Below are 55,318 nucleotides of genomic sequence, written 5' to 3' on the forward strand. Positions count from 1 at the left end.
GATAGATATGCGATCGCACAATCCAATATCTCGTAGGGGCAGGTTCACCAACAATAATCGCCTAAAACAGACAATCTCAAAAACCTGCCCTCCCCAGCCGAGATTTATATTCACATTTATCTCGTAGGGGCAGGTTCACCAACAATAATTGGCTAAAACAGACAATCTCATAAACCTGCCCTCCCCAGCCAAGATTCACATTTTACCAATAAATTCGCGGTACATTTATTTGGTTGGTGGGGTGGGGGCGGGTTTAGGAAATTGTTGATTTTTGTCATGAATGGTTGGCGAACCCGCCCCTACAAGAATCGTGGTTGATTTACTGGATACGATACTTAATCACCCATATTTAAATTCATTCATCCCACCTATTTATGAATCAAAACCATCCCCCCATTCCTCGCTTAGATTTAGCACCCAAACTGAAACGTCCTCTTTCTTTGTGGAATCCTTTAGACTACCTGCGATTATTATATTGGGTGTTTTTCTTTCCTCAAGCTGTGAGGCGTTATGAGTATACTTTTGGAAGTGAATCTCGTTTAGAAGATACCAAAACCTGGCGAGAAAAGTGGGAGTGGTTGCGTCAAAATTCCGTCCAACGTCAGTTGATTCTACAAGCCTTGGTGTTAATGTTTGCTATCCCCGTAGGCTTGAGTAGACTTTCCGAGGAAATAGGCATTTCTATTGATTGGCGCGGCGTGGCGTTGGGCGTGGCGTTGGGCGTGGCGTTCGGCATGGGATCTGGCGTGGAGTTTGGTGTGGAGTCTGGCGTGGTATTAGGCGTGGAGTCTGGCGTGGTATTGGGCGTGGCGTTTGGCATGGCATCTGGCGTGGTATTGGGCGTGGCGTTGGGCATCGTGTTGGGCATGGCGTCCGGCATACCGTCCAGCGTAGTGTCCGGTGTGGCGTTCGGCGTGCCGTCTCGCGTGGTGTCCGGCGCGGCGTCAGACGTGGTATTGGGCGTGATGTTAAGCGCGGCTTCAAACGTGGAGTCCGTCGTGGCGTTAGGCGTGGAGTCCGTCGTGGCGTTGGGCGTAGCGTCCGGCGTAGCGTCCGGCGTGGCGAGGATACGTCCTGAAAATTGGCTTTTCGCTGTACCGTTTACCTTACTCCAACGTCAACACCAAAATAGACAATTTCCTCACATTACCCCACTTCCCATTCCCTACCTGTCTTCTCAAATAGCTCATTGGCTGAGGCGGGATTGGGAAACAGGATTGCACAACATTAACCAACTATTACTATTTACTCTTCAGTTTATCCCTGTTGTTCAAGCTGTAAATCGCGTGCTAGCAGAGACACCAAAAGACCAACTTATCTATCGCGTCGCTCAATTATCAGAAGATCTTTATGATTGGAACTTGGTGCGTTTTGCCTCAGTTTCTCTCGGTGAAGCAATGAAGTCAAGAGCAGTACAAAGTTTTTCATTCATACCTTGGAAACAACAAATACAAGATCGTTTTCAAATAGAAATTAGTTTAAATACTCCTGCCCGTGCCTCTGCCGCTGGTTTCTGGTATCTCCATGAACAAGAACCAGACAAAGCCACAGAGGCTTTTGCCATAGTCCGAGATTTGCTTTATGGAGAGGAGATGTTCGCCTTAGCGAAAATTCTCACAGGCTTTCACCAAACAGCAGAACTAGCCGAAATTGCTTCCCTGAAACTCCCACCTTCCCCAACTTCACCTCGGCTACGCGAGAATACTTGGCAAGCAATTGCCTCTCTACGGCGGGTAATTGCCGATGTGCAAGTCGTGCAGAATAGCGTATCTCGTTCTGCCCGTTCCCTTGCCCTCAACCGATCGTTAGGTGAACTTGAAACTATCCTCGATACTCCAGATATTCTACCAGAAGCCGAACGAAATTTAATTATTCAAACCGCTAAAAAATGGCAAGAATCTTTACTGCAAGTTACAGGAAAAATCGGAGATATTTCAATTACTAAAGCTGTCACTAATCCCTATGTAATTGGCGATCCAGTCCAAGGCAATCTGTTTGTCGGCCGCGAAGATATCATCAGACAGCTAAAGGATGTACAGGGAAATAACCTGCAATCTGTGGCTCTCTACGGTCATCGGCGGATGGGGAAAACTTCGATTTTGTTAAATGCTACCAACTGCTTAGGAGCAAAGGTACAGGTGGCTTATGTCAATTTGCTGCGGGTGGGAGATTGCTCTGAGGGAGTCGGCGAACTACTAATATTCATCACCGATGCGATCGCCAAAACGGTCAAGATTGCACCTCCAGCCGATCGCGATTTACTCAATCTACCCTATCTCACCTTTGGACGCTACATCGAACAAGTAGTAGCAAATATAGAAAGTGGATTGATCGTTGCTTTAGACGAGTTTGAAAAAATTGAAGAATTGATTAAGGCTGGGAAAATCAATCCAGATTTTATCGGCTTTTTGCGAGGAATACTGCAAATGAGTTCTAAAGTTGCCTTAGCTTTTGCTGGATTGCACACCTTGGATGAAATGACCGGAGATTATTTCAATCCTCTTTTTGCTAGCATTATCCCCATCCGAGTTGGTTTCCTGAGTCTAGGTGCAACTCGCCAAGTTTTAGCCAATCCCGATGATGACTTTATCCTAGACTATAAACCCGAAGCACTCGATCGCATTTATGAACTAACTCACGGCCAACCCTACCTCACGCAACTGGTAGGATTCCTGTTAGTACGCCACTACAACGATCGAGTATTTGAAATGGGACGCCCCCGCGATCCAATGTTTACCGTAGAAGATGTAGAAACAGTCATCAATGACCCGGAATTTTTCACCAGAGGTCGCTACTATTTTACAGGAGTTTGGGGTCAAGCAGCGGAAGGCGCACCGGGACAACAAGAGATTTTAACAGCATTAGCACCTCACTTACAAGGCATGAATTTCGACAGGCTGAGTACAGAAATAGGGATGGATGAAACAAGTTTACAGGAAGCATTAAAAACTCTGGAACGCCACGATGTTGTTAAAGAAATTAATGGTTGCTACTGTATTGCTGTGGAACTATTTCGCCGCTGGGTTCAGATGTCATTGGGAGGAAGCCACTAAAATCGGGAATGGCGATTCCCTACAGGATAGCTACGCACGCGCGTATCTTGCTGTTTTTCACACAAGGGCGATCGGACTTTGTGAAAACCCAAGCCTCAACGAATTCAAGGAATTGGCAAGTGAATAATTTGGTCTTGATATTCCCCATCAAAAGAACCTCCCGCAATCACAATCAACTCGTCCAGTGTCTCCCCAATACCCATATCGGGGTTGAAGATAAAAATACCGGGTATGTGGCGATTTTGGGCAATGTGATCCGCTAAGTGTACCGGCATTGACTTGCGGTTATTAGTCAGCAGCACAAAGTTATGTACTTCACACCAAATTAGGATTTCTGGATCTAACGTACCTTTGGGAGGAGTATCCGGTTCTCCCACAGCCCGAATTATCAAATCTGATTCCCGCCGGCGCAGTTGGTTAATATAAACTGGATTAACATTTTCATCCATGAGATATTTGAGCATTTTTCGCCTTTTTGCCTTCTCTTTCTGCCTTTAACTGCATCAGTTTCCGCACCGCAGGCGACGGGTTTCGCTGCTGTTCCTCTCGCATTCTGCGTCCCCATTCCAACCAGTCAGCGATGTAATTGCTCACAGATTCTTTGTTGTGAAGATAATACAGAATGGTCGCATAAACTTGTTCTAGACTCAGCGAAGTGTAAATATTGGCAATTTCCTCTGGGGTGCGAGCACGATAAATGTACTCGTACAGGATAGTTTCAATTCCAATCCGCGAATCTTTCAGGCGAATGTCATCAGGTGCTAGAAAGTTGAAGTATTCTTCTAGTTGCACAGTTTAATCCTTCCTTTTTAGCCGATCGTACTGCTAACTATAATTTTACTATAATTCCACTTTTAATTCTAGCGAGGTATGGCTGCGATCGCCCTTTCTGTCTTAGCCTAAACCAAATCAGATATGCGATCGCACGCACTTTTTGCACAATACTGACCCAACTGGTACAGGTGGCAAAAACTCAGCAACTCTATTTCTAGCATTTCCTAGGGGCAATCCCTCGCGATCGCCCCCGATGTTTCATCTCCAGCCCATGACTATAGTCGGAAAACCCTTTATTCTTGTCGGTGGCTGAATTTATTCCCCGCAAGCGCCCTGGCAATATTCTCAAGGCATTTGCCCAACTAGCTCGACCTCAAGTACACTTAGCTTTGGTCGGAGATGGCATAATTTTGGAGGAAATGCGAGAACTAGCATCAGAATTAGGAATTCAAAAGCAAGTACATTTTTTGGGCTTGCGACGAGATATCCCCATTTTGATTCGTGCCTCAGTAGCTACTCTGATTGCTTCCTCTCAAGAAGGGCTTCCTAATTGCGTCATGGAATCTTTCTGCATCGAAGTCCCCGTCATCGGTATAGAAATTCGAGGCACTCGTGATTTATTAGAAAATGGCAATGGTTTGCTGGTAAAGTTGGGAGATATCAACGGAATAGCACAGCAATGGCATAGATTTTAGACCATCCAGAGGAAGCTCAACATATGAGCAAGCGCGGACGAGAAAATATGGTTAATTATGACCTGCCACATATCCTCAAAGCAATACGAGGCTTTATATGCTGAAGTCAACAATCAACAATCAACAATCAACCCATGAGTAATATTGTTACAGGCGCGGCAGGTTTTATCGGCTCTAACTTAGTCGAAACTCTTTTAAACCAAGGTGAACAAGTAATCGGAGTTGATGAAGTCAACGATTACTACAATCCCGAATTAAAGAGAAAAAATCTCGCTCATTTTGAAAAACATCCAAATTTTAAACTAATTGAGGGTAATATCCTATCTTTGGATTGGAAACCGCTATTAGCAAATGCAGAAGTCATTTACCACCAAGCAGCCCAAGCAGGAGTCCGTGCTAGTTGGGGATACGGTTTCCGCAGCTATACGGAACGCAATATCAATGCAACTCAGGTACTCCTAGAAGCCGCCAAAGATGCACCGCAACTGAAAAAGTTTGTATTGGCTTCGTCTTCGTCGGTGTACGGCAATGCTGAAACTTTTCCTACTTCCGAAACTGCCTGCCCTCAACCAGTTTCTCCCTACGGGATTACCAAATTAGCTGCTGAACGTTTGGCTTCGCTTTATCATCACAATTTTGGCGTTCCCGCAACCATCCTACGCTATTTCACCGTTTACGGGCCTCGCCAGCGTCCCGATATGGCATTTCACATATTTTTTAAGTCAATTTTGCGCGGCGAAGCGATTTCAATTTACGGAGACGGACAGCAAACCCGAGATTTTACTTTTATCAGCGATTGCGTTGCCGCTAATTTAGCTGCCGCTAAAGTGCCGGAATCTGTCGGGGAAATATTTAATATTGGAGGGGGAAGTCGAGTTGCTTTGGCGGAAGTTATTCAGACGATGGAAAGCATTGTCGATCGCCCGATTCGCATCAATTACCTAGAATCGAGCAAAGGAGATGCACGAGATACTAGCGCTGACGCATCGAAAGCTCAGAAAATCTTGGGATATCAGCCACAGGTGTCTTTGAGAGAAGGATTGAGGCAAGAATGGGAATGGGTACAGTCTTTGTACGGTTAGAGTGTGCTTAACTTACTCATATAGAAATCCTAAATAATTAAGATAAATTTGTAGGGTAGTACCTTTCTTTGCCTACCCTATCTATCGGGCAACCGAACGTGGTTCGAGCCCTACAACAATTGTGCAAATGATTTAGGATTGCTATATCAAATCCAATGAGGGATGAAGCTACTGGATATGATCGCACCGAGAAACCCGGTTTCTCGGTGTGATGTTTTTTTCGTGGAGTTATACCAACTTTCATAATTGTTGCAAAATTATTAGGTTTGTAGTCAGGACTTTAGTCATTATTAAGTTTATAGTAAGGACTTTATCTTTCGTTTGCTAACTAATGTTTGTTAACTAAAAATGGCACCAAAAATTAAGATTTATAATTATATAGTCACTGTGGAGATAATGTCAACAGTATTTTTTCGGAATTATAGAAGTGTAAGTAAAATTAACTAGGTTAGCTCCAGTCTAGCTCGCAATCTGTTGCATATATTCTGACAATGCTAAGTTAATTAAAGATTTGATCCAGGTTGCGGATAAGTCTTTACATTGTTGATCGATATTTTGTTATTGTATTAACAAGTTTGATTCGATCGACTGAATTGTTGTACCACAGTCTTACCCTCTAAACAGAACGGCAGTTTCCCCCATGAGAATTTTAGTCACAGGCGGTGCGGGTTTTATCGGTTCCCATCTGATCGATCGCTTAATGGCCCAAGGACACGAGGTAGTCTGCCTGGATAACTTTTACACCGGGACTAAGCGCAATATCCTCAAATGGATGGACAACCCCTATTTTGAGCTGATCCGCCACGACATCACGGAACCGATTCGGTTAGAGGTAGATCAGATTTACCATCTGGCCTGTCCAGCTTCCCCAATACACTATCAGTACAATCCTGTCAAGACAATTAAAACAAACGTCATCGGCACGATGAATATGTTGGGATTGGCGAAACGGGTGAAGGCCAGATTTTTTCTGGCTTCCACATCAGAAGTTTACGGCGATCCAGATGTCCATCCCCAAACAGAAGACTATCGCGGTAACGTTAATTGTATAGGTATTCGCAGTTGTTACGACGAGAATACTGAAATTTTGACAGAAAACGGTTGGGTTCCTTTTCCTAACTTACAGCCGGGAGTTCGCGTAGCAACTCTCAATCCAGACAATCAGATTGAATATCACGTTCCTGACGAGCATATCGTGCAGCCTTATGTGGGTAACTTGCTCCGATTTGCCAATTCTAAATTTGATTTTTGTGTGACTCCCAATCACTGGATGTATGTCAAAAACCGCACTGGTAAATTGAACTTTCTCCAAGCCGATACAGATGTATATTGGCACCATCAAAGAGCCATCACGGGAGCAGAATTTTTAGCGGCAGAACAAGAATGGTTTGAATTAGGAGAACCGCCGCGCAATGCTAAAGTAAATGTCGAACGGGTGCGGATGGATGATTGGCTGGAATTTCTGGGTTATTACATTTCCGAAGGTTGCGTTCACGTCCGCAGGCGAGCGCGAGTCGTTAACGGTTGCGATTATGATATTGCTGATTACAACATATTAATCGCTCAAGTAAATCCAGAAGGACGGACAGCAATAGCAGAGTGTCTCCAGCGGACTCCTTTCAAGTTTTTTGACTCCGACGACCATCAATTTCGGATTTGCAGCAAACAATTAGCAGAAATTTTGCTGCCTCTGGGCAAGTCTGGTGACAAATACATACCGCGAGAATACCTAAATCTGTCTCAGCGACAGTCATTAATTTTGTTCAAAGCTTTGATATTGGGAGATGGCTCTCAAAAAGGAAATGCCTACGCTTATTACACTAAATCAAAGCAATTGGCTGATGACGTACAAGAGTTAGCAATGCGCTGCGGCTATGCAGCAACGGTAGTCAATCATGCAATCGGTCGCGATCTTTATCGCGTTAATATTCGCCCTCCAAAAGATGCAAATCTCGTAACTCCCGAACCAGTTCGTTATGCGGGAAATGTTTATTGTGTCAATGTTAAAAATCACGTAATCTGCGTCCGCCGCAACGGCAAGGCAGCGTTTTGTGGCAACTGTTACGACGAGGGGAAGCGAGTAGCTGAAACCCTATCTTTTGACTACCACCGCCAAAATGGGGTAGACATTCGAGTTGTCCGAATTTTCAATACCTACGGCCCCCGGATGTTGGAAAATGACGGCAGAGTAGTCAGCAATTTTATTGTGCAAGCTTTGCGGAATGAGCCGCTGACTGTTTACGGTGACGGTTCCCAAACCCGGAGTTTTTGCTACGTTTCCGATTTGGTGGAAGGATTTATTCGGTTGATGAATAGCGACAAAATCGGGCCGATGAATTTGGGGAATCCCGGCGAATACACTATCTTGGAGTTAGCACAGAAAATTCAAAATATGATTAATCCAGGGGCGGAAATCATCTTCAAACCGCTGCCACAAGACGATCCAAAACAGCGACAACCGGATATTACTCTTGCTAAAAATTGGTTGGGGTGGGAACCAACTGTGCCGCTGGATAAAGGTTTAGAGTTAACTGTGAAAGATTTTCGCGATCGCATCGAGGGAAACCAAAAGTAGAGAGAGGGAGAGATAGAGGGGGAGAGGAGGAGAGGGGGAGTATTTTTACTTCTTAATTCTTCATTCTTCCCTATTCCCTATTCCCTATTCCCTTTTGCTTCCTCAATCTGCCTGCCATCTGACTAATAAGAACTGTCAACTGTCAACTGTCAACTGTCAACTGTCAACTGTCAACTGTTTACTAACTTTGAGGACATTTCTATGCGTGTTTGCGTCATCGGTACAGGATACGTTGGCTTAGTCACCGGCACTTGCTTGGCCCACATCGGACATCATGTCATTTGTGTAGACAACAACGAAGAAAAAGTTAAATTAATGAAATCGGGACAGTCACCTATTTTTGAACCCGGACTGTCTGAATTAATGTCCTCTGCTTCTCAATCGGGAAATTTAGAATTTACTTCAGATTTAGCAGCAGGAGTGGCTCATGGGGAGATTTTATTCATTGCGGTGGGGACGCCTCCTTTGCCCACTGGGGAAAGCGATACTCGCTACGTGGAAGCGGTGGCGCGCGGCATTGGCGCTCACCTCGACGGCGATTACAAAGTGATCGTAAACAAATCAACTGTACCCATCGGTTCGGGAGATTGGGTGCGGAGGATTGTATTAGATGGTTTGGCTGAACGTCAAAAAGCTCAAAGCGGTGAGGGCGCTACGGGTGAGGAAGTAGCAGCAAAAATTGGTGCTGATTTTGATGTGGTTAGCAATCCAGAGTTTTTGCGCGAGGGTTGTGCTGTTTTCGATACGTTTAATCCCGATCGCATTGTTCTGGGCAGCAACTCTCAGCGGGCGATGGATCTGATGCTACAATTATACACACCAATTGTCGATCGCAAGTTTGCAGAAAATCCGTCTTTGCCTGTGGTACCTGTGGTGATGACTGACATCAGTTCCGCAGAAATGATTAAGTACGCAGCTAATGCTTTTTTGGCTACCAAGATTAGCTTTATTAATGAAGTTGCTAATATTTGCGATCGAGTCGGTGCAGATGTTACCCAAGTAGCGAAAGGTATCGGTTTAGATTCGCGAATTGGTAGTAAGTTTTTGCAGGCTGGCATTGGTTGGGGCGGTTCTTGTTTCCCCAAAGATGTCTCGGCTTTAGTTCACACTGCTGACGATTACGGATATGAAGCGCATTTGCTGAAAGCGGCGGTGGAAGTGAACGAACGCCAGCGCTCGATTGCGATTGAAAAGTTGCAGCAAGTTTTGAAGATTCTTAAAGGCAAAACAATCGGACTTTTGGGTTTGACTTTCAAGCCGGATACTGATGATTTGCGGGATGCTCCTTCCCTGAATTTAATCGAGAATTTAAACAGATTGGGAGCGAAAGTTAAAGCTTACGATCCGATTGTTTCTCAAACTGGGATGCGTCACGGTTTGTCGGGAGTTTTGGTGGAAACCGATGCGGAAAGATTGGCTGACGGTTGCGATGCTTTGGTGTTGGTGACTGACTGGGAACAGTTTCGTAATTTAGATTACGATAAAATGGGCAAATTGATGGCTCATGCGGTGATGATTGACGGCCGCAATTTCTTAGATAAGAAGGTTTTAGAAGCGGCTGGTTTCCAATATGTCGGGATTGGAAGATAAGAAAGAGTTTGGAGGATAACCTCTATCCTGTAAGGTGCGCAATGCGCACCTAGAGCGTCCGTACAGTAGAATATTTTGACAAAAAGAACAAAATATGTATTATGTAGGGGCTCTCGCATGAGGGCGACAGTAGATCGCGATCGCCAACCATTTTTTTGTCCTCATGCGAGAGCCCTGCCAAGGTCTACATCAACATACATACGTATCGGCTCAATAAGTAGGGGTAGCAGTTAATCTAGTTGCCAAGACAAGCCCAAGGGATAAAGAGAAGATTTTTCGCGAATAATAGTGGACAGAGAGGGAATAATTCCAAGTTGAGAAATTCGGTCACGCACATAACCCTTAAAAACTGATTCCCAACTGACTCCTTAGTAGCAACAAGAGACATAAAAGTATCCCATGCCCTCGTACCCTCAATCGTCTGAGTTGCATAGCTAATATTACGTCGCTGCACAGCAAGTTCGGGCAGCTAACTCAGCGGGATTATTGTGTAAAGGTAATTCAGGGTGCTCTAAAACCCTCAGCAACTCCGATACTTTTGTCGCAGTTAATTGTTTGCGTTCATCCAACAATTCATAGCCGCTTGGAGTTTCAAAAAGCCGCCGAAATTTCGACCTTAAAAGCAGTGCAGCTTCAGGACTGGGAACATCTTTATAAGCTAATAATTCCCGATAATAATCCCAAAAATTTTCGATAAATTTCCCTAAAATTACTTGATGGCAATGGAATACCGGGCTTAACTTTTTGTAATGCCTTCCCTCATGCACCCAACATAATGCTCTATCAGCAGTGATTAACTTGAATTGGGGAGCATCATCACAACACAGAGTTTGTACGACTGGACAATCAGTTTGCTGATGATAGAAAACAATAGCTGCTGCTTCCTTAATCCTGGTAACTTGTTGAGCACCCAGTTTGGGTACATACTTATTAAGTAGGTGATTAAACTCTGACTCACCCAACACCGTTTCTTGGGGTAATAGCTTGAGAGCATTCTGCCATTTAGCCGGGATTTTGAAGTCCTCAATTAGTGAGAATGTCAGTGGATTGAGCATGAATTTTAGTTCTCGTCCTGGCTGTAATCCTCTCAGGACAGTCAGTCTGTCTTTATTCGCTGTTGTGAAGTATACTGTATATAAAGGGTTGCAGATGATATTGGTGGTATGGTTTACTCCAGCTACACGCGCGCCTGTTTGGTCGAAGTGTTGCCAGGGGCTACTCGCTAGTCCTGAATCATAAACTTCTTTTTTCTCGGTTTCAAAACCGGAGTGGTTTTTGATTAGCAGGTTGGATAAATAACCTGCTGAGATGGAAATACCTAGATCGGCTAAAAACTCCAGTAGTTTACCGCATCCTCATATTACCCCCTAGCGTACAAACTGATGATTAAGGCTTTGATTCCTGGTCCAAATTCTCCTTCGTAGCCCATTGGTAATTCTGCTACATAAGTTTTTCGGAGTGAGGGTGAGTAATATTTCTGTTTACGGAACAATATGTTGTCGGTTGCCAAGCTGATATCTTGGATGATTACTTGTTCGTATCCTTTAAATTCTGCGTCTGCTGGCAGTTGGTCTGTGGGGTATTCTAGTATTTCTTCTCGATCTATTTTAATTGTGGCGTTCTTACTGCCTTTTTTGTGCTTTTTTGGTTGGCGTTTTTCGTTCTTTTTCGCTATGAGTGCTGACTTTTGAATCCTTTGGAGTTGGCTTTGATGTCTGGTTTTCCTTGTTCTCCCTTCAATCGGTTGTTTTCATCTTTCAACCGTTGATTCTCTGACTCCAAGTCTTTGACTTTTAATTGTAATTGCTCTATTAGGTTCAGTAAGAACTCTACTGTCTGACGCATTGATTGGTCTGCAATACCTGAGGGGTCGATGGTTTGCAGTATATTGGAGGATGACTTGTCTTGTGAAATAGTCTTTGGCGTCATGTGTCCTATTTTATAACACTTTTTTTACTCTGCTTACTTTTTTTCTCTGCTACCCCGAATTATTGAGCGGATACTTTTTGTGGTTGTAATTTATTCATCTTTTTGTGACAATCAAGTATTGCATATAATTATATCATAACCTTGATAATGATTTAGGATTGCTATATCTCTTTGCCAGATGAGTTAGTGCGTTACATTGACCAGCGTGTAGAAATCGCAGTCGGCTAGTTGAGGTTTTATTGCAAGCATGGCGCAAACAACAAGAACAACAGGCAATGGTAGAAGCCTGTTTATTGCTGGATGAACTGAGCGATGAATTAACCGATGAGGATGAAGCATGGCAGCAAGCAGCGATTACCGACTGGGAAGCATCTGCTGGCTGGTGACTTTACTTTATACCCAGATCCCCGAATTCTTAAAGAAGTCGAGGATCTATCCCGTAGGAATTTTCTTATAGGTTGTTTTTGTTTTTATAGCGTTGACTGAATCTTGTTTCATTTCTATAAATCTCTTTTCGGCGAGTTCTTCGACCTGGGGAGTGTAGTCTTTTCTAGAAAATACAGGACTGATGAGTGTAGGATAGGCTTTGATCCCCACAGATTGTATTTGAGGATTTTCGATCATTTCTGAAGCTTGTTGTATCAGAAGATCGAAAGCCAGCTTATAACTATAAGCTTTTACCTCCGACAAAGATTGAAATTCAAAGGGATTTTGTATTCTGACAGCCCGAATAATAGGGCCAGTATCTACGCCTTCATCTACATAATGAACAGACGCTCCAGCAACTCGTTTAAATTCTTCAATATCACCACGAGATGCCATATTTTCGACAGCAAACATACCCCTTGCATAAGGAAGAACAGCAGAATGAGCATTAATAATGTTACCTTCTGTCAATTCAATCCACCAAGGACTAAGAATCTTATCCAAAAACACAAACATACAAATCTTACCTTCATTTTTACATTCTATTTGTAGCCACTCCTTCACTTTTTCACTATTTATAGTTTTACCTAAAAAGATACTTTTTTGAAATGAGTTTTGTGCCAATGCAGGTATTCCAAATAATCTTATCATAGCTTCTTCCGTCTTACTAAGTCCACCATATAATGTTTGGATTTCCTGTAGAGAATCACTTGTTAAAAGTTTTTCCTTCTGATGTAATTGATGAAATCGCTCTTTACTCTGGTGTGAAGCATCATTTTTATCATCTCGTATGAGAATACCTCTAAAAAATGGGTTTCCTTGGAATTTGGTGTACCATTGTGACACTAAATAAGTTGGATGAAAGCTATTTTCAGTCATTAAGAAAAAATTACAAGGCTGATTGTTTGTTTTCACGGTTAGTATGAACCTCTATTGATTTAAATTACAGTTTAGTTAACGGCTGCAAGCTGATAATTTTTCTTGATATATAGACATATCAAAAAACTGATTGTTTCTCCCTCCGATCGACGATATTTCTAGTTGATTTTTATAATGTTTTGCTGGGATTTTTGGGACGTAGCGACAACATCAACACTGTACTAACAATACATAGTCCACCGATACCTTCAAAAAGACTCAGTGGTAAGCGAAGCCAAATAACTGATGCAGCTACAGCCGACAAAGGCTCTGCACTGGCTAATAAACTGGCTTCTGTAGGTGTAATGTATCGAAGACTGTCTATATAGAGATAAAAAGCGATTGCTGTGCCAAATACAATCACAAAACTTACTAACAAACCAGTAATTACAGACCAATGTTGACCTTGAATTTGCCAAGGAGAAGCGATCGGGCATAATGCAATACCTCCTATAATCATGCCCCACCCAATGATTACTTCAGAACCCCAACGTTGTAGCAAACCTGATGGATATAATGTGTAAAATGCAAGTGCAATTGCAGAACTTAATCCCCATGCTATTGATGTGCTGGAGACAGACAACTGGTGAACAGATCCATTTGTTACGAGAAGAAATGTACCTAACAGGGCAAATCCTAGGGCTATAAACTCTTGATAATTCGGAATTCGATTGTACTTTATTGCTAAGTAAACCATAATAAATAATGGAGCCTGATATTGCAATAAGGTTGCTGTAGCAGCATTACCGGTTTGAATTGCCACGAAATAGGTATACTGTACTCCCAACATACCAATAATTCCAAAAATCACTAATCGAATCCGATCTTTGGGATCGTGCCACACAGCAAAAACTTGATGGAAATTCTTTCGGAAACATCCAGTTATTAATAACAATATTCCTGAGATTAGCAGGCGCATTGTTACCAGCCAACCAGGAGTAAATCCCTCATCTTGAAAAAGCCTTTGTGCCACCGTACCAGAAAGTCCCCACAAGGTGGCCCCCACCAGCACCATAATAAGTCCCTTATAACGTAATAACTGAATCTTTTTCGAGTCAGATGTGAGCATAGTTGTTAATCATTCCTTAAGGCAATACAAATCTGTAGTTTTTTTTGTTCAGATACTTAACATTCTTATCTTCCATAATACTTGTGGAATGTCATTTTGAGATGAGGGGTACCCCCCCCATCCCAGAAGCAATAACATCATGATATTATTGATAGAGAAAGCTCGAAAGTATGCAAAACATAAACATCACATAAACTGTTTATTCTCCATCCAAGACTTTTAAGAAATTTATGAATTTTTACGATGCACCAGATACGGAAACACCCTTAATTTTGTCTGAGAATTTCAAATCATCTTGCTCAGGTTTGATGATATCTCCATTGATTGCTGAAAACTGTTTGGAACTGGTTCTCGACAAAGTTTTTTGTAAATTAAACAATTTTTTGTCTTTGAAAGCAGATATATTTTTGAAGGTTGAAGGATTTAATCCAGCAGGGTCTATCAAAATAAAACCTGCTATACGTATGATAGAGGCTCTCGAAGAAAAAGGAGAGATATCACCGGATCGTACCCATATTATCGAATCTTCGTCTGGTAACTTAGGAGTGGCGGCTAGCCTAGCTTGTTCGACTAAAGGATATCGCTTTACCTGTATCAGCGATCCAAACATTTCGTCTAGGAATGAGAAATATATAAAATTGTTCGGAGCCGAGCTTGTAATTGTTAAAGATAGAGATAAAAATGGAGGATTTTTAAATAGCAGAATTGATTTAATTAAGCGATTGCTTAAAGAAAATAAAAATTTATTTTGGCTGAATCAATATGCGAACTGCGAGAACAAAAATGCACATTATCTGAGTACAGCACATTCAATTTTTGAAAGCTTTTCAGAGGTTGATTACTTATTTATTGGTGCAGGTACTACAGGTACATTAATGGGATGTGCTGAATACATTAGAGATCGCAAGCTAAAAACAAAAGTTATTGCAGTTGATACCTTTGGCTCGGTTACTTTCGATTTACCTTCTAGTAAAAGATATATTCCAGGACTAGGTACAAGTCGAAAACCAGAATTGGTAGATAAAAGTCTAATTGATGATATTGTAGTAGTTAAAGAAGAGGACACGATAAAAATGTGTCGATATTTACTACGCGAAAAAACATTTTTAGTCGGAGGTTCGACTGGAACAGTTTTGGCAGGCATCAAAGCTTATGCACATAAACTGGATGCAGCGAAAAGTATAGTAGCAATAAGTCCTGATTTAGGAGAGAGCTACCTAGATACAATTTATGACGATCGGTGGGTTTCGGAACGCTTTCCTCATTGCCTTAACGCAATATAAAGACCAATAAAAATTAATTCCATGAAAACAAACACCATAGAGCAAAATTTTACAGTTATTTCTGGTTCAGTAGTTAATGAAATACTCCAAACTAACTATGCGAATGTAATTGATTTAGTTCAAAAAGCATATCTTACTCATGGAGACAAAAACACCATAAACCCAGATAGTTATTTTTTGAAATATCCAGAAAAGCCAGAAGCGAGAATCATTGCTTTACCTGCACATTTGGGAGGAGAATTCAATATTTCAGGGATAAAATGGATTGCCAGTTTTCCCAAAAATATCGCCCATGGAATCCCTCGTGCATCTGCGGTGATTATTCTCAATGATTATGAAACTGGATATCCAATAGCCTGTCTTGAAGGCTCGATTATAAGTGCTTCTAGAACCGCCGCTTCAGCAGTTTTAGCAGCCCAAAATCTTATCAAACCAAAAACAGTCAAAAGATTGGGGATTGTTGGATGCGGACTAATTGCTCGTTATGTCTTGAAATTTTTGCTAAATACTGGTTGGACAATATCTGCACTAGATTTGTTTGACTTAGCTGATGAGTACAGTATGGCGATGAAAGAGTATGCTCAAGAGAGAGGAATCAAGGAAGTTCAAATCTCATCGACCAAAGAAAACCTGATTTCATCTTGTGATTTGATTAGTTTTACTACAACGGCTGATGCACCATATATTGACGATATTAGTGTCTTTTCCCACAATCCAATTATTTTGCATTTATCTTTGCGAGATTTATCATCAAAAATTATTCTTGAGTCAAACAACATTGTCGATGATGTAGATCACTGTTTAAAATCTGCAACATCTTTGCATCTTACCGAGCAAGAAGTTGGAAACCGAGATTTTGTTACAGGAACTATCGATCAACTTATTCAAGGAAAACTCACTTTAGACATACACAAGCCAACCGTATATTCGCCATTTGGTATGGGAATCCTTGATCTTGCTGTTGCTTATTATGTATATCAAAGGGCAGTCTTGGAAAAAATAACTGTTTCCATTCCAGATTTTTTTTACGAACCCACACGAATATAGATAACATATCGATTGCTATGATCGATCGACTGCTGAGAGTTGATTGACTGTTGTGGGTCGATCGCACAGGAGCGATCGGAACCTCCATAACCCATTAAATTAGAGCTGTGTGACTTTTTTGAGTTCAATATTTTCCACTCCGTTTAAGTCATTTATTAGCTAGAACTATCAAGATAGGACTAAAGTCCTCACTACAAACTTTTTGGGGGGAGTTTTTAACAATCTCCCCCCTTCTCCTTCAGCTCTAAAAATCTCTCAATTGAGCAGTTGTCACAGCAACTTCCTTAACCTGGGAACCCCGGCGCACCTTCAGTTTCAAAATTTGACCAATTTGGCTATTTTCCACCAAATTTTGCAACTGTTCGGGTTGAGTCACTTTCTGGCCCTCAATTTGAACGATCGCATCTCCTTTCCGAATCCCGGCTTTCTCAGCAGGCGTATTGGGTACAACTCGCATCACCAATACCCCTGTAACTTCGGGCACAATCAAAGGAGCATTGGGGTCAGAATTATTCTCTCTGGCCATTTCCGGAGTCAAAGCAATCATCTGAATCCCCAAAAACGGATGGCTGACTTGTTCTCCCTTGGCTAACTGGGCGTAGATGGCTTTCGCTTTGTCGATCGGAATCGCAAACCCAATACCCATTGCATCCGCCCGAATCGCCGTGTTGATGCCAATCACTTCTCCTCTGCTGTTCAACAGCGGCCCGCCGGAATTGCCGGGATTGATGGCGGCGTCGGTTTGAATGAAATCGAGGCGCTTGTCGGGAATGCCGACGGCTGCGCTCGATCGCTTCAAAGTGCTAATAATGCCTAAAGTGACGGTATTGTCAAATCCGAGGGGGTTGCCCACGGCGATCGCCCAATCACCGACTTTCACCGCATCGGAATCTCCCAGTGCTGCCACGGGCAAGTTAACACCTTTGGTATTAATTTTGACAACAGCCAAATCTGTTACTTCGTCAGTACCTTGGACTTCTCCTGGAAATGTCCGGCCGTCATTTAAGGTGACAGTTACTCGATCGGCTTTGTCAACCACGTGAGCATTGGTTAACACAATCCCGTTTTTGTCAATGATGAAGCCAGAACCTTGACCCCGCAAGTGTTCTTGTCTGGGCGTCATGCTCCGCAAATCTTCTCCCAAAAATCTGCGGAAGAAGGGGTCTTCCATTAAGGGGTCGAGGTTGCGGCTGACAGTGCGCTCGGTATCAATCCGGACAACAGCAGGCCCGACTCGATCGACTGCCGCCGTCACAAAACTGCTGGTATCTGCCGCCACAGCCACCGGGAGTTCCGGGCTCCGCAGCGCTAGCATTTGCGGATTTGGGAGAGTTGCTGGGGAACTCCAATGTACTTGCTGCACGGCTTTTTTGGGCTGTTCCTGCCAGTTGGGCGGATTTTTGCCGTCTGCGGCAGAAGCGGGTGCAGCATTGATGAAGAGAGCGCTCAGGGCGATCGTCATTGCTAAAATGAGTCCGAACCAGCGATCGGTGCGGGGTGCGGAGCCAAAAAACTTAAATAGTCGCATAGCGTCAATCTTTGTTAGTCTGGGTTATTCTGGTAAAGGCGTGCGATCGAGCGGAGTCAATAATCGCCCGCTATGAAGATCCTAAATATATTTAGCTGAAACAGCATTCATCCCCGCGCTCTACCTGTACAATCCGTGAGCGACGGGATGAATGCGCGATCGTCCGCCGATTGCACCCGCGCACAAGGCGCTCTCGTCACAGCCAGCGGGAGATGCGCGGGTGTATGAGCAGGCGAACAAAATCCCTTGATTGGTCTGTATCTGTGTTATCATATGTAAGCATTTTGTGATAAAAGCATCGTGTTAAAAGCAGTCAAAGTCAGAATCTATCCTACCCAAGAACAGCAGAGTCATTTGGCAGGGGCTTTTGGCTGTGTTCGATGGGTGTGGAATCAATCTCTGGCTACCATGTCCCAAACCTATAAGGAGACTGGGAAAGGTATATCGGCTTTGATGATGAAGAAACAGATTCCAGTATGGAAGACTGAGCATGAATGGCTCAAAGAGTGTTATTCGCAATGCCTCCAGTCCTCTGTACTTAATCTGTCCCAAGCTTTTATCAATTTCTTTGATGGCCGAACAGGATATCCGACCTTCAAGAAACGTCAAGGTAGACAATCAATGCAGTACCCTCAGAACGTTAAAATTCTGAGCGATACTGAGATTAAATTCCCTGGTAATCTTGGAGTGGTTGAGGCTAAAATTCATCGCGCTCTTGTTGGTAAATTAAGGACTGTGACGGTATCTAGAATGCCTGATGGTCGTTATTACGCCTCCCTACTGATGGATGATGGTATAGAAAACCCAGTCGCTAATGAAGATGGTAGAGCCATTGGTATTGACCTCGGTTTACTAGACTTTGTAGTTACATCTAATGGCTCGAAATACCAGAACCCTCGACATTTGAAGAAGCACGAACGTAACCTCAAACGCAAACAGCGTAAGTTATCCAGAAAAAAGGATCGAACTACCAACAGACGACGAAAGGCTTCAGGTGCTGTAGCCAAAGTCCACGGAAAAATAGCTAGAGTGCGTGAAGATTTCCGACACAAACTATCCCGTAAGATAGTTAACGAAAACCAAGTGATTGTGGTCGAGAATCTGGCAGTAAAGAACATGGTCAAAAATCACAATCTTGCCTTATCTATCAGTGATGCTGGCTGGGGAATATTCTGCACCATGCTTAAATATAAGGCAGAAGCAGAAGGCAAAGTCTATCTAGAAGTAGGTCGATTTTTTCCATCATCTCATCTGTGTTCTAATACTTTACTGTCGCTGCCAAAAATGGATCTATCTGTGCGTGAATTTGACTGTGCCCACTGTGGCAATCGACACGACAGAGACATTAACGCGGCAATCAATATTAAAAATGAAGGCTTACGGTTATTGACGTTGGGAACCAGCGTTACTGCCAAGGGAGGCAATGTAAGACCAAAACGATATGGGCAAAAATCCACTGTCGCCGAGGCTGTTGCCCTTGAACTTGGAAGCCCACACTCTACCCGCTTCGGGTAGAGTGTTGGGTCGTTCACACAGCTACAATACACGAGTCTGGAGCCAGCACAAACTCAACATATTCTCAATTCTAACGTGAAAAATTTCCCTAGTAATACCAGTTTCAAAAAAAGAATTAAACTGTAGTCCAGCGTTCTAAACCACTACGGAACAACTTATTCCCAAATCCCCAATCTCAAATCTCAAATCTCAAATCTCAAATGGCACAACCCTGATGATTATATCTGACACTTCTACTGACAAATCCGTACCCTCAAATTCCCACCACCACCATCACGACAATCAATCAGTCCACCCTCACCATCACGATGAAGAATCGATGCGACGGCTGGTTAATCGCTTATCTCGGATTGAGGGACACGTCCGGGGCATCAAAACCATGGTACAAGAAAACCGTCCCTGTCCCGAAGTTCTCGTGCAAGTTGCAGCAGTTCGAGGCGCGCTCGATCGCGTAGCAAGAATCATTCTTGACGAACATTTAACTCAGTGCATTGCCAGAGCCGCGAAAGAAGGCAATATCGATACCGAAATAGAAGAGTTGAAAGCTGCTTTGGATCGGTTTTTGCCTTAGTCGCTGCCATTTTTTTACATATACCAGCCCCGCCAGATGGTTAGGAAGTTCTGGCGTGCGCTTTCTTCATCCGATTAATTGCAAATAAAAGTCTCTCGCGACGATCGCTAAAGGCTGCCTTCTTCCTTCTTTTTCTCCTGAGGTAAGCCGTTATTGATGACTGATGACTGATGGTTGGGAAGTTCTGGCGCGCGATCGCTTTACTCATGCGATCAACTGCAAAGAAAAGTCTCTCGCGACGATAACTAAAGGCTGGCTTCTTCCTTCTTTTTATCCTGAAGCAAGCCGTTATTGATGACTGATGACTGATGACTGATGACTAATGACTTCTTCATTCTTCTATAACAAAACCTGCAAATTAGACACAACTTGCAAGTTATGAATTCGGGCGCATTGCTTAAGCATCTTTCACCAACCAGGGAAAACCATCAAATATTTTCCCCCTCAACCCAATCGGCACAACAGATAATTTATACGATCGGCAGTTGGTGAGAGCGATCTTAGTTCAAAAAGAAGTAGTGAGTTTTTAGTGACAACCAAAGTCATCAACAGCTTTAAACTCTGAGTATCAACAATTGGACGGTGATTAACCAGACTTGGGATGAACTGTCTATCTAAACTTTCGTCAACTTGCCTTTGAGCTGGTATCTGACTGTTGCGTAAACGGCCTTATAGGAAGCTTCTATGCTGTATTCCTGCTGCAACCACTCTTGAATTTCTCCATAGCTTTTAAAGCCTTTTTGGGGATCGCTGAGGCGCATTGCCAAACTAGCGCGGGCCAGAGGAGGAATCGCCGGCTTCCTGCCACCGCTGTGCTTGGTTTCCAGGAGTCCTTCAAGTCCATCAGATCTGTACTTTCTCAGCCACCGCTGCACAGTAATGCGGTTTACGCCGATCGTCATTGCCAATTCTTTAACTGTCTTAACGTGACAAATTTTGAACAGGTAAAGTGCTTGAATTTTTTGAAAGCCGCTTGCCGTTTTTTGTTCGGTTAACAGGCTTTTTAGTTCTTCTGTGGTCTCTGTGATGCTAAGTTTACATACTCCAGCCATATCAATTACCTCACGAGGATTCGCACTATACAATTGTTTTTTTTGACTGGGGAGAAAAATCTTCTCCCCTCCTAAATGCTCGCCTTTTGCTTGCCAAGAAAGGAATAGACAAGCTATCTCAATTAAACTTTTTCATGCCTGGACTTACTCAGATGCTCAGAAGCTTGTTTTTTTTTACCTGGAGCAAGGGCTGGAACGCGTCTTTTGGTGAAAGACCCGGTTTATGAGTCAGTTTGGTATTGGATGGCACAAGCATCATTGCTAATACTGATATCAGTTAACTGATCGACCGCAACATTAGCTGCAATAGTTGACTTTTAAGGAATACCATTTATTCTCTTTTTGTTAAACATATATCATGGTTTTTCTGGTGTTTTTTGGTAATTTTTGCGAATGTCTTGGCGATTTATAGCTAGCATATAACCTTGGTCTGTACGCTAGCTAGAAGCACATTTAGACACAGATTATCCTGCTCCCAGAAGTGTATTTCTGGCTTTCCCTTTGTGAGAAATCCTGAGACATTAGCACTCTGATGGGCCGAAGCGGATCGCGCCGAGTGACGGTGCAACCAACTTTCACGGCACGCGGGCAGGCCTCTGTGAAATTACTTGCTCGATCGCCAGTTGAGTAAAACACGTCTACCGTGGGATTGTCAAATTTTCAACATCACAGTACCACTATCGGCTATTTTCGCCTGCCTGTCGTGATCGAAAACGTTGCTTCTATGTGATACTACTAACATTAATTAGTGATCGTTATCACACAAATACTCAGTAACCTCAACTAGCCATAAAAAGTTATGGCCTCGATCGCACTTTCCAGCGAGAATTCTTTGATTTAGTTAGGAAGTACGATAACATTGACATTTTTGTTAAACATTTTTACCCAGGTGAACAAGCATCCTGTTTTGTCCTTCAACCTCCCCAAACGGTCTAGGGCAGTCTTGTACTGGGCGTGAATCTTTTAGCATCTCAAGTCTAAAATGGCAGAAGATCCGGTGCAAGCAGCTTGCGGAGAGTATTGTTCATTTAAAAGGTGTAGAGAAGCCAAAATGAACGTTGACGAATTGCTCAAGCTATACGGAATAGGAGAAAGAAATTTTAGTGGGGTCTACCTGCACGAAGTCTACCTCTACGAAGCAGAATTGATTGGAGTCAATCTGTCTGAAGCCGACTTGATTGGCTCCAATCTCAGCAAAGCCAAACTCAGCAGAGTCAACTTTGGCAAAGCCAATTTGTGCCAGATCAATTTGAGCAGAGCCGACTTAGCTGGAGCCGACTTCACCGAAGCACTTTTAGCTGAAGCTAACCTGTATCGAGCTGAGTTGATGGGAGCAAATCTTAGCAAAGCAGACTTAAGTGGAGCTTCCCTGATCCAAGCAAGTTTAATCGGAGCCAACATATCTCGGGCAACACTCTCTCGTACAGACTTGCACGGAGTAAACCTTTACGGAGTAAACTTGCGAAGGGCCGTTCTCACAGAAGCAGATTTAATTGGAGCCAACTTAACTAAAGTAGACCTCAGCGGAGCCGACTTAATGGGAGCGAGCCTAATTAGGGCAGATTTGACTGAAGCAATTTTAAGTGCCTCAGACTTAAGCGGGGCAAACCTGTTGGGAGCAAACCTGACAAAAGTTAACCTGAGCGGAGTATATCTTAAGGGTGCGACGATGCCTGACGGTACGATTCACGATTGATTAATTTACGTCTTAAATGTTATGGTTGGCGAGAACCAATACTAAGGGTAACATTTTTTTTGTTACCCTAATTTATTGATAGCAAAACGTTTATTTGAAACTCTGGTGAGACCTTCAACAGTTGACAGTTGACAGTTGACAGTTGACAGTTGACAGTTGACAGTTGACAGTTGACAGTTTGAGAGCGACCTCTACCTAGAAGGAAGAGGATTGGAGTAATGAATAGTCTGATTTTCATTTCTCCCTCAAAGGGTTGGGGCTTTCAACCAATTCTTTCTGGTGAATTTCAATGTATCAGTCCTGGACGGATTAAGGGCAAAGAAACCGGGTTTTTCACCTAATCTGTGGACTACAACGAAAGATTTTCCTAAAAAACCCGGTTTCTGACCACTCGTGCGTCAGCCCTATGTATGATGTCTGGGATAGATAGCTGAGAATCTGGCAATATTTAGCAATGTCTGCGATCTAGATTTTCAATTGCTGCGATAAAAGCTATTTTAGATTTATTAATTGGGATTTTGGATGCTTAAGATGAAACTCAGAATCATGGCTGCTGCAACGCTGCTGAGCGCGATCGCCCCTCTAGCCCCTGCACAGGCCGAGAACATTCAACACACGCAACAATTACTAGCCACCCGACAGTGCCCAAACTGCGACCTCAGCAGCGCTGGTCTGGTTTTAGCCAACTTAACAGGAGCAAATCTCAAAGGCGCTGACTTGAGATTGGCTAACCTCAGCCGAGCCAACCTCACTGGGGCAGATCTCAGCGGGGCAAACCTCAGCGGCACCAGTTTGTTTGGCGTCAACCTGACGGGAGCAAACCTGACGGGGGCAAACCTCAGCGGTGCTGACTTGAGAAGCGCCTATCTCAGCAACGCCAATTTAACTGACGCCAATTTAACTAACGCCCAACTGCTGGGTGCTAGAGGAATGCCAACTAATATTGGTACCGCAGAAGACTTCTACCGATTGGGAGTGCTGGAAGCTCAAGCGGGAAACTACAGAAACGCCATTGACTATTACAATCAAGCCCTGAATCTGAAATCGGATATAGCTGCGGTTTATTTTGCGCGCAGTATGTCTCGCGCTGACTTGGGAGACTTCGCCGGCGCGGCTCAAGATGTTGCAAGAGCAAACCAACTCTTTACCACTCAAGGAAATCCCCAAGGTCAGGAATTGTCAAAGCAGCTAGCAGAAGCAATTGTGGCCCGCCAAAAGCCAACGGAGCCGCGCACTGGGGGCGGCAGCTTTATGAGTATTCTGGAGTCGCTCACTTCTCTTCTGCTGAATTTTCTATAGTTGTTAGTAAGTTAACTGTTAACTGTTAACTTACTAATTCAGAGGAATCTCGATCCAGAACTCTGTACCCTGACCGGGTACAGAAACACACTTGAGTACCCCTTGGTGTTTCTCAACTACAATTTGATAACTGATAGACAGTCCTAAACCCGTCCCCCGACCGACGGGTTTAGTAGTAAAAAAGGGATTAAAAATGTGAGAAATTAACTCTTTGGGGATGCCGTGACCGTTGTCTGCAATGCAAATTCCTACTGTTTTTTCATCAATTAATTCGGTGCGAATCCGAATGCAAGGGGATGGTGAATCAGGTATCAAACGCTCGGTATTGACCTTTATATCTACTGTCCCGACATCCAGTTGTTGCGAACTCAAATATGTCACGGCTGTACTTGCCCCTAGGGAGTTAACATTCACAACTCGATCTATTTGTCCCATTTCTATGGCGTCAATGGCATTGCCGATCAGATTCATAAATACCTGATTGAGCGAGCTGGCATAGCATTCAACTAAGGGCAAATTGCCGTATTCTTTAATGATTTCTACGGTGGCGCGATCCGACTGGGCTTTGATCCGGTGCTGCAAAATCAACAGGGTACTGTCGATGCCCTCGTGAATGTCAACGCCTTTCTTTTGAGCTTGATCGAGCCGGGAAAAATTGCGTAAAGATACAACTAACTGGCGGATGCGCTCAACTCCTACTTTCATAGAACCCAAAATTTTTGGCAAATCTGTGGCAAGAAATTCGATGTCGATTGCTTCGGCACACTCGCTAATTTCTGGGTTGGGATTGGGATAGTGCTGGCGGTAGAGATCCACCAAGCAGAGCAAATCTTTGCTGTATTCGCTGGCGTGGGACAGATTGCCGTAGATAAAGTTAACGGGGTTATTGATTTCGTGGGCGACGCCGGCCACCAATTGTCCGAGACTGGACATTTTCTCGGTTTGAATCAGTTGGGCTTGGGTATTGTTCAGTTCAGTGACGGTTTTAGCTAGTTGTTCGGCTTTTGTTCGATCGGCTGCTGCTGCATTCAGACTTTCTTGATAAAGTTCTGCTTGATGAATGGCGATCGCAGCTTGAGAGGCCAAATTTTGCAGTAACTCTTGTTCTGCGGTTGGCCAAACCCTCGGCCCAGAACACTCGTGGGCAATCAGCAACCCCCAACATTCGGCATCTTTGCCGATCATCGGCACAATTAAACTTGCCCTCACCTGCAAGTTTTCCAAAAATTCGCGGTGACAGGGCGTTAAATCCTCAGTATAAATATCATTAATTGCTCGCATCCGTCCCGATCGATAAAAGCAGTCTGAGTCTTCGGGAAAGCATTCATGTGGAGATTTGATACCTAAAATTGACTGCCAGTGGCCGCGAACAGCTTCAACAACTACCTCGCCGTGTTCGCAGGCACCAAATTGGAAAATTACCGTGCGATCGGTATTTAACAAAACTCTCACTTCCCGCACAATAGTTTGCAGTATGGTCTTTAAATCCAAGGTGCTGCGAATTTGGTCTCTGACTCGCGTCAATACTTGGGCAAACTCTAAGGATTTTTGCAATTGGGCGGTACGCTCTTGAACTTGGCGCTCTAAGTTGGCATTCAGGGCTTGCACTTCTTTATGAAGAAGGTACTGCCCAATTGCCGAACAAAATTGGCTCCCTATCGTTAAAGCTTGCTCGATCTCCTCCCATTTCCACTCGGGCGACTGACCTTTTTTGATTTCTCGCCAGACTTCAAAGGATTGTCTGGGAAGGATTTGTGCAACACTGCTGTCAAAGCGCCCCGCCCACATTTTTTCGGTATCAATTTCATTGCGAAAAATGGTCAAACAGCCAACTACTTGTTGTTGGTAGTGGAGGGGAATTACCAGCAAACCCCGAATTTGAGTTCCTTGGAAAGCAGGAACTAACACTCTAAATAGAGATTCTTTGTATAAGTCTGTAATTATCCAAGCCCAGAATTGGGAATTGGGAATTGGGAATTTGGGAAAATCGGGGGTATTTTTCAATCCTGTGGTTAGCCATTGTTGCCAGAGGGGATGAGCTTCGATCGCGCTGACTGTTTCCCAATGGGGAAGTGTCGGTTGAGTCCCTGTGACGAACAGTTCAAAGGTAGCATCGATCGCAGTAGGGGCAATGGGAAATCTTCGATCGATCTGGGGAACCGGTAACTGTTCGCTGTTGATTTTCCGGGGGTTGAGATAGAGTCGGCCGCCACTCCCCCCCAAAGCAGTGACAGTGGCTTCCAAAGCCTGTTGTAGTTGAATGTCGATCTGACCGTACAACAGGGCTGCGACGCGACTGACGGTGGCTTCCCGAGATGCTTGAGAGCGGGTTTTTTGGAGCAGGAGCGAGTGGCCGATGGCGATCGACAATTGATCTGCTACGAGCTGAACTACTTCTAAATCTGTGGATGAAATATTGCGGGGGGAGGAGTGGTGAGCCACTAACAGTCCCCACAGTTCGATGTGAGTTTGGCGATCGCTTCCAGGCTCGCATCTACTTACGCAGGCGGGGGCCTCGCAGATCTCTGTTTTGTTCTGTTGCGACACACTCCTGTGGTGCAAAATTGGCACGACTAAGGAAGATTGGACTCCCATTGCCATCAAGTAAGCTTTGTGGCAAGGATCGAGCGAGCGATAGTGGATTTCTTCATTTACTAAAGGTTGACCGGTATCCGCAGCATCAACGGGACTGAGGGCGATCGTCTCGGAGTTAACATCTACTATTGTCCGCTGGCGCATACGGACATACATCTCCCGCGCGCTGGGAGGAATGTCGTCTACTGGAAAATGGAGACCTTTCAAGGAAGGGAGATATATATTATTAATTGATTCGGCAACAACTTCTCCGCAGCCGTCGGCACTAAACCTGTAGATCATAATGCGATCTGTTTTCAGAAAAGACCGCACTTCTGCTACTGTACTGGTTAAAATATCTTCTAATTCTAGAGATTGGCGGATGCGTTCTGTGATTCGCCTTACCAAAACTTCTTTGTCTAGTTTATGATGTAATTCTTGCGTATTTTCTGTGATTTGCATAAATCTCCTTTGGCAATTATGGAATGATAATAAGAAGTTTTGATCTACATTCGCGATCGAACTCAACTTTACGAGCCTGAGTTTTTGACTAAACCGAGCTTTACTATTAATCCGTGGCGTACTGCTTAGTGACGACCGTGTATCCCCTGTGGCACCCTGAAGAACAAAAATCGGCGATCGCCTGTGGTGTATTCCTTGCCTTCTACAGACAGGGCGACTTAACCAAATGATAATTATTATTTTAATCCTCTTATCAATTTCTTGCAATCTTGAATTCTCAGTCTCAGAATTATTTATTTTTAGGATAAGTTGACATTAGTTTGTATAACTTCATATAATGATAGATTAATGTGAGTTTTGATCTGGCCCCGGGCGCTGACTAATTTCGCTTCGCACGCTCATCAGAATTTTACCCAAATGATTTTGGCCCGTTCCCTCGCAGCCGCACCCCCAGTAGTAATCTGTTGGCGAATCCTCCACAATCACTCGATCCCCTGTGGCGAGGAGAATAGCTTGAATGTCTGAATGAGTGAGAAACTTAGTTAAAACTGCCTCGCGCATAATGGGAATTTTTACCGCTTCCCAATCAGGGCGCATTTGGTGGTTTGGATCGCGGCCTAATTTGGCTGCTTCCTGAGGAGTTGGTACGGATTGAATTGCGGCCACTAATCTTTCATCAGCGCTACCGACAAATTTTTGGGCTTGATAGTAATGTTCCACAGTCAACCAATCTTGACCGTACAAGCAAATGTCGTGTAGTGAAAAATTGGAAAAGCAGCCGTAAGGATCCTCTACTTTATAAAAATAAATTATCATAATTATATTTAGATATTAGATTTTTAATTTTACAGTATTGACGAAGGGAGCATCTAATTTTGATAAAAAGCATTTTTTATACCATTGCTAAGGCAGCGGAAACTATGATATAGCGATTCTCAAGCGTGGTGAGGTATGCCCTATTTGGCCGATGCCCGATGCCCGATGCCAATGAGTACCTCATATTTTTGAGAAAGGCTATAGTTTATATTGTAATTAACGATCGAGAATTGGGATTGACACTCTCAGGTCTAAAGACACGCTCGATTCTGCGGACAAAGTAGGCTTGGGTAATACCCAAAGTCTAACTCTCGCTACGGTCGTCAAAGACCGTCTACCCAGTTGGTTTAAGTCTATACCTAACTTACTGGCTACTTTTTTTTTTTTTTGAGAATGTTGGCAGCACCATTTAAGTCTGCATTTACAATCCTGCCATTTGCTGACCGATATAGTCCACGTTTAATTCGTTTTCCAGACGCTTTCCACCCAGATGGTTTTTCACCATATTTGGGTAGGGAGTCACCATCTAGAAAACTAGCATTCGATGTATACGCTTCTTCGGTTTCCACAAATCTGATGCCGTGCAAATCGCACAGTTCTTTTAACCTATTTTTCAGCTTTCCCAAAGGCATTTGAACAAACTTTTGGTTGTTCACTTTACCGAGATTACTATTATATTTGAAACCTTCATTCCACCCAATTATCAGTGTACCAATTCCATTTTTCAGGCAATGGTTAACAATTAACAAAGCAGATTTGTTAACACCGTCGCGCATTTGGTGATTGCGCTTGCGAGTTACACGGTCTAGCCAATTATCCCAATAACCTTCTGGCTTTCCTTCTTTTCTAGTTGCTACTTTCTTGTTCCACAATTGATTCATCGCTTTCATGGCACGAGCATCAATTAAGAAAGAGTTTCCTAGTGTATCGACACAAGCTGCTAAATTATCAGCAGTTCCCAAATCAATTGATAACGCTTGACCGATGTCCAGATTGTGTTGTTTTTTTTCTACTTCGTAGGACATTTCTAGGTAAAAAGCACCATTTTTCGGGAGAATCGTAAACTCTTTAACCTGAGAAAAATTAAGATTTGACGGCATAGGTAGAAAGAATTCAGGAATTCCAAACCATCGCCTCACTGTTAAACCCAAGGAAAATTTCAACTGATTGCCAACAAGTTTCGGTCTTAACCCTCCCGAATTAGGATAAGCTACTTTGAACAATTTAGAACCTTTCAGGTATCCTGGTGGCTTGGGATTAAAATGCAATTGACCTTTGATGTACAAATCTCTTAATTCTTTAAAAGATTTGAATGCTTCTGTGACCGACATTAATGTTTGTTGCATTGGTGTTGATGGCAACGACTTAGCAACCATTGATTTTGAAACTGACGATTCAATAGACAAGTCAAACTTTCCAGTCAACAGTTTTCCGGTCTTGAAAAAAGTTTGACGAGCCAAGTAAACGCCACTGTTATATAGTTTACCTGATTGTTGACAGAGATACTCCAACAATGCTTGAAGTTCCCTGTTAGGAGACAGCAATACTTGCTGAACTCCCATTGTTTTTTTGGCTTTAGTCACCTCTCTTTCCCTATCATACTGGTTGATTTTTCTAGTCTAGGCGAGTATAGTCGATATATCAAGCCGTATCAACATAAAAGACCCACACCATTCGGCTAATTAAGAAAGAAAGAACACGGGGACTGAAGTCCCCTGCTTCGCTTTCCTCTCAGGACTAAAGTCTCTGAGTTTCCCGCATCCCGTATTATTTTTACGAGGAATCGATCGCCAGAAATTGGGATTTAAGAATACATACTTTGTTTTCCTATTTTTCCGGCTAAGATTGCTGCACTTTCCCCATGCCCAATTTCTCAGACTCTAAACTGTCGTGATGTCTTTCTCTTTCGATGCCAGAACATCTTCTATTTTGGCAATGTACTTGTCCGTCAGTTTTTGAATTTTATCTTGCAAGTCTCGCGATTCATCTTTAGAGATATCGCTGCTTTTTTCTTGCTTGCGAATCGAGTCAACGGCATCGCGACGGATATTGCGAATTGCGACTTTACCTTCTTCGGCAAACTTCGAGGCCATTTTGACGAATTCTTGGCGTCTTTCGCTTGTAAGCGGTGGAATGTTCAAGCGAATAACTGAACCGTCGTTGTTAGGTACGAGGCCTACATCGGACAGGGAAATTGCTTTTTCGATTGAGGTAAGCGCTGTGCGATCGAACGGTTGAATGTTGATCGTTGTCGCATCCGGGGTTCCGATATTGGCAAGGGATTTGATCGGAGTTGGAGCTCCGTAATAATCTACCATGACTCGATCGAGCAGGGAGGCGTTGGCGCGTCCCGTCCTGATAGTATTAAAAGACCGTTGAGTAGCCTCAACTGCCTTTTGCATATGATCTTCTGCTTCAGCTAACTTCACAAAATCCTCCGACAAGAGTTCCAATAGATTCTCCCATTACGGCACGGTAGATGTTGCCCGATACCGAGAGGTCAAATACCATAATAGGAATATTATTTTCTTTGCACAGGGCGATCGCGGTACTGTCCATCACCCGCAAGTCTTGGTTCAAGACGTGGGCGTAGGTGAGGGTTTGATACCTGCGTGCGTCTGGGTTGACGTGGGGGTCAGAATCGTACACCCCATCTACCTTCGTCGCTTTAAAAATCACCTCTGCATCAATTTCAGCCGCCCGCAAAGCGGCTGTAGTATCAGTAGTAAAGAAAGGATTACCAGAACCGGCACCAAAAATCACTACCCGTTTTTTTTCCAAGTGACGAATGGCGCGCCGCCGAATGTAGGGTTCAGCTACTTCTTGCATGGCGATCGCCGATTGTACCCTTGTTGGCACTCCTGCTTGTTCCAGTGCATCCTGCAAAGTGATAGCATTCATTACCGTAGCAATCATGCCCACATAGTCGGCTGTTGCCCGATCCATCCCTGCCGAAGCAGCTTTCACGCCACGAAAAATATTGCCGCCGCCGACAACGATCGCGATTTGAATCCCTTCGGAAACGACTTTCGCCACTTCCTGGGCGATCGACCCAACGACTACCGGATCGATACCGTAGCCCAAGCTACCCATCAGCGCTTCACCGCTGAGCTTCAGCAAAACCCGCTGATAAACCATCCCCATGCCGCCACTATTTTTTACTCTTTTGTCTCCACCATAAGATAGCAGCACGGGTGCATTTTGAACATCAATTGGCTGGAACAGGCTTTTGAGCTTGTTCCAGAACACCTGGGTGAGAACTCTCGACTAAATTTATTCCTTGGGATCGAAATCAAGAGCAGCAGAATTCATGCAATAACGTTGACCGGTTGGCTTAGGCCCATCGTTGAATACGTGGCCGAGATGAGCGTCACAAACAGCACACAGTACCTCAGTACGGCGCATGAACAAGGCATTATCCGCCTCATTCCTGACATTTTCTTCTTTAATGGGAGCGTAGAAACTCGGCCAACCGGTACCGGAATCGTATTTTGTTTCTGATTCAAATAGCTCAGTGCCGCAGCAAATACACTTATAAATTCCCGGCTTTTTGTTGTCGTGATATTCGCCGCTAAAAGCTCTTTCTGTTCCCTTTTTTCTGGTGACTTTGAACTGTTCTGGCGTTAGTTGCTGTTGCCATTCGGCATCGGTTTTCTTAACTTTGTCTGTCATGGTTTAATGTTGTTGACTGTTGACTGTTGACTGTTGACTGTTGACTGTTGACTGTTGACTGTTGACTGTTGACTGTTGACTGTTGACTGTTGACTGTTGACTGTTGACTCGACTAAGGTAGTTAGGACGTTATTAATTGCTAAAACCATTGATTTTATTGCATCTTCACATCTATCTTCTTCCTTCGGCTATAGCTAGTTAACTCATACCAATTTAATGGGTCGTTGCATAGAATCCGATCCCCCTAAATCCCCCTTAAGAAGGGGGACTTTGAGAAGAATCTTGTCCCCCCCTTATTAAGGGGGGTTAGGGGGGATCTGATTCGGGAGCCACCTCATAAAAAATTGGTATCATGCCTCCATTAATATTAACCTAATTGGCTCCAAATGAACATACCAGGGAAAAGGATTGTCTTTAATCGCCCGCCACTTTTCCTTGAAAACTTCAGCTTGCAAGTGATAATCTTGGGAATCGTGGGGAGGCGAGTGCAACTTGAGATATAATGTCACCCGGTGGGGAGTTTCCACGGTTGAGGCGATCCAACAAGCAAATGTATTTTCGCGATCGCGCGCGGCGCTAACAAAACTGATTTGATGAGCCCGAATTCCTACAGAAACTAGAGATTTGGGAATTGGTTCGGCGACAGTCAGATCGCAGCGCCAGTCGATCGCCTCCACGACAGTTTCGGAGATCGGTTTAGCAGCACAGAAGTTCTTACAGCCAGTCAACTGGGCGACGGTGAAGTTGCGCGGGCGATCGAAAATGTTCTGTTTGGTATCAAAGGCGATCGCACTTCCATCAGCCAAAACCAACAGATTCTCGCACACCCGGTAAACCTCCTCTAAATTGTGACTGACAAACAAAGTAATGCCTCGATAATTAGCCAAAGCCTGCATTAACTCCCGTTCCAGTTGACTCCGCAAGTGCGTGTCCAAAGCCGAAAACGGTTCGTCTAACAGCAGCAAATCTGGCGAACTCGCGATCGCCCTCGCCAAAGCCACCCGCTGCTGCTGGCCACCCGAAAGTTCCTGCGGATAGCGATTTTCAAGTCCCGACATTTGCACCGAAATTAATTGTTCTTTGACTCGAAGTTGTTGCTCGCTTGTAGATAAATGCTGCAAGCCAAAGGCAATATTTTCAGCCACAGTCAAGTGCGGAAACAAAGCATAGTTTTGAAACAAAAAACCGATACGGCGGTCTTTGGAAGGCACATCAATGCCCTGTACTGAGTCAAATAAAACCTTACCATTGACTGCAATTTTACCGCTAGTTGGAGTTTCCAAACCGGCGATGCAGCGCAGAGTCATGCTCTTGCCAGAACCCGACGCGCCCAAAATTCCCAGCACTTCCTGCCCGATATCGAAACCGACATTTAAGGCAAAGCCAGAAAGAGGTTTAAAGATGTTTAGAAAAAGTCCACTTTGCGATTGTTTTGTTGGGTATTTTGGGGTAAGATTTGGTGCATTTTTGGGAATATGAGATTGCCGTTTATATGGCAATCCTAAATAAGTTGTGGGATGGGCATCTTGCCCGTCCCATTTATATCCCAATCCTAAATGAGTTGTGGGATGGGCATCTTGCCCGTCCAGAATTGTGGGATGGGCATCTTGCCCGTCCCGAGGATAAGCCTGAACCAGTTTTGTGGCTGACTTAGGATTAGTATAGTGGGGATTTGGTTGGGGAGATTTTTTTTGTAAATCAGTCCAATAATTAACAGCAGTAAGCACGCTTAAAGCCAGACTAAGAATAATCAAAACCCAAATAGCAGCTTGCCTCATATCCCCAGCTTCCACAGCAAAATAAATTGCCATCGGGATAGTTTGAGTTTGTCCGGGAATATTCCCAGCTAACATCAAAGTCGCGCCAAATTCACCCAAAGCGCGGGCAAATGCGAGAATAGTTCCTGCTAAAATTCCCGGCCAGGCTAGAGGTAGCATAATCCGCCAAAAAACTGTCCATTCGGAGGCGCCTAAAGTGCGGGCTGCGTTGAGAAGATTGGCATCAATTTGCTCAAAAGATCCCAAAGCAGTTTTGTACATCAGGGGAAATGATACGACTGTGGCTGTAATGACGGCGGCTTGCCAAGTGAAGAGGATTGTTAAGTCGAATTTTAGCAACAATTGACCGATCGCGCCATTTCTCCCAAACAGCAGCAGCAACAAGAATCCGACTACTGTGGGCGGCAAAACTAAGGGAGAGATGAAAATGCCTTCAATTAAGGCTTTACCTCGGATGCGAGTTGAAAGCATCCAGCGGGCGGCGGCGATTCCGAGAAAGAATGTAAGAAATGTGGCGATGGCGGATGCTTTTAGGGATATCCACAATGGAGATAAGTCGAATTCCATATTTGGGATTAATAAAACCGGGCGGTTGAAACCGCGTCTATACAGACAAAACCCACCTCCGTGGGTTGAAGAACAGGAGATTAAAATTATGTTATTTTATTCAGTCCGCGGAGGCGGACTTCGTTTGTGTAGACGCGGTTTCAACCGCCGTCTTAATCTTAGCTAATTAACGAGCTAAACCGAATCCATATTTCTGAAATACTATTTTAGCGCGATCGCCCGCCAAGAACTCAACAAACGTTTTTGCGGCAGCGGGATGGCGGCTGTTTCTGATAACTGCTAGGGGATAGACAATGGGCGAGTGCAAATTTGCGGCGGCCGTTAGCTGTACAGTTACTTTGTCGGATGTTTTGGCGTCAGTGGCGTAGACTATGCCAGCATCAACGTTTCCGCTTTCGACAAATGTCAGCACTTGGCGGACGTTATTTCCTAGCACTAATTTTGGCTTAATTTGCTGCCACAATCCTAGTTTAGTTAGCATTTCTTGGGCGTATTGTCCGACGGGGACGCTGTTGGGTTCGCCGATCGCAATTTTCTTGATTTTAACATCTGTCAACTGTTTAAAATCGGTCAAAACAGCGCTATTTTTGGGTGCAATCAATACCAGGCGATTTGTCAGGAGGTTTCGTCGTGTCTGGTTGAGGAGCAAATTAGCTTGCTGCAAAGCATCCATTTGTTTGGTAGCGGCGCTAAAAAATACATCTACTGGGGCTCCTTGCTGAATTTGCTGGGCTAGGGCGCCGGAAGCACCAAAATTATAGGTAATATTAACATTGGGATTGCTGCTTTGATATACTGTTTTGATTTCTGTTAAGGCTGTCGAAAGACTGATTGCAGCGGATATGGTTAAAGATGTGCGCTGCTGCGTTGTGGCTGGAGTGCAACTAATCAGTAGTGCGATCGCCACCATTCCTGCGATAATTAAATTGAGAATATGTGTATTTTTTGAGTTCATGGGAAATAGAAGACCCGGCGGTTGAAGACCCGGCGGTTGAAGACCCGGCGGTTGAAACCGCGTCGATACATACAAAACCCGCCTCCGCGGGTTGAAGAGCAAGCGGTTAAAATATGTTATCTTCTTCAGTCCGCGGAGGCGGACATTGTTTGTGTAGACGCGGTTTCAACCGCCGTCTATGTTTGTGTAGGAGCGGTTTCAACCGCCGTCTATGTTTGACTTTCTGGCGGTTTCAACCGCCGTCTATTCCCGCCATTTGAGGGCACAACCGATCGCCTCTGTACTCGAAGGTTCTATCGGTTGGTCATTCAGCAATTGGTCGATCGCACTTCGCAAATAAGAAAATTGCACCGCTTCTGAATTGTCGGCATTGTCGTCTATTAAACCTTTATAGCGCAATCTGCCGTCTTGGTCTAACAAAAAAACCTCCGGCGTATGAGAAGCCCCAAAACTTTCAGCCACATCTTGAGCCATATCTCGGATGTACGGGAAGTTGAGTTGATTGTTGGCTGCAAAAATTTTCATATTTTCAAAATTTTCGTCGGGATGCTGGTTGGCATCATTAGCATTAATCCCGATTAAAGTAACGTCTCTATCTTGAAAATCTGCTTGCAGTTGTTTGAGGCGATTGAGATACAACTGGACGCAGGGAGACTGATTGCACAAAAATATCACCGCTATCGCTCGAAATTTTTCTAAATATCGAGATAAATGGTGAACGTCTTCGTCAACTCCCGGAAGTTCAAAATCGGGAGCGTAGCCGTTAATTGGAGTACCTGTTGTTTCGCTGATTAAACTCATTTTTTCAGGATGTGAGGAGCAGTATTTTCTAAGATGAAAGATGAAAGGATCGGTGCGAATCTAATAGGTTATTTTTGGACTTTACCTTAATTATAGCCTGACTAACAGCCTATTTGAATTCGGACTTGGCGATTTATTCCTCGTCTTGCTTTAGCCAACCTTTCGCCAGAGCTTGATATCCAATCATTTTGTATGTTAGTTTGGCGGCGGTAAATTCTGAGACTACAGAATCTACAACAGGTGCTAATTCCATGATGTCACAGCCGATGACTTCGTAGGACTCGAATAACCGGCGTAAAAATCCGGTGAGCGAATACCAATTTAACCCACCTGGTTCCGGCGTGCCAACTCCTGGTATTAATGTCGGATCGATGCCGTCTAGGTCGATCGTCAAAAATACTCGTTTGGTTGTTATGCTAGCAATTGCGCGATCGGCCCAATCCGGTTGATTAGCTATTTCCCGAGCTCGAAACACGTTTAGCTGTTTGGCTTTAATCAAGTCGGCTTCTTCTTTGCAGATAGCGCGAATCCCGATTTGCAGTGTCGGTAAGCCCATATCGACAACCCGCCGCATCACGCAGGCGTGGTTGTGAATCGAGCCTTCGTATTCGTGCCGCAAGTCGCCGTGGGCGTCTATTTGCACGACTGTGAAGGGTTCGTCGGGGTATCCTTGGCGGTAGCCTTCGACAACGCCGGCGGTGATGCTGTGTTCGCCTCCGAGGGAGATGACAAACTTATTTTCGGTAATTAGCTGGTGCACGGTTTGTTGCGTGACTTGCAGCATTTCTAGGGATGATACTGGTTGCTGGTTGCGGGTATCGGCGATCGGCAATGCGGTATAAATACCAACATCGTAGCAAACTTCGCGATCGAGTTCTTCGTCGTAGCATTCGAGCTGGTGAGAAGCTTCTAGCAGTTTAGCCGGCCCGTTTTCGCACCCCCGCCGATAGGTGGTTGTTGCTTCGTAGGGAATTGGTAAAATAACTACTTTGGCTGTGTCGTAGTCGGGTACAATTTCGGAACCGAGAAAGGGTACGACAGAAGTTGAGATGATCGTTGGCATAGGGGAAGTTTGAATAAGGCAAAAAATGCAGCATCTTTAATCCTGACATAATAGCGGCTCTAACTACAAAGGAAGGAGAAAGAGGATTTAACCGCAGAGGGCGCAGAGGGCGCAGAGGGAGGAGGGAAGGAAGGTTTGCGTATATTTCCGTGGTTGCCTCGAATTGCGATACGGTTGGTAGTAAGGACTTTAGTCCTTTGCACCCTTAAATTTTCACTTTTTTACCTATATGACTTCTTCTACGTTAACTGCTGCCCGGCCTCAAACCTGGATGTGGAAAGGCTTTCCGATTTGCTATCAGACTGCGGGTTCCCAGGGCCCTGCGGTGGTGTTTGTCCATGGTTTCGGCGCGTCTTGGGGCCACTGGCGCAAGAATTTACCGGCGTTGGCTGCTGATTGTCGTTGTTTTGCGATCGATCTTATCGGTTTTGGCGGTTCTGCGAAACCCGCACCCAAGCTGGAGATTGATTATACTTTTGAGACTTGGGGACAGTTGATTGCTGATTTTTGTCGGGAAGTTGCGGGCGGGCCTGCTTTTTTGGTGGGAAATTCGATCGGCTGCGTAGCAATTATGCAAGCCGCTGTCGATTTTCCAGATATCGCCATTGGTGTAATTTTACTCAATTGTTCCCTGCGCTTGTTGCACGATCGCAAACGCGCCGAAATGCCTTGGTATCGCAGTTTTGGAGCGCCAATAGCACAAAAGATTTTAAATGTCAAATGGATTAGTCAATTATTTTTCAAACAATTAGCAACGCCGAATACAGTCAAAAAAGTGCTTTTGCAAGCCTATCACCGTCCCGAAGCTGTCAGCGACGAACTTGTAGAAATCTTGTTAAAACCAGCGCGAGACAACGGCGCAGTGGATGTATTTGTAGCATTTATCAGCTATTCTCAAGGCCCCTTACCGGAGGATTTGTTACCGCGTTTGAACTGTCCTGCTTTGATTATATGGGGCGCAAAAGACCCTTGGGAGCCGATCGCCCTCGGGCGAGAATTAGCCAAGTTTCCGGCTGTAGAAAAGTTTATTCCGCTGGAGGGCGTAGGCCATTGTCCCCAGGATGAAGCCCCGGAATTAGTGAATCCGATTTTACTCGAATGGATTAAACAATTGACAGTTGACAGTTGATAGTTGACAGTTGAAGTTTCTACTCGTTACCAGGCTGGAGCCTGGTAATGCTGATGGGGATAGCAATAGTATTGCTAAAATTTCATCTATTAATATTTTAGTCAACCTCAATACCGCAACATCTTAACAATGAGTCCCAAAATAAGGGTTTTAGCTCATGTTCTTGAAACGCTTGAGGCGAAATGTAGTTAAGATTGGTTAAATAATATACAAACGAGTCAGAATTTTTATCATCATCTTCTCGCTCAATGTGATAACGTATGGTGCAACATTTTAGCGTATTAGGAAGATAGTTTTTTTTAGGATCGATCAAATAATACTTACCATCTTCTTCCCATGTACAGTGCATTGCTTTTAGGCGTATTAAATATTTAGTGATTTGCTTTTTAGTACCCACCAACGGAAAACTTGCTAAAGGGACTGTCAGTAATTTATCCATATTTATGACTTTTCTCCTTCAATACTTCGGACAGTTTTTTAACGACTCTGTAAGCGTATCGCGAGTAAGCCCTGGCATTTTTAATGATTTTTTGAAACGAGCGGGCGAGACTTAAAGAGCCATCAAGGGTTTGAGATACTAGATTAGATCTAAAACTGTCCTTCGTATTGCTCCTTTGACTTTATCAAATTTTGCAATTGCAATTTTAACATACAGGCAATCAGGAAAAAAGAGTCATTGTGAAAATTGTCAATAGTTCTCAGGATATTTCTTTGAGCGAGGGCGATCGTATTTTTGAGCGCTTCCATCGCGGCTACTTCACTCAGATCCAAAAAATAGCAGGATCGGGATTGAGACTAAGCCTAGCATGGGAAATCGCAAGGGCCCACGGTGGCGATATTCAACTAGATACTGCTATCCTCGGTCAAACAGCGTTTATACTGAGCTTACCTGTGGGCGATCGCTATTAACGGAACTTGAAAATTTTTAAGAAGACTTATCTGGAAATACATCTGCGTTTATCTGCGTTTATCTGCGGTTTCGGGAGCGATAGAAGATTTATACAATAAGTCTAAGGGTTAAGGATATTGTCCCTTCTCGCTCGTGCGATCGAGCCTGTTTTGCAGCCTCTGGTACGAGCATTCCATCCAGTTGACGAGCTAAACATCTCTCCAGTAGTTTACCCAGTGCTGTCATTGTACCAGATCTGCCTGATAAAGGCTATACTCGATTTCTTACCAATTACTTGCATTTTTATTAATTTCTCAGTTATCAATAAAACTTTTCGGTATGGACAACTTGAGCATCGACACTAAAACCCGCACCGTCAAGCTAGCTTCCGAGTGCATAGACCTAAACAAAGAAGAGTATATCGTGCTGCTGCTGTTGAGCAAACACTACGGCAAATATGTCGCACCGACAGCGATTTTTAATGTGTTGTACAAGCGTCCCCCAACAGGTGACGAAGAGAAAATAATAGTCGATCGCATTTTTGAACTCAAGAGAAAGTTAAAAGACAACGGCGACACATCCATGCTAATTCATACCGAACCAAACGGGAGTGGCAAATATGGAATTCTCGCAGTAGAAAGTCCCGTGCAAATCAACGGCGAGATTTTGCAGCCGCCGGAACCCAACCCAGAATCAGAACAACTTTTAAACAATCGGTACCGGGTAATTGAGAAGTTGGGAGAAGGAGGTTTTGGCTTAACATTGTTGGCCGAAGACACGCAAATGCCTTCGCACCGGTGTTGCGTCATTAAGCAGCTTAAGCCGCAGACAAATAATCCTGATATCGATCAAAGTGTTCGAGAGCGTTTCTCTCAAGAAGCTGCTGTTTTGGAAAAGTTGGGCGAAGGGCATTCTCAAATCCCCAAACTTTACGGGCACTTTGAGGAAAACGGTTTATTTTTCTTGGCGCTGGAATGGATAGACGGGGAAACGCTTAACAACCGAGTCAAAGTTGTTGGAAGAATGAACGAGGAGGAAGTTAAAAAAATCCTGACAAGTCTGCTAATAGTTTTGGATTATATACACGAAAAACAGATTATCCACCGAGATATTAAACCCCAAAATATTATATTACGCAAGTCTGACGACGAACCAGTTTTGATAGATTTCGGCGTAGTTAAGGAAACAATTAATCAAGGGATAACTGCTGGGTTAAATGATGTAACAATCTCCATTGGAACGCCCCAATTTATGGCTCCGGAACAAGCCGCTGGGAGACCCGAATATTCGAGCGATTTATACAGTTTGGGATTGACGGCAATTTATTTACTAACTGGAAAGTGGCCCCAGGATTTAGAAACTGACCCCCAAACTCGGGAGATGCTTTGGCAGAATCATTCATCAAAGGTGAGTGTGAGATTTGCCGCAGTTCTGGATAAAGCGATTAGATTTCACCCCCGAAGTCGGTTCGCTAATGCTAAGGAAATGTTAGCAGCTTTGGAGGAGCCAACAGTGGCTACTTTGGCGAGCAGTCACGAGCAAGATAACTCTCAAAAAAGCAGTAACAAAAGCTGGCTTATTTATGTATTTTTGATATTTTTAATTGCTTTAGGTGCGGGTGCTTTTGTCTTCAAAAAAGAGTTGATAAGTATCCTCAAAGATGCTGTACACTTAGCTGAGAGAAGTCTGAATCCTAGCGATTCTCAATTGCCCTCTTTGCCTGGGGTGACACCGGAAAATGCCGAAACTTCCTCGCCTGTAGATGCCAGCAGTTACATCAGTGCGGGCGATCGCATTTTGTTCGCTAGCACGGCAAATCCTGACAAGCAAGCAGGAGTTCGCGCGATCGCCAGCGGTGACTTCAAAACGGCGGTAAGTCAGCTAGAAGCGGCTGTAAAAGTCGATCGCACAGACGCGGAAACTTTAATTTATCTCAATAACGCTCGACTCGGTACTGCACAAGCTTTGAAAATTGCCGCAGTAGTTCCGATTGGCGACAATCTCAGCGGGGCGGCGGAAATCTTGCGCGGGATAGCTCAAGCTCAAGACGAAGCAATTAAGGCGGGAGTGCCTTTAAAGGTGGTTATTGCTGATGACGGTAACGATGAAAATCGGGCGAAGGCTATTGCGAACAGTCTGATTGCAGATAGCAGTATTTTAGCGGTTGTCGGTCACGGCACCAGCAAAACTTCGATCGCAGTTGCTCCAATTTACAGTCAAAATCAAATGGTGGCGATCGCACCTACGAGCACGAGCATTGAATTAGCAACGGTTCCGAGGCGCCCTGACGGAGTAAACTATTTCTTTCGGACGATACCGAGCGACCAATTTACAGGTACGGCTTTAGCTCGCTATATGTTAACTGGTATGAAAAAAAGCACGGCTGCGGTTTTTTACAATTCCAAAAGTTCTTATAGCAAGTCTCTGCAAACAGCTTTTTCTACTACTTTGATTCTGGAAGGCGGTCAAGTTGTTAAAGAAGTAGATTTATCTGAGCCAAATTCGGCGACGCACATCGATGGGATGGAAGCAGATGTGTTAGTTTTCCTACCAGATTCAGATACTGTAAATTCATTCCTGGAAATCGCTAAAAATAATCAAAAAGGTTTGCCAATAATTGGCGGTGATGCTCTATACAATACGGATTTATTGAAACAGGGTGGAGCAGCTTTGAACGGGGCTATAATTTCTGTACCTTGGCATTTTGCTGATAGTAAAAATCAAAAATTTGTAGAATTAGCTAGAAATTTGTGGGGAATTGATGTTAGCTGGCGGACGGCGATGAGTTACGATGCGGTGCAGGTGTTGCGGATGGGAAGGTCGATCGGCAAAATTGCTCCGAATAGCGGTCAAGCGGGGCGAGTGATGCTGGCTAAAGCCTTAGCTGCTGAGGATTTCAAAGTTAGCGGTGCAACGGGGGAAATTAGATTTTTGTCGAGTGGCGATCGCAATAGCAAAGTAGTTCTTTTGCAAATTGTACCCGATTCTAAATCTGGTGCAGGTTACGATTTTGCGCCAGTCGATCGGTAGATTGCAGATTTTAGCTTACTCCCGGCATTTAGAGCGGATGTTGCTAGAAGAGGTGCTTAGGGATGTGGAGAGGGGTAGAGGCGATCGCTCCCTACTCCATCATAGACCAATACGGTTTACTTAACGCTTTTGATGAATTTCATCTGACGATTTTTGGATTATAAAGAGGTGAAGTAGATATTAAGAATATTTTACCGCAGAGAACACAGAGAACACAGAGAGGGGAGGGATAAAAGGTTTTTTTACGACATCCAAAACCCTCGCAATACTCTTCCCTCTGCGCCAAAAGCGCCCCAATACGGTTCAAAACTCTTCTCTTGATGGAGTGGATTGTATTGCAATACGGTTTACTTAATGCTTTTGATGAATTTCATCTGACGATTTTCTGGCAATATAGCCATTTTGGGCAAGTCAGATTTTTCTTAAGTAAACCCTACTCCATCATAGACCTGTTTAGGATTAATGCTCTTGCCGATAAGTACAGCAAAATACCATTACAAAGATGCCAAAGAAAATGAGTGCCCGTTGAAAAGTAAGGACAAATTGCGCGATCGACAGTTCGGAATAAAAGGGCTAACAAGAATACCCCCGATGCTGCTAATAGAACAAATGGCTCACGCTTTTGCTGTTGGTAGTGATATAGTCCAAGCCCTAGTAATACTAAAAAAGTAGGAGCATAAGAAAGAGAACCGTTGAGTACATTTGTAAATTGATTGCTGAAGTTGCTTGCAAATAAAAATCCTACTAGCAATCCTCCTGCATATCCATATTTCATTCTAACTACTTGACGGCTATATAACCATAAAAAAACAAGCTGAAAGAGCACAATAGGAATCATATCTAGCAATCCTGCCCATTCTGTCGCAAATGTATGAAATAGGGTACTTCCAATACCTATACTGGTGGCTAAACTAATCAATATCCAAATACCAGTCGGTACTTTTTGCTGTTGCCGAGTCAATTGAAAAATAGCCCATGCTGCAATGAAAAAAGAAATATTAGATACAGCATTTAGTGGTTCACTCCATAAACCAGGAATAATACGTTCGCAGTAAAGATCGATGTAATCATTCATGTCATGTCACTGTTTTGAGAGTATAATAGACCTGTTCCATAATTCTTGTGGAAAGTAGGGATTAGGCGGAACGCCTGCCCTTGAGTGGCTCTTTAGGAGATGTCTAATTCAGACTACAGTACAATCGTTAAATTGAACAAAAAACCTGTCTCAAATTTAATGAATTCTCCATTTTATCCCGATCGCCGTTTTTTCAAATACCGAGTAGCCTTGCTAATAAGCATTGCTGTGATTATCCCTTTAGGTTACGCAGTCAGGTTTTCTCGCGGCCCTGCACCGGAATGGTTCAACGATTTTTTCGGGGCCGTAGCTTATGAAATATTTTGGATTTTGCTAACAGTTTTTTTGTGGCCGCAAGCTTCCCTCGTTTGGGTTGCTATAGGAGTGTGTATTGCTATCTGCGGATTGGAGTTTCTGCAACTGTGGCAACCTCCGTTTTTACAAGCAGCTAGAGCTACTTTACCGGGACGATTGGTATTGGGAAACTCCTTTACTTGGTGGGATTTTCCGTCTTATTTTATCGGTAGTTTTTTGGGTTGGGTGTGGGTGCGGTGGCTGAGGCGATCGAACCATTGTCAATAAGCCTTTCATAAACGGGCAAGATGCCCGTTCCACAATAAAATCTAATTTTTGTGGAACAGGCATCTTGCCTGTTGCTGATATTAGTGCAAAAATATCTCCGTTCACAAAGACTTAAAGCCCTCCGCCAGACTGAGTTTTTTGACTCAACCAATCCTTACCCAATCTGATTGTCACATCCGACTGCAAAGAACCGGTACTCTCAACCAGCACCTCTCCAAAACCCAAAGACTGGCGAATCGCTTCAGCACTTTTAATGTCCCCGTCTTGAGCTACAATCGTCGTTACATCTAGCGGTTCAGGCCAAGCTTTAGAAACTTGCACATTTCGATAGCCTGCCCGAGTTAAAGTCTTGGCAAAATCTTCAACAGCCGATCGATCGCCCGTACTGTCTTGAATCGCCACCTTCAGAAAAGTCGAATCAGCATTCTCGATTGTCCAAGTATTTTGACCGAAGTCAAAATGCTTTGCCACCAGAGTTTCGATGCCATTTTGGTCTGGCAACCAAAAACTTGCCTTGTAGTCCTTAGGATCGCTGAATTTGCCCGGAACCATCAACATCTGCACTCCAGCGCGATCGGTTTGAGTAGCAAAACCAGCCAAAGCCACCAATTCTTCTATACTCAAATTAGTATCAAGGTGAGACTGAATCACCGATAAAATCTTCGGCAACCGAGAGAGCAAACCAACATTAACTTGCTCTTCCACAAAAGCCCGCATCAACAATTGCTGGCGCTGTACCCGCCCGATATCCCCTAAATCGTCATGTCGGTAAAGCAAATAGTGTACGATTTGTTCGCCATTCAGACGTTGTTTGCCAGCCTTTAAATCTATATATAAATGCTGACTTTCATCGGTATACTTCATGTCTTTAGGGACATTAATCGTAATCCCGCCCAGGGCATCTACCAAACTTTTGATGCCTTGAATATTGACTGTGACATAGCGATCGATTCCCACGCCGCCCAGCAGTCCGCTCACTGACTTCGCTGAAGAAGCAGGGCCGCCGTAGTAATTAGCTTCGTTGATTTTCACGACACCCCTACCTTCGACATAGGTGCGGGTGTCTCGCGGAATGGAAAGCACGCTTATTTTTTTATTTTGAGGGTCAAACCTCACCAACAGCATAGTATCGGTTAACCCCTTAAAAGAGTTTTGCCAGACATCGTATCCCTTGTCTTTATCGGGATGGCCTTCGAGGTCTGAACTCAGAACCTTAAGTCCTAGAACTAAAATATTAACTGGGCGAGTCAGCTCCGGCATCTTCATGTTGAGCTTTGCCATGTCGCCTTGAGAAAACACCGCCGCTTCTTCAGGGCTCAACTTTTGTTGCTGAAGCGGCGTTGTGGAAAGGGAGACGGCTAGCAGCGCTCCGGCTGTGGCTGAGAGCATGGCTACTCCAGCCAAACCAAAACCAAAACCCAGCCAACGGCCTCGATGCGGTTGGTGCGATTTTTTGGTTGAAGGTTGAGCGGTTGATTGTTTGATAGGGTCTTGATTAGGAGTTTTTTGAGCTGGCACTGGCTTCCTCACACACAACAAAAATAAAAAAGATCGTGACAATATGTAGTATCAAGCTGAAAACGCAGTCAATCAATACGGTAGGGGCTTAAAAGAACCCTAAATTATGATAAATGTTTGCCGACCACTTGCTCGGCTACGCGGCTAATTCCGGGCAACCATAGCGGTTGACGCTTCCAGAGGCGAACCATCAGTCCCAGGGCAACGATAAAATAGCTGGTTGTCAGCAGGCTACTCATTAATAACATGGTAAGTGTCGAAGATTCCGCAGAAATCGCTCCAGCTTCTAAAAGAATATGTCCTAAGAGCCAGCTAAATGCAAGGGCAATTGCCAATCGGCTGACGGCTTTGCGCTCGGGGCTGCCCTGACGGCGGTAAAGATTCCACAGGGCGGGGAAAAAGCCGATGACTGGGATCATTAGTACAAACAGACTTGCCCGATCGAGTTCGGGATTGTCTAAGGGATCTTTATTTTTCATAATTCGCTACTGAAAATTTGTAGAAGGTCTAGTTTTGCACACAAGTTATTTGTTAGAGGCAAAATTTATATCCTAAACCAAAATTCGGAGAGCAGGGCAGGTTTTGCACAAAGATTGTCTCTTAGAGGCAAAATTTGGCCGCTAAACCTGCCTTTACCTATTATTGACAACTTTTCGACCTGGAGAGCCGCATTTTGATAAACTGGATACAGCACAGGAGACAGGAGAACAGACTTAGCCATGACCAAATCCCAAAAATCGATCGTTATTTCTCCATCAATATTATCAGCCGATTTTAGCCGTCTTGGAGAAGAGATTCAGGCTGTCGATCGCGCTGGCGCCGACTGGATTCACGTAGATGTGATGGACGGTCGCTTTGTACCTAATATTACGATCGGGCCGCTGATTGTCGAAGCAATTCGCCCGGTTACTACCAAGCCCCTGGATGTCCACCTGATGATTGTGGAGCCGGAGAAGTACGTGGAGGACTTCGCTAAGGCTGGTGCTGACATTATTTCGGTGCACGCCGAACACAATGCTTCGCCTCACTTGCACCGCACCCTGGGTCAAATTCGGGAATTGGGCAAAATGGCTGGTGTGGTTTTGAATCCTTCGACACCGCTGGAGTTGATCGAGCACGTGCTGGAACTTTGCGATTTGGTGCTGATTATGAGCGTCAACCCGGGCTTTGGCGGTCAAAGTTTTATTCCGACTGTTGTGCCGAAAATCCGCAAGTTGCGCCAAATGTGCGACGAGAGAGGTCTCGATCCTTGGATTGAGGTGGATGGTGGTTTGAAGGTGGATAATACTTGGCAGGTGTTGGAAGCGGGCGCAAATGCGATCGTAGCTGGTTCTGCGGTATTTAAGGCGAAGGATTATGCTGGTGCGATCGAGGGTATCCGCAACAGCAAGCGTCCGACTCCACAGTTGGCGGCTGTTTAATTGAAAATGCGATCGCGTCCGATAAATTGCTAATAGACTTTTCCGAAAATTATCGCTTCACAGGCATCTGTGAAGCGATAATTATTTGAGATATTTAAACGTCTGTTGATGTCGAATATTGAGCCGACATTATCAGTCCTAAAAGTATCAAGATCTAAGCCGCAACGTCAGGTTAACGGTATCCTTCACAAAGCCAGGAACTAGCCAACTAAAAAGCGATCGTTTAATCTCTTTAATAACCTCCGCATCCGTCACCGTCGCAGGGTAAGCACACGTTATACCATTTTTCTAAAGATCCGATAGAGATCGAACACGACAAGACATTGTAATTTATACACTTTCCCTGTTTGCCAAAGTCTGTCATAACTTTAAAAAAAGAATTACTACCTCATTTTCGACAAAAATGGTTGATGAGAAAATCGAGACCATTACCAGATAGCGTACAATTTGCCTTAAAAAACTTTGAAAATATCTGGATAGCTGACGGCTCAACATTAGAAGCATTATTTCGTAAACTAGAAAGTTTATCAGATTTTCCAATTGGTCAATTATCCGGAAAAATGGGAGTAATCGTAGACCTAGTAACTCATCTTCCCGAAGAAATTTGTTTTTGGGAAAATCCGAAACAAGCAGATACTCATGTTCGAGGAAGATTTCCTAAAAACAGTTAAGCCAAAAATCTTGCTGTATGGTAGGAGGCTTCTATCATTTCGCTTTTTGGAAAAAATTAATCGAGCAAGAAATTGGATTTATTACTCGGATTAAGAAAGGTGCATCTTATCAGGTCGAGCGGGTATTAACCAATACTTATGATGTCAAAAACCAGATAATTTAGATAGGTGCAGGGACAAAAAAACACCAGCCTTGACTATAAGACAATACGGTTAACTTAAGACAGCCCTGGGGGTAAAACCCTATGAAAAATAGATACTGCGTTGGCGAAGCCTGCCCGTTGGCGAAGCCGCCCTGAAAGGGCTAGGGCTTATGCTTCGTTCCTCTCTTCGGACAATTTTAAGTAAACCGTATTGGACTATAAGATTAGTACAAGTTCGCTCAAAGAAATCCTGGCGTTCTTATCTAACAAGTGTCCGAGAACCTAAAATATTACCCCCCTATGTAGTGGCAGATTTGTATCAAAGACGCTGGCGAATTGAAGATATCTTTTGTACAGTAAAGAGACTTTTAAATTTAAGTTATTTATGGACAGGTTTGCTCAACGGAATCCAGATTTAAATCTGGGCTAGTTGGCTATTTTATGCGGTTTTGATAGACTTAGGGGATGCCGTTGACCTCTCAACGTACCTTCTACAGTTGCTTCTAAAACAAAACCGTTTTATTGGCTCTACAACCCCTATTCATTTTGTTTGCTCCTGAATATAATTTGAATTAAGCCGATCGCACTTTTAGCACTCCCCGGTCAAAAACCCGCTTGTCAGTACCGATCGCACTGACAAACATCCGGTCTTCATAGACATCAAACGTCGCAAAACTCAGGCGGCTAGCAGAAAACTCCGTCCACTCAGAACGCCCCACCGGACGAGTCCCTCCGCCAGCACCGCAAATTAAATAAGTCGTACCGTCAATCGAGCGGGTGCGTTCGTAACTGTGTTCGTGTCCGTTGATATAAAGCTGCACGCCGTATTTTTGAAACAAAGGCGTCAAAGTCTTAATAAAAGGTTGATTCAATCCATACACGCCAGAGGAATAAATCTGGTGGTGACCGAACACAACTTTCCAGGGTGCAGTGCTTTGGCTTAACTCTTTCTCCAGCCAAACAAGCTGATTTTTCCAGTCAGCATTGTCATTGGTATCTAATGCAAAAAACTGTACCGGATCGCGCCGAAAAGTATAGTAGCGACCTTGCATATTAAAACCCGGATATTTAACTTGCGGGTCGCCGTTAGCAGTGCGAATGTCGTGATTTCCCAAACAAGCATAAAATTTAACGCCTTGCTGCAATAACGGCTGATAAGGCTTCTTAAAAACAGCATTAATTTTTTCAATTTCGCCGTTATTGTAGATATTGTCGCCGGCGAGAACAGCTATGTTAAAAGGATTTTCCCGGTGATATTGCGCCATCGCCTCAGCCACAGCATACTGACCTTCAGCGCCGGTACCGGTGTCGGCCAGCGAAATAAAGCGTAAAATAGGCGGTGAGGCCGGCAATGGGACGATCGCCCTTTGGGCCTCAAGGTTAGAAGGCACAGCAGCATTGGCGTCTTTACCCCAGGAAGTCCGAAGCTGAAGCATTTTCGAGACTCCGGCCAAACCTAGGGCGCTCAGACTGCCTAAAATTAGAAAGTGACGGCGTTTGATGCTCATGAGAAATTTGGGTAGAACTAATGAAATGATAAATTAAGGATGAGATGGCTCACCTAAAATTTATCCTGTTTAGATATATTTGTAACGCTCCAAGGCAGATAAAATGTCAGAAGAACCACTAAACCAACCAACTCCAGAACCGTTTGAATCTCCGACACCCGAGGTAGATTCCCCAGCAAAGTCGGCCGCGACTCGCACCACAGCTAAAAATGCTAGCAGTTCTGTTCCCACAAATGAGAAAATCAAAGCTTTGATGACCTCGATTGGGAATTTGGGAAAAGGGGGAAAAAAATTAGCAGCAGAACCTCCTTTGCAGCCCCAAAAGCCCGCACCAACTGCTTCCAACTCAGCAACAACTCCTCCTCCGCCTGCGAAAGTTAACAGCGTTCCCCCGCCAAAAGCTGGGGTAAAATTCGCTAAAAAGCCTGTATCTAAACCCGCGGGCGGCAGTTTTTTAGGGAAAGTCGGCGTACTTTGGCAAAGTATTGTGCGGTTAGTTCGATCGTTCCTACCTGCATCTGCGAACGCCAAGCTGTCCGATCCAATTTTAAACGCCTCCTTAGCTGCAATTCTCATCGTTGCGATCGGTTTAACTTTCAACAGTTTCTCGGCAAAACCGCCCCAGAAATTAGCAAAAGCGCCTATCCCAGCAGCACAGCTATCCCCAACCTTTGACGATTTTGTGGCGCCGGGAACAGCGAAATCCCCAGAGGCGATCGCAAATTCTCAGCCTACACCCGCTAATTTTAAAAGCAAATTGCCCGATTTAGCAGCGCCGAAAAAACCGGAACCTGTAGAAATTCTCCCGCCGCCACCACTGACGCCGGAACAGTCTCTGATTGCGGCGATTCAAAATCAAGTTGCTGAAATTACTAATCGACTGGGCGGCGGTTTAGTTAAGTCTGTTGATGCTGATTTCTCGATCGGTCTTTTGACTGTCAAAGTCGCTGAAGATTGGTACAAACTCAGCGATGTAGAGCAAAATCAGCTCGCCAGTCAAATGTGGAAAGAAGCTAACTCACTGGATTTCAGCAAATTACAAATTGCAAATCTGGAAGGTAAGTTAATAGCGAGAAGTCCGGTTGTTGGCTCGGAGATGATTATTTTAGAAAGAGGAATTAATAAAGTTTAAATTCGGGAGCATCTCCTTTTTACAAATCTATTCGTAGGGGCGAAGCATTTCGGCAGTAAATCTCTGATTCTGGTTCATAAATTATGTGCCGAAATGCTTCGCCCTTGCCACAATGAGATGCACCGTTAAATTCTCTGTATCTGCAAACAGTCAGATCCATCTGAAAGTCCAGGACGCAGCATCAAATTAGCTAGGTTTGTAGTGAGGACTTCAGTCCTCATCAAATGAGAGAAGACTGAAGTCCTCACTACGAACCTTAAAAAGTTGATTTACACCAGAGATTAAATTAATTAATTTTGAGAAAAATTGAAAAATGACAATTTTAACTCAAGTCCAACAAGTAGAAATTAAATATCCCAGCAGCGACCCAGATGCGATCGCTGAAAGCGACATCCGGCGCCATTATATAACTTACGGCTAGGTGAATCCCGCAAACCCATTTTCACCAACCTATCACCAAGTCACCCAAACCATCCCAGTCGGCACAGCCCCAAGCGGTTTGCGGCAAATCGCCCTTAGCAGCGACGGCAAAAAGCTATTTGTTACCGCACCAAACGGCGCGAACAGCAAGATTTACGCCGTTAACATCGACCCCAAAGACCGACCAATCAGCCCCGGCGCGAACCCCAAAAAATGGAATCAATTAATTGGAACTGTAACAGCCGATGAAGGCGTAGAAGGATTAGCTGCTACGGTCGATCCGCTGAAAATGACATTTACAAACAGCGGCAAAGATAGCAAAGGATTTGGGGTACTGGATATTACCAATAACGACCCCGTAAGTTTTGCTGCTACTACTCGATATACAAATTTAGGGCTGGGTTCAACTTTTGATTACTTCGATGTGAATGAGGGAGTTTCGGTAACAGTTTTACCGGATGCGAGTTATGCGTTTGTTGTGGGTCGGAATGCGGATACGAAATTTTTCGGTCAGGAAATACCCAGCATAGATGGAGACCCGCGGGCCGGTAGCAATATCGGCATTATCAAAAACCCGCTGACGAATCCGCAATTAGTAGCAGCAACTCGACCAATTCCAGATGGATTTGCTACAGACTTAGCGCTGTCAAGTGATAGCAAGTTTCTTTACGCTTCCTATCCAAATTTAAGCGGTGCGAATGGCAAAGTTTATGTTTTTGATGTGGAGGAATTTGTCAAAACGCTGACCAACCCCAGTCAATTCCAAGTAGATAATAAAGGTCGGGGTGTTGGGCTGCCGTTGTTTAACAGCGCTACGGCACGAAATGCTACGATTGCTGACTTGGCGGCGATTCCAATTGATAATATTAATCCAGCAGTTAGTGTTGCTGCTGATTTTCAGATTCTGACCGACGCGAACAATCAATATACTTACGGCGTGCCGCCGGGAAGTAAGAAAGCTCCCGTTTCTGTGACTAACCCTCGCGGTTTGGCGGCGACACCGCTGGATTGGCTGGATTTGACAGGGCCTATTGGTACTAGCGAGACTTCAGAAAATCCCCTTACCCCAAAGTTCCAATGGACTTTTGACAATCTACCTACTCAGGACATTGAAGAGGTTAATCTCTTCGTCAGCGTGTTCGATGAAGGTGAGGGTTTATTGCCCTGGGATGAAGTTGTCGATTTACCCGACCCTGACGGTAACGAATTCCTCTCCAATCAAGGATTGAGCAAACCCCAGCAGTTAGATTTACTGACAAAACCTTGGAGTACATCTTCTTACCACGGTCAAGAAAACGATTTCAATCCCAACCGCATTTTAACTGCGACTTGGCAGAAAGATAGCACCAATATCGGCAAGTGGACTTTCGATGGCGGTAAAACATTTACTCAGGGAACAAATACCAGCTTTACGCTTCCTCCCAGTCTCAAATTGACTGCGGGCCAGGAGTACAATTGGGCTGTTGAAGCTTGGAATAAAGAAGGAAAACGCAACGAGGAGTTTGGTAATTTCTGGACGCCGCTACCGCCAGCCCTCAACGGTGATAATACCTTCAGCAGCGTCACCGTGCTGACCCACGGCTTTAAACCTCCATTTTTGGATAAGCCGGGAATTCCTTCAGAGTTTTACCAAATGGGTAATAGTATTGCCAATGCAGGTATCGACGGCGGCGGTTTGATGATGAAGTACGACCTGCCTACTGGTAACTGGGTTCCTGTCAACAAAAATGGTGCAGTTTCCCCAGACTTCCAAGCAGGTTTGAATCCCAAAACCGACCCAAACTATCTCACTAAGCTGGGAAGTTATATAGCTCCATACCTTGCCCAAAAACAACCGTTAGTCCTACTGAATAACTGGTCAGAAAATAATGAATCGGCAGTTCCTGATTCAGGCTTCACAGAAGCAGCAGCAGATGCTTTCTTTACTTCCCTCGTGCAATTGGATGGAGTGCTGAAGAATAAAACCAGCCCTACCAAACAAGGTGCAGTTTTCAATTCACCGCTGCACTTTGTTGGTTTCAGTCGGGGTACAGTTGTTAACAGCGAAATTATTCAGCGTTTGGGAACTTATTTTCCTGATGCTGGCGGCAAACCCAACTCTGGTACTCGCGACCTTCAGATGACAACTTTAGACCCCCATGATTTCAACCAACCGTCGCTAAATGTGGTGACCAAAAATTTCGGTGATTTCCGCGAACCGAAAGTTCAGGTGTGGAAAAATGTTACTTTTGCGGACAATTACTATCAGACAGTCCCGAATTTATTGAGCGGTACACTTACGCCTGCCGGTCGCAATATTCCGAATCTACCGTCTACTGAGAAGGGAACAGCCCCAGGACTTAAGTTTCCGCGAGAAGGTTGGAGGTCAGAAAATCCCGATCCTAATGGTAAGCTATTAGGAGAACCGGATTTGTCGGTTTTCTTGGGAACTAATAAAAATAACCCAGGTTACAATAACAGCCGTGCTGGGTTTACGACAGATCCTATACCGGGAGATGTACACGGACGTGTTGTGAGTTGGTACGGAGGAACATCCGACTTGCTTCCAACTAACTTTCCGTCCGATCAAAACTTAGAAGTTAATCCTGTATTTCGTCGGCGAGGCGATGGATATCGGGAACGGTTGTTCGATAAAGACTTTTCATTTAGCAATAGTGTTTTGACAGGCCCGGCTCGCGTTAGCCCTTGGTATACGCCGGAAAGCAAATTCCAACACGGTGCAGATGCTGCTCCTTGGGAAGGGATTGGTACGGGCTGGTTTTATTCGGCTATGGGTGGCGGTTACAGTTCGCGCCCTAAAACAAATGTAGAGCGTATCCCGGTTGATTTTGACAATACTTATGATGCCAGGATGCGAGGAGATGCGGCGGTTCCTACTTTGTTTAATGGGAATTTTGATGCTGTTTTCGATCCGAAGGGAGTGACTCGAACTCCTTTGTCTAAGGGTCTACCTGGGTGGTCGTTCCACAACGGTCAATCCGATCCAAATATTGATTTAGTTCAAAGTTTGGAAGACGTAAAACTTATCCAAGGGAACAGCGAACCAAACTATGCCTTTAAGTTAGAAACCAGCAAGGTGAAGGAAATTGTTCACAATCGGTTTGTTGTACCCGATTGGGGCGCTCTTCGATTTGATCTGCACGCACCAAAGATTGCCAATAGCTCTAATGCCAAATCTAAAGGTACGCTTGATGTTACTATTCGACCATCAGATCCATCAATTCCAGCGTTTTCTCAAACAATAACTCTTCAAAAAGCTGAAAATAACACGGATAGTAATAAAGCTCCGGCTAGTTACCTAACAGATAAATACAAAGTAGATTACGGGATAGAAGGCTTTGAATCTTTCAATGTTGACGTACCAGAAAGATTGCGCGGTCAGTCGGCAACTGTTGAATTCAAGCTCGAAGCATCTATTCCTGTCTATCTGGATAATGTCTTTTTCCAAAGCGAGTCGCTGAGGTTTAGCAATCCAACTACAGCAAGAACTGACCTACTGACTAATAATACCTATCAAAATAACTATTTGATAGAGAAGCCACAGTACACTGTTTCCTATAATGGCAAAAAAAATACACCTAACTGGGTTAGTTGGGTTCTGGATGGCTCATGGCCAGGAAATATTAAAAGTAAAGACAGACCTGATGAGTTTGCGGTAGACCCCGACTTAAATAGTTCCTTTTACAAGGTTGCTCATAAAGACTATGAGTTCGATAGTCAAATTGATTATACTAAGAGGGACGACTATGAGCCATTTAAGCTTGAAAAGCCAGCTATCTTCTGGCCAGTACGGGGACACATGAGTGCTTCTAACGACCGAAATAGAAGCACAAAGGATATGTATGCTAGTTTCTTAACTACGAATATTGTTCCTCAAGATTCCAAGGGAAATGAAGGGGCTTGGCGCGGTTTGGAAAAGAAACTACAGGATTTGGCGCGTCTTAAAAATGAACAAAAACAGCCAACACCTTATAAGTTCTATATCTCTTCTGGTGTGTACGGTGCTGGTGGTGGAGAGTTAACAAAATATTCTACTCCTCCTACTGTGACAGTTTTAAATGAAAGAGGAAGAGTTGTGGAAGCTCCACTTAAGGATAATCCCAATTCTTTTAAAAATTTCAAAACAGCGGACGGCACTCGAACGATAACAGTTCCTAGTGCTCTCTGGAAAGTTGTGCTGGGATTCAAGCCAAATTCAACATCTGATAAGCCAGATTATTACTTTGCTTTTTGGATGCCGAACAATTCCTATGAAATTCAGAAGAGCCTAGATTACACGACAAAAGATGCCAAGGGAAATATTATCGTCAAAAATAATACCTTGGGCTGGGAAGAGCGTTTAATTCCCATTGGCAAGCTAGAAGAAAGACTTAATGCAGATTTAGAAAAATCTGGTGACTCATTTAGATATGACTTTCTTTCTCAGATTAAAGATCCTAACAGCAAGGACAAAATGAAAAAAATCATATCCCTTCTCCCCTAAAGACCTGGTTAAACTAACTTCCTCTTTTGCTGAGGGTAGGTAATTAGTTGATATAGCGCGTCTAAATCATTTGTATAGATATGTAGGGGCGATGCCAAGAGTGCCTGCCCTAAAAATCACGGGATCACTACGAAACAATTGCCCCTACAAAGATTATACAACTGATTTAGACGTACTTTGGTAGCGACGAATTAGTCTTCACTATTCCAAATAGTGCCATCGGGCATGATAGTATCTTTAAAGTAAACGTCTGTGAAAACAACCGTTCCAGGTTGGTAATTGTTAACTTCACTTATTTTAAATTCAGTGCCAAAGAAGTTAGCTCTCGTCAAGTCACACTTAGAAAAACCCACCCCATTTTGAAACTTAGCATCCCTAAAATCACTATCAATTAAGTCACAAAAACCAAACCCGGTGTCAATCATTTTGGCTCCACTAAATTTGCATCTACTCAAATTAGTTAGGTGAAAACCAGTTTCCTGTAAGTCACTTCTGCTGAAATTTGCCCCAGTCAAATCCGCTCTGCG

Annotated in this window: 45 protein-coding genes and 5 pseudogenes; 24 read left to right on the plus strand and 26 right to left on the minus strand. The window is 44.1% G+C overall.

The features are described 5' to 3' along the window. Positions 1 to 374 precede the first annotated feature (374 nt). Positions 375 to 3,053 (plus strand): ATP-binding protein, encoded by a 2,679-nt coding sequence (locus JGK11_RS18390; protein WP_293212429.1) that lies wholly within the window; start codon positions 375 to 377, stop codon positions 3,051 to 3,053. Positions 3,054 to 3,157: 104 nt separating this feature from the next. Here JGK11_RS18390 and JGK11_RS18395 read toward each other — a convergent pair whose 3' ends face one another. Both JGK11_RS18395 and JGK11_RS18400 read right to left on the minus strand, forming a co-directional pair. Next, positions 3,158 to 3,517, minus strand: coding sequence for a DUF5615 family PIN-like protein (locus JGK11_RS18395; protein WP_293177050.1), 360 nt, complete (start codon positions 3,515 to 3,517; stop codon positions 3,158 to 3,160). Then, positions 3,495 to 3,845, minus strand: coding sequence for a DUF433 domain-containing protein (locus JGK11_RS18400; protein WP_293177052.1), 351 nt, complete (start codon positions 3,843 to 3,845; stop codon positions 3,495 to 3,497). Before JGK11_RS18400 ends, JGK11_RS18395 begins: the two co-directional genes overlap by 23 nt. A 278-nt stretch (positions 3,846 to 4,123) precedes the next feature. Here JGK11_RS18400 and JGK11_RS18405 point away from each other — a divergent pair. The 6 genes and pseudogenes from JGK11_RS18405 to JGK11_RS18430 form a co-directional block, all read left to right on the plus strand. Then, positions 4,124 to 4,522, plus strand: a pseudogene (locus JGK11_RS18405) (glycosyltransferase); the annotation flags it as partial. A gap of 134 nt (positions 4,523 to 4,656) precedes the next feature. Further along, positions 4,657 to 5,604: an NAD-dependent epimerase/dehydratase family protein gene (locus JGK11_RS18410; protein ID WP_293177054.1), complete on the plus strand. Its 948-nt coding sequence runs from the start codon at positions 4,657 to 4,659 to the stop codon at positions 5,602 to 5,604. 640 nt (positions 5,605 to 6,244) lie between these two features. Next, positions 6,245 to 6,679: pseudogene (locus JGK11_RS18415) on the plus strand (GDP-mannose 4,6-dehydratase); the annotation flags it as partial. 366 nt (positions 6,680 to 7,045) lie between these two features. Then, positions 7,046 to 7,525: pseudogene (locus JGK11_RS18420) on the plus strand (LAGLIDADG family homing endonuclease); the annotation flags it as partial. Between the two features lie 135 nt (positions 7,526 to 7,660). Further along, a pseudogene (locus tag JGK11_RS18425) lies at positions 7,661 to 8,179 on the plus strand (NAD-dependent epimerase/dehydratase family protein); the annotation flags it as partial. Between the two features lie 201 nt (positions 8,180 to 8,380). Beyond that, positions 8,381 to 9,769, plus strand: coding sequence for a UDP-glucose/GDP-mannose dehydrogenase family protein (locus JGK11_RS18430; protein WP_293177056.1), 1,389 nt, complete (start codon positions 8,381 to 8,383; stop codon positions 9,767 to 9,769). A 440-nt stretch (positions 9,770 to 10,209) separates the two neighbouring features. Here the strand turns inward: JGK11_RS18430 and JGK11_RS18435 are convergent, their stop codons facing one another. Both JGK11_RS18435 and JGK11_RS18440 read right to left on the minus strand, forming a co-directional pair. Further along, a complete protein-coding gene (locus tag JGK11_RS18435; RefSeq protein ID WP_293212430.1) occupies positions 10,210 to 10,824 on the minus strand; it encodes a hypothetical protein in 615 nt (204 codons plus the stop codon). Between the two features lie 616 nt (positions 10,825 to 11,440). Next, positions 11,441 to 11,698 (minus strand): hypothetical protein, encoded by a 258-nt coding sequence (locus tag JGK11_RS18440; RefSeq protein ID WP_293212431.1) that lies wholly within the window; start codon positions 11,696 to 11,698, stop codon positions 11,441 to 11,443. A gap of 239 nt (positions 11,699 to 11,937) precedes the next feature. Between JGK11_RS18440 and JGK11_RS18445 the strand changes: the two genes are divergently transcribed. Continuing rightward, positions 11,938 to 12,084: a hypothetical protein gene (locus tag JGK11_RS18445; RefSeq protein WP_293175479.1), complete on the plus strand. Its 147-nt coding sequence runs from the start codon at positions 11,938 to 11,940 to the stop codon at positions 12,082 to 12,084. Positions 12,085 to 12,130: 46 nt separating this feature from the next. On the opposite strand, the gene JGK11_RS18450 is transcribed toward JGK11_RS18445, so the two are convergent. Then, entirely contained in the window at positions 12,131 to 13,039 is a 909-nt protein-coding gene (locus JGK11_RS18450; protein WP_293191572.1) for a formyltransferase family protein, read from the minus strand. 133 nt (positions 13,040 to 13,172) lie between these two features. Continuing rightward, complete coding sequence (locus JGK11_RS18455; protein WP_293212432.1) at positions 13,173 to 14,111, minus strand: DMT family transporter; 939 nt, start codon at positions 14,109 to 14,111, stop codon at positions 13,173 to 13,175. 230 nt (positions 14,112 to 14,341) lie between these two features. On the opposite strand from JGK11_RS18455, the gene sbnA reads away from it, so the two are divergent. Together sbnA and sbnB are read left to right on the plus strand one after the other, a co-directional pair. Next, positions 14,342 to 15,394 (plus strand): 2,3-diaminopropionate biosynthesis protein SbnA, encoded by a 1,053-nt coding sequence (sbnA, locus tag JGK11_RS18460; protein ID WP_293191570.1) that lies wholly within the window; start codon positions 14,342 to 14,344, stop codon positions 15,392 to 15,394. A 21-nt stretch (positions 15,395 to 15,415) separates the two neighbouring features. Continuing rightward, positions 15,416 to 16,441, plus strand: a complete 1,026-nt coding sequence (gene sbnB / locus JGK11_RS18465) for a 2,3-diaminopropionate biosynthesis protein SbnB (protein WP_293175487.1) — start codon at positions 15,416 to 15,418, stop codon at positions 16,439 to 16,441. A gap of 244 nt (positions 16,442 to 16,685) precedes the next feature. Here sbnB and JGK11_RS18470 read toward each other — a convergent pair whose 3' ends face one another. Beyond that, positions 16,686 to 17,969, minus strand: a complete 1,284-nt coding sequence (locus JGK11_RS18470; RefSeq protein ID WP_293212433.1) for an HhoA/HhoB/HtrA family serine endopeptidase — start codon at positions 17,967 to 17,969, stop codon at positions 16,686 to 16,688. A 300-nt stretch (positions 17,970 to 18,269) separates the two neighbouring features. On the opposite strand from JGK11_RS18470, the gene JGK11_RS18475 reads away from it, so the two are divergent. Then, complete coding sequence (locus tag JGK11_RS18475; protein ID WP_293207527.1) at positions 18,270 to 19,484, plus strand: RNA-guided endonuclease TnpB family protein; 1,215 nt, start codon at positions 18,270 to 18,272, stop codon at positions 19,482 to 19,484. Positions 19,485 to 19,698: 214 nt separating this feature from the next. Next, entirely contained in the window at positions 19,699 to 20,055 is a 357-nt protein-coding gene (locus JGK11_RS18480) for a metal-sensitive transcriptional regulator (protein ID WP_293175491.1), read from the plus strand. Between the two features lie 40 nt (positions 20,056 to 20,095). On the opposite strand, the gene JGK11_RS18485 is transcribed toward JGK11_RS18480, so the two are convergent. Further along, entirely contained in the window at positions 20,096 to 20,263 is a 168-nt protein-coding gene (locus tag JGK11_RS18485; RefSeq protein WP_293175493.1) for a hypothetical protein, read from the minus strand. A gap of 406 nt (positions 20,264 to 20,669) precedes the next feature. Beyond that, positions 20,670 to 21,107: a helix-turn-helix domain-containing protein gene (locus JGK11_RS18490; RefSeq protein ID WP_293175495.1), complete on the minus strand. Its 438-nt coding sequence runs from the start codon at positions 21,105 to 21,107 to the stop codon at positions 20,670 to 20,672. A 1,051-nt stretch (positions 21,108 to 22,158) separates the two neighbouring features. Here JGK11_RS18490 and JGK11_RS18495 point away from each other — a divergent pair. The 3 genes from JGK11_RS18495 to JGK11_RS18505 all read left to right on the plus strand — a co-directional run bounded on the left by JGK11_RS18495 (position 22,159) and on the right by JGK11_RS18505 (position 24,102). Then, on the plus strand, positions 22,159 to 22,803 hold the full coding sequence (locus tag JGK11_RS18495; protein ID WP_293175497.1) for a pentapeptide repeat-containing protein: 645 nt from the start codon (positions 22,159 to 22,161) through the stop codon (positions 22,801 to 22,803). A 218-nt stretch (positions 22,804 to 23,021) separates the two neighbouring features. Then, entirely contained in the window at positions 23,022 to 23,144 is a 123-nt protein-coding gene (locus tag JGK11_RS18500; RefSeq protein ID WP_293175499.1) for a hypothetical protein, read from the plus strand. A 190-nt stretch (positions 23,145 to 23,334) separates the two neighbouring features. Beyond that, the gene (locus JGK11_RS18505; protein WP_293175501.1) at positions 23,335 to 24,102 is read left to right on the plus strand and encodes a pentapeptide repeat-containing protein; all 768 of its coding nucleotides are present in this window, start codon (positions 23,335 to 23,337) and stop codon (positions 24,100 to 24,102) included. A 33-nt stretch (positions 24,103 to 24,135) separates the two neighbouring features. On the opposite strand, the gene JGK11_RS18510 is transcribed toward JGK11_RS18505, so the two are convergent. The 11 genes from JGK11_RS18510 to speB form a co-directional block, all read right to left on the minus strand. Next, positions 24,136 to 27,138, minus strand: a complete 3,003-nt coding sequence (locus JGK11_RS18510; protein WP_293212434.1) for a GAF domain-containing protein — start codon at positions 27,136 to 27,138, stop codon at positions 24,136 to 24,138. 345 nt (positions 27,139 to 27,483) lie between these two features. Beyond that, the gene (locus JGK11_RS18515) at positions 27,484 to 27,954 is read right to left on the minus strand and encodes an NADAR family protein (protein WP_293175505.1); all 471 of its coding nucleotides are present in this window, start codon (positions 27,952 to 27,954) and stop codon (positions 27,484 to 27,486) included. A gap of 371 nt (positions 27,955 to 28,325) precedes the next feature. Continuing rightward, positions 28,326 to 29,537: a transposase gene (locus JGK11_RS18520; protein WP_293212435.1), complete on the minus strand. Its 1,212-nt coding sequence runs from the start codon at positions 29,535 to 29,537 to the stop codon at positions 28,326 to 28,328. A 297-nt stretch (positions 29,538 to 29,834) separates the two neighbouring features. After that, positions 29,835 to 30,383: a ribosome recycling factor gene (gene frr / locus JGK11_RS18525; RefSeq protein ID WP_293175508.1), complete on the minus strand. Its 549-nt coding sequence runs from the start codon at positions 30,381 to 30,383 to the stop codon at positions 29,835 to 29,837. Further along, a complete protein-coding gene (gene pyrH, locus JGK11_RS18530; protein WP_293156721.1) occupies positions 30,370 to 31,098 on the minus strand; it encodes a UMP kinase in 729 nt (242 codons plus the stop codon). Before pyrH ends, frr begins: the two co-directional genes overlap by 14 nt. Before the next feature lie 129 nt (positions 31,099 to 31,227). Further along, a complete protein-coding gene (msrB, locus tag JGK11_RS18535) occupies positions 31,228 to 31,626 on the minus strand; it encodes a peptide-methionine (R)-S-oxide reductase MsrB (RefSeq protein ID WP_293175510.1) in 399 nt (132 codons plus the stop codon). Then, complete coding sequence (locus JGK11_RS18540) at positions 31,623 to 31,775, minus strand: hypothetical protein (RefSeq protein ID WP_293212436.1); 153 nt, start codon at positions 31,773 to 31,775, stop codon at positions 31,623 to 31,625. Before JGK11_RS18540 ends, msrB begins: the two co-directional genes overlap by 4 nt. A gap of 201 nt (positions 31,776 to 31,976) precedes the next feature. Beyond that, a complete protein-coding gene (gene modB, locus JGK11_RS18545; protein WP_293212437.1) occupies positions 31,977 to 33,971 on the minus strand; it encodes a molybdate ABC transporter permease subunit in 1,995 nt (664 codons plus the stop codon). Between the two features lie 166 nt (positions 33,972 to 34,137). Further along, positions 34,138 to 34,926 (minus strand): molybdate ABC transporter substrate-binding protein, encoded by a 789-nt coding sequence (gene modA, locus JGK11_RS18550; RefSeq protein ID WP_325315809.1) that lies wholly within the window; start codon positions 34,924 to 34,926, stop codon positions 34,138 to 34,140. 243 nt (positions 34,927 to 35,169) lie between these two features. Next, positions 35,170 to 35,727: a thioredoxin family protein gene (locus JGK11_RS18555; protein WP_293175514.1), complete on the minus strand. Its 558-nt coding sequence runs from the start codon at positions 35,725 to 35,727 to the stop codon at positions 35,170 to 35,172. Positions 35,728 to 35,860: 133 nt separating this feature from the next. Beyond that, positions 35,861 to 36,790 carry an agmatinase gene (gene speB / locus JGK11_RS18560; protein ID WP_293175516.1) on the minus strand — a complete coding sequence of 310 codons (930 nt, stop codon included), beginning with the start codon at positions 36,788 to 36,790 and terminating at the stop codon, positions 35,861 to 35,863. Between the two features lie 229 nt (positions 36,791 to 37,019). Between speB and JGK11_RS18565 the strand changes: the two genes are divergently transcribed. Next, on the plus strand, positions 37,020 to 37,919 hold the full coding sequence (locus JGK11_RS18565; protein ID WP_293175518.1) for an alpha/beta fold hydrolase: 900 nt from the start codon (positions 37,020 to 37,022) through the stop codon (positions 37,917 to 37,919). A 97-nt stretch (positions 37,920 to 38,016) separates the two neighbouring features. Here the strand turns inward: JGK11_RS18565 and JGK11_RS18570 are convergent, their stop codons facing one another. Beyond that, positions 38,017 to 38,358, minus strand: coding sequence for a hypothetical protein (locus tag JGK11_RS18570; RefSeq protein ID WP_293175520.1), 342 nt, complete (start codon positions 38,356 to 38,358; stop codon positions 38,017 to 38,019). Between the two features lie 236 nt (positions 38,359 to 38,594). Here JGK11_RS18570 and JGK11_RS18575 point away from each other — a divergent pair, with 236 nt between their 5' ends. Continuing rightward, on the plus strand, positions 38,595 to 38,828 hold the full coding sequence (locus tag JGK11_RS18575) for an ATP-binding protein (RefSeq protein ID WP_325315812.1): 234 nt from the start codon (positions 38,595 to 38,597) through the stop codon (positions 38,826 to 38,828). 319 nt (positions 38,829 to 39,147) lie between these two features. Then, positions 39,148 to 41,838: an ABC transporter substrate-binding protein gene (locus JGK11_RS18580; protein WP_293191567.1), complete on the plus strand. Its 2,691-nt coding sequence runs from the start codon at positions 39,148 to 39,150 to the stop codon at positions 41,836 to 41,838. 433 nt (positions 41,839 to 42,271) lie between these two features. On the opposite strand, the gene JGK11_RS18585 is transcribed toward JGK11_RS18580, so the two are convergent. Further along, positions 42,272 to 42,913: a ceramidase domain-containing protein gene (locus JGK11_RS18585; protein ID WP_293175528.1), complete on the minus strand. Its 642-nt coding sequence runs from the start codon at positions 42,911 to 42,913 to the stop codon at positions 42,272 to 42,274. A gap of 159 nt (positions 42,914 to 43,072) precedes the next feature. Here JGK11_RS18585 and JGK11_RS18590 point away from each other — a divergent pair, with 159 nt between their 5' ends. Next, the gene (locus tag JGK11_RS18590; protein ID WP_293175530.1) at positions 43,073 to 43,495 is read left to right on the plus strand and encodes a DUF2809 domain-containing protein; all 423 of its coding nucleotides are present in this window, start codon (positions 43,073 to 43,075) and stop codon (positions 43,493 to 43,495) included. Positions 43,496 to 43,606: 111 nt separating this feature from the next. Here the strand turns inward: JGK11_RS18590 and JGK11_RS18595 are convergent, their stop codons facing one another. Next, a complete protein-coding gene (locus JGK11_RS18595; protein WP_293175532.1) occupies positions 43,607 to 45,013 on the minus strand; it encodes an LCP family protein in 1,407 nt (468 codons plus the stop codon). A 104-nt stretch (positions 45,014 to 45,117) separates the two neighbouring features. Next, entirely contained in the window at positions 45,118 to 45,492 is a 375-nt protein-coding gene (locus tag JGK11_RS18600; protein ID WP_293156757.1) for a hypothetical protein, read from the minus strand. Between the two features lie 240 nt (positions 45,493 to 45,732). Here JGK11_RS18600 and rpe point away from each other — a divergent pair, with 240 nt between their 5' ends. The 3 genes and pseudogenes from rpe to JGK11_RS18615 form a co-directional block, all read left to right on the plus strand. After that, the gene (rpe, locus tag JGK11_RS18605; protein ID WP_293175534.1) at positions 45,733 to 46,434 is read left to right on the plus strand and encodes a ribulose-phosphate 3-epimerase; all 702 of its coding nucleotides are present in this window, start codon (positions 45,733 to 45,735) and stop codon (positions 46,432 to 46,434) included. A gap of 410 nt (positions 46,435 to 46,844) precedes the next feature. Next, positions 46,845 to 47,105, plus strand: coding sequence for a hypothetical protein (locus JGK11_RS18610; protein WP_293212438.1), 261 nt, complete (start codon positions 46,845 to 46,847; stop codon positions 47,103 to 47,105). Between the two features lie 358 nt (positions 47,106 to 47,463). Next, positions 47,464 to 47,664: pseudogene (locus JGK11_RS18615) on the plus strand (transposase); the annotation flags it as partial. A gap of 156 nt (positions 47,665 to 47,820) precedes the next feature. On the opposite strand, the gene JGK11_RS18620 reads toward JGK11_RS18615, so the two are convergent. Further along, positions 47,821 to 48,756 (minus strand): metallophosphoesterase, encoded by a 936-nt coding sequence (locus JGK11_RS18620; protein ID WP_293175538.1) that lies wholly within the window; start codon positions 48,754 to 48,756, stop codon positions 47,821 to 47,823. 103 nt (positions 48,757 to 48,859) lie between these two features. Here JGK11_RS18620 and JGK11_RS18625 point away from each other — a divergent pair, with 103 nt between their 5' ends. Then, positions 48,860 to 49,888: a hypothetical protein gene (locus JGK11_RS18625; protein WP_293175540.1), complete on the plus strand. Its 1,029-nt coding sequence runs from the start codon at positions 48,860 to 48,862 to the stop codon at positions 49,886 to 49,888. Between the two features lie 421 nt (positions 49,889 to 50,309). Beyond that, positions 50,310 to 54,791: a DNA/RNA non-specific endonuclease gene (locus JGK11_RS18630; RefSeq protein ID WP_293212439.1), complete on the plus strand. Its 4,482-nt coding sequence runs from the start codon at positions 50,310 to 50,312 to the stop codon at positions 54,789 to 54,791. A 191-nt stretch (positions 54,792 to 54,982) separates the two neighbouring features. Here the strand turns inward: JGK11_RS18630 and JGK11_RS18635 are convergent. Beyond that, positions 54,983 to 55,318 (minus strand): pentapeptide repeat-containing protein (locus JGK11_RS18635; protein ID WP_293207539.1); only part of this gene is annotated, 336 nt, incomplete at its 5' end.

The organism is Microcoleus sp. PH2017_34_RAT_O_A (genome assembly GCF_020737885.1).
GTDB lineage: Bacteria > Cyanobacteriota > Cyanobacteriia > Cyanobacteriales > Microcoleaceae > Microcoleus.

Bases quoted from the DNA above. Each gene is read 5' to 3' on its own strand.
- JGK11_RS18390 (WP_293212429.1), top strand. From the start codon at position 375: ATGAATCAAAACCATCCCCCCATTCCTCGCTTAGATTTAGCACCCAAA.
- JGK11_RS18395 (WP_293177050.1), bottom strand. From the start codon at position 3,517: ATGCTCAAATATCTCATGGATGAAAATGTTAATCCAGTTTATATTAAC.
- JGK11_RS18410 (WP_293177054.1), top strand. From the start codon at position 4,657: ATGAGTAATATTGTTACAGGCGCGGCAGGTTTTATCGGCTCTAACTTA.
- JGK11_RS18430 (WP_293177056.1), top strand. From the start codon at position 8,381: ATGCGTGTTTGCGTCATCGGTACAGGATACGTTGGCTTAGTCACCGGC.
- JGK11_RS18435 (WP_293212430.1), bottom strand. From the start codon at position 10,824: ATGCTCAATCCACTGACATTCTCACTAATTGAGGACTTCAAAATCCCG.
- JGK11_RS18440 (WP_293212431.1), bottom strand. From the start codon at position 11,698: ATGACGCCAAAGACTATTTCACAAGACAAGTCATCCTCCAATATACTG.
- JGK11_RS18455 (WP_293212432.1), bottom strand. From the start codon at position 14,111: ATGCTCACATCTGACTCGAAAAAGATTCAGTTATTACGTTATAAGGGA.
- sbnA (WP_293191570.1), top strand. From the start codon at position 14,342: ATGAATTTTTACGATGCACCAGATACGGAAACACCCTTAATTTTGTCT.
- sbnB (WP_293175487.1), top strand. From the start codon at position 15,416: ATGAAAACAAACACCATAGAGCAAAATTTTACAGTTATTTCTGGTTCA.
- JGK11_RS18470 (WP_293212433.1), bottom strand. From the start codon at position 17,969: ATGCGACTATTTAAGTTTTTTGGCTCCGCACCCCGCACCGATCGCTGG.
- JGK11_RS18480 (WP_293175491.1), top strand. From the start codon at position 19,699: ATGATTATATCTGACACTTCTACTGACAAATCCGTACCCTCAAATTCC.
- JGK11_RS18485 (WP_293175493.1), bottom strand. From the start codon at position 20,263: ATGAGTAAAGCGATCGCGCGCCAGAACTTCCCAACCATCAGTCATCAG.
- JGK11_RS18490 (WP_293175495.1), bottom strand. From the start codon at position 21,107: ATGGCTGGAGTATGTAAACTTAGCATCACAGAGACCACAGAAGAACTA.
- JGK11_RS18495 (WP_293175497.1), top strand. From the start codon at position 22,159: ATGAACGTTGACGAATTGCTCAAGCTATACGGAATAGGAGAAAGAAAT.
- JGK11_RS18500 (WP_293175499.1), top strand. From the start codon at position 23,022: ATGAATAGTCTGATTTTCATTTCTCCCTCAAAGGGTTGGGGCTTTCAA.
- JGK11_RS18505 (WP_293175501.1), top strand. From the start codon at position 23,335: ATGAAACTCAGAATCATGGCTGCTGCAACGCTGCTGAGCGCGATCGCC.
- JGK11_RS18510 (WP_293212434.1), bottom strand. From the start codon at position 27,138: ATGCAAATCACAGAAAATACGCAAGAATTACATCATAAACTAGACAAA.
- JGK11_RS18515 (WP_293175505.1), bottom strand. From the start codon at position 27,954: ATGATAATTTATTTTTATAAAGTAGAGGATCCTTACGGCTGCTTTTCC.
- pyrH (WP_293156721.1), bottom strand. From the start codon at position 31,098: ATGGGGATGGTTTATCAGCGGGTTTTGCTGAAGCTCAGCGGTGAAGCG.
- msrB (WP_293175510.1), bottom strand. From the start codon at position 31,626: ATGACAGACAAAGTTAAGAAAACCGATGCCGAATGGCAACAGCAACTA.
- JGK11_RS18540 (WP_293212436.1), bottom strand. From the start codon at position 31,775: ATGGTTTTAGCAATTAATAACGTCCTAACTACCTTAGTCGAGTCAACA.
- modB (WP_293212437.1), bottom strand. From the start codon at position 33,971: ATGGAATTCGACTTATCTCCATTGTGGATATCCCTAAAAGCATCCGCC.
- modA (WP_325315809.1), bottom strand. From the start codon at position 34,926: ATGAACTCAAAAAATACACATATTCTCAATTTAATTATCGCAGGAATG.
- JGK11_RS18555 (WP_293175514.1), bottom strand. From the start codon at position 35,727: ATGAGTTTAATCAGCGAAACAACAGGTACTCCAATTAACGGCTACGCT.
- speB (WP_293175516.1), bottom strand. From the start codon at position 36,790: ATGCCAACGATCATCTCAACTTCTGTCGTACCCTTTCTCGGTTCCGAA.
- JGK11_RS18565 (WP_293175518.1), top strand. From the start codon at position 37,020: ATGACTTCTTCTACGTTAACTGCTGCCCGGCCTCAAACCTGGATGTGG.
- JGK11_RS18570 (WP_293175520.1), bottom strand. From the start codon at position 38,358: ATGGATAAATTACTGACAGTCCCTTTAGCAAGTTTTCCGTTGGTGGGT.
- JGK11_RS18580 (WP_293191567.1), top strand. From the start codon at position 39,148: ATGGACAACTTGAGCATCGACACTAAAACCCGCACCGTCAAGCTAGCT.
- JGK11_RS18585 (WP_293175528.1), bottom strand. From the start codon at position 42,913: ATGAATGATTACATCGATCTTTACTGCGAACGTATTATTCCTGGTTTA.
- JGK11_RS18590 (WP_293175530.1), top strand. From the start codon at position 43,073: ATGAATTCTCCATTTTATCCCGATCGCCGTTTTTTCAAATACCGAGTA.
- JGK11_RS18600 (WP_293156757.1), bottom strand. From the start codon at position 45,492: ATGAAAAATAAAGATCCCTTAGACAATCCCGAACTCGATCGGGCAAGT.
- rpe (WP_293175534.1), top strand. From the start codon at position 45,733: ATGACCAAATCCCAAAAATCGATCGTTATTTCTCCATCAATATTATCA.
- JGK11_RS18610 (WP_293212438.1), top strand. From the start codon at position 46,845: ATGAGAAAATCGAGACCATTACCAGATAGCGTACAATTTGCCTTAAAA.
- JGK11_RS18620 (WP_293175538.1), bottom strand. From the start codon at position 48,756: ATGAGCATCAAACGCCGTCACTTTCTAATTTTAGGCAGTCTGAGCGCC.
- JGK11_RS18625 (WP_293175540.1), top strand. From the start codon at position 48,860: ATGTCAGAAGAACCACTAAACCAACCAACTCCAGAACCGTTTGAATCT.